We start from the raw sequence: 57,671 nt of genomic DNA on the forward strand, positions 1-57,671 counted from the left end.
CTCCTCGTTCTCGAAGGACTCATGCGCCATGACGTGGCACCAATGACAAGCCGCATAACCCACAGACAAGAACACCGGCTTGTCCTCGCGCAACGCCTGCTCAAACGCAGCATCACCCCACGGCAGCCAATCCACAGGATTGTGCGCGTGTTGCAATAAATACGGACTGGCTTCGTGGATTAAGGCGTTGGAGTGCACGGCGGGCTTGGAACAGGCAGCGAGCAAAATTGCCAGGGCGGTGATAGGTTTCAACAAGATCGGCCGACGATGAAACGTTCATGCCCCTGAATATCGCGGTGAATCGTCAGACTTGTCAGATGTGGCGCAAACAGTGTTCGGATCGGCTCTGCCTGGCCGAGCCCGAATTCCAGGCCGAGAGCGCCGCCACTCGTCAAGAGCTGCGGCAGAAGGTCAGCGATCCTCTGATAGAATTCGAGGCCGCTCGGGCCGCTGATCAGCGCTCGCTTGCTTTCGTAATCGCGCACTTCGGTTTGCAGCGACGCATATTCGTCATCGCGAATATACGGCGGATTGCTGATGACCGCATCGAATGGCGCACGCGCGGTCGCCGGAAACTCCGCATCAAACAAATCGGATCGGACCGTTTCCAATTGAACGCCGTTCGTCCGCGCATTCTCATTTGTCTGTTCAATGGCTGTTGCGTCAACATCCACCGCGACAACATGCGCTCCCGATTTCGCGAGCGCAACGCTGATACATCCCGATCCACATCCGATATCGAGGACCCGCGCACCCGGTGCGAGTAATTTCGCGAACTCGGTGGCCAACTCTTCGGTTTCCGGACGCGGTATGAGCAGGCCTGGCCGCAGGCCAATCGTTGCGCCGCAGAAGTCCACTCGGCCGATGATGTACTGCAGAGGTTCGCGTTTTGCCCGGCGTCGGATCAACTCGCGTATTCCCTCTAATTCGTGCTCTTTGAGCGGCCGGTCATACTGTAGGTAAAGTTCAATACGCGGGATCTCCAGAGCCTTAGCGAACAGCGCTTCAGCATTCCGGCGCGGCGCGTCAATACCACGTGACTTGAAGAACTCATCCGTGGCGGACAACAAGTCAATCAAACGCTTGCCGTCGCTCATGCAAGGTGTTCTGCGGCGCGATTGAGTTTCTCTGCCCGGTCAGCCAGCCGCAGGGCCTCAATCAACTCCCCGATGTCGCCTTCCATGACGCGGTCGAGCTTGTACAGGGTTAGATTGATCCGGTGGTCCGTCACGCGATTTTGCGGGTAATTATAGGTGCGGATTTTCTCGGAGCGATCACCGCTTCCGATCTGGCTCTTTCGTTCCGCCGCCACTTTGCTCGCTTCTTCTTCGCGTCGCATGGCCAACAGGCGCGATGTGAGCACCTTCATCGCCTTCGCGCGATTCTTGATCTGCGAGCGTTCATCCTGAATGGCCACGACCAGGCCGGTCGGGATATGCGTGATGCGTACGGCCGATTCCGTCGTATTGACATGCTGCCCACCCGCGCCGGATGAACGATAGACGTCTATCTTGAGGTCAGTGATCTTCATTTCAACATCTGCCTCCTCCGCCTCCGGCAGCACGGCGACTGAGGCCGCCGATGTGTGAATACGCCCCTGCGATTCGGTCACCGGCACGCGCTGCACTCGATGCACGCCGCTCTCCCACTTGAGCAAACCGTAAGCGTTCGCACCTCTAATCTCCGCCACGACTTCCTTGATTCCGCCCGCTTCCGCTTCGGTCATCGAGGCCACTTCGAGTTTCCATCGCAGGACTTCGCAATAGCGTGAGTACATACGGAACAGATCACCCGCGAAGAGTGCGGCCTCTTCGCCGCCCGTTCCGGCTCGAATTTCCAAAATCGCATTGCGCTCGTCGGCCGGATCGCGCGGCAACAGGAGGCTGCGCAAATCGTCCTCAATCGTCGCGATCTTCTGCTCCAGCTCGCTAACTTCCACAGCTGCCATCTCACGCATCGTCATATCCGCCCCGCGCACCAACTCCCGGGCGCCATCCAGTTCGTTTAGGGCGCGCAGGTATTCCCTGCCCTTCTCGGCCAACGGAGCAAGGTCCTTGGCCTCTTTGAGCAGGGGTGTCGTCTGGCCAACACTGGCCGAAATTTCCGGACTGGCTAACAGTTCGTCAATCTCTGCCACTCGCCGGAGAATTTGTTGAATTTTATCAATCACTTAGATATTGGGTAATCAGAATTGCTCGGAGCGAATCCAGTAATTTACGCAACTTGAGACCAGCAAACAAGTTCGCGTAGTTTCGGGCCTGACCCCGGTCAATAATGTTGTCAAGGGCGAATGACCGTGCCTCTAACTTAGGGCTCTGATATATTGACAAATTGAGTCTACTTATCGCAACACAATGCTTTGTGGTGACATAGCAACTTAAAGCCAAACTACCTGGATTCTGCAATGTCCTTGACACGTTGCAATGACTCTTCGTATATTGACCGGGCGAAATCAGGGGTGGGTGGGGTTTTCATTCTGAGAGGTGGAAAGTTATGAAGAAGTTCGTTGTTGCGATTCTCCTAATTTCAGTATTTGCAGTGGCAAGCTACGCGGCCCTCGTGCCTGTGGTGCCGCCGCAGCCAAAGAAGGGCGTATCCGCTCTCGTTCCGGTCGTGCCGCCGCAGCCGAAGAAGGGCCTCGACGCCCTGGTTCCGGTTGTCCCGCCGCAGCCGAAGAAGGGTATTGACGCTCTCGTCCCGGTGGTCCCGCCGCAGCCGAAGAAGGGCCTCGATGCTCTTGTTCCGGTTGTCCCGCCGCAGCCCAAGAAGGGCTACGACGCTCTGGTGCCGGTCGTTCCGCCCCAGCCGAAGAAGTAGTTCCAGCATAGTTTTCGGGCGTAAGCCCGCGAACGCGATCGTTGGCTCGTGGATTGCATATCCATGACCCAATGGTCGCGTTTTTTGTATATGGCTTGGCGGTCATCGGCCTGGTGGTCGTTGGCATCGCTCACCCCCGGACACCCCAATGGGTCTGGGAATTCTCGTTTATTACAAATATTCTAATACTCAGCATAACATCTCTGCTGAGTTTTCTCGTTTACCGCCGCGAGCAGCACTACCGCGAGGTCTTCTTCGCACTCTGGATCGTCTTTGCCGTTTTTGCCGTCGCCGGGCCACTTCTTGCCCTGACGCAGGCGATCGCCAGCCTCGAAATGAACGTTCATTTCTACGTTTGGTACGCCTCGATCTTAGTACATGTGACCCTCGCCTGGGCTGTGACGACAATTACGGTTGGCTATTTGTCCAGCGTTCGTCGCCGCATCGTGCATTCTGCCCTGGCATCGTTGGCGCTTTTCAGCATCTCAATCTGGTTGTACTCCCCCTACATCTTTGACCCTGGCCTGACCATTGGGCAGAACGACCTCGGCGAGCAAGTTATAAGCTATGCAAAAATAGACAGTTCATCAATTGTGCTGAATATTTTCAGCCTTTTGATGTTGTTGGCATTCTACGTGCATAAGTATCGTACGGACAGACCGATCGGGGCATATGCAGATACCCTGCTGTTCCTGTTCGGCCTGGCCCTCGGGATAGACACAGCCGAGATGACTCTGCGCCAGGTCGAATTCACCCATTTGGTGATATCCCAGTGGGGGATCATGGGTGTGTACGGGGCGATGGCCGTTTGCCTGGTCCTTCGACTTAAGTTCAAATCACAAACGATAGCGGACTACTATGAATCCCAATGCCTATCTGACGACCCTGCTATTGATCGGCGGATTGGCGGGTTTGACCGCCTTATTCTACGGACTTTTTTTGATCCGGAGAAGGTTGGGACGAAAGTATTCCTTGGGACAGGTTCGGCCCGAATGAAAGTACGTCGAACACCGACTCCTGTCGGTCGGCGTGCAGCAAATCACGGATGAATAATCTACCGCTTGATGGATCCCCTTTGGGGAGGAGTATCTTATGCTAAACAAAAACTGGATGGAGAGCCGCTATACACTCGGTTCGCTTGTGGCCCGCAGCGCGGCCATGCAGCGGCTGGTGCGCCAGGCCAGCTTGCAGACGCACAGTGATGCGTCGCTGCTTGTGGTCGGCGACACCGGAACCGGGAAGTCCATGCTCTCTCGCGCCATACACAATTCGTCTTCACGCGGACCTCTCCCATTCGTGGCGGTTGCAGCGGCGCGCTTGACACCGGATGCCTGCGAGAGCATTCTATTTGGCAACGCACAGGGCGAAAGCGGAGCGCTCGCACGCGCTGCAGGAGGAACGCTCTTGCTGCGTGACGTTGAAGAGTTAGGCCCTGTGGCCCAAGAGCGGATCTCGCAGCTTCTGAGTTCAGCGGCCTTCACCACAGCGGCCGGCGAGCGCTGCACGGTCAATTTCCGCCTGATGTGCACCGGACATACCGGTGACCTTGCCGAACGGCTGGCGCGGGGCATGTTCTCGGAAGAGCTATATAGCCAGCTCTCATCGTCTGTCCTGACGATGCCCACACTGACCGAGCGCAACGCGGATATTCCGTACCTCGTGTCAGATATTCTGCGCAACTTCGCTGAACGCGAGCGCGTCAGCCGACCAAGCGTTCCCTATCACTATATGGAACTGCTGACGCGCGTGGAATGGCCGGAGAACGTCCAGCAACTGCGAAACCATGTCGAGAGCGTGATGGCGCTATCAGACGGCCGCTTTGATCCGGCGATCGTATTGGCGCACTTCGAAGAAACGGCGTCGCCGCAGTCGCTGAAGAGCCTCGTGCAAGAGCTGCTGCACAAACTGGTCGTCGCACCCCAAGCCGCCAGCGCGTCCGCGACAAACTGACGCAGAACCCCAACGAAAACAAACCGCCGAAGCTCACGAGTTTCGGCGGTTTTCTTTTTGATCAGGATATGCTGTTGCTACCGCTTTGCCGCGGGCGGATCTTTGCGCGTCGCAAACAAACTGGCTGCGATCGAGATTGCCAGAATCGCGCCGATTATACCCAACGACCAGGTGATCGGGAAGTGGCCATCGAACTTCTCGTTCAGCCATACCATCTTCAGTCCGACAAAGACCAGAATCAGGCCCAAGCCGTATTTCAGCAGGCGGAACCTCGTGACCAGGCCGCCCAGCAAGAAGTACAGCGAACGCAGACCAAGAATCGCGAAGACGTTGGACGTGAAGACGATGAACGGCTCTTTAGTCAAAGCAAAATGGCGGGCACGGAATCAACTGCAAAGATGATATCCGAGATTTCGATGAACACCAGGCACACCAACAGCGGCGTTCCGTAGAGCATCCCGTTCTGGCGAATCAGAAAACGTTGTTCATGGAGCTGAGGGGTGACCGGTAAGAACCGTTTGAGCAGTTTGATCAACGGGTTCTTGTCGGGATCCACGCCCTTCTCCGGCGCAAAGATGATCTTGATACCGGTCCCGATCAGAAACAGCCCGAAGACAAATACGACCGCCTTATACTGCATCAGCACCGAACCCAGCGCGATGAAGATAATTCGGAACAGCAGCGCGCCAATGATCCCGTAGAACAGCACGCGGTGCTGGTACTTCTGCGGAATGGCAAAGAACGAGAACACGACAACGAAGATAAACACGTTGTCCACGGCGAGCGACTTCTCAACCACGAATCCCGTCAGGAACTCAAGCGTGACTTGCCGCGCGGCGACTTGCGGATCAAATCCCGGGATAGCCAGGAGCCGCGCATCCTGCGGGAATTTCCACTGCGCGTACTCATAGAGACCAAAACAGAAGACCAGCGCGAGGGCGATCCAAATGCTGCCCCAGGTCGCAGCCTCCTTGAATGTCACCTCATGTGCTTCGCGATGGAAAACGCCCAAATCAAGCGCCAGCATCCCCAGCACGAACAACGTGAAGCCAGCATAGAATGACCAGTACTCAGCAAATGGAAACAGCAGGACCGATTCCAAACATCCTCCGTTTAAGGACCAGGTAATATATGTTGCAGGACTTGCTCTTGCGAAATCTGGCTCATGCACCACGGTGCATCGCCCGTCCACTTACAGCGCGCCTGACCGTGTCCGGTGCGCGGCAAACAGCACGGTACCCCGGCGGCGATGGCCCGATGCGGCGCTGGAAAACGATAATTCACCTGCGTGCTGCCATAAAGCACGACCACCCGCGGGGCGCCCGCCGCAATCGCGACAAAGGAAACGCCCGTGTCGTTGCCGACGACGGAGTGGCATCTCTGAAGCAACGCCGCGCATTGCCGCAGGCCGGATTCAACGACCTGGATCGGCTGCCCGGACTTTTCAAAGTGTGGGCGCATCGGCGCTTCCGTCGGGCCGAGCACCGCCAGTGTCCGGCCGCCGGTTCGCTTGCACCAGATACGCGCAAGTTCGATAAATTGTTCCACGCCCCATTGTTTCGTTAGTCGGGCCGAACCGGGCACGAGGCCAAGCAGTGGTTGGTCGGTGCCATCGAGTTGCTTGAGATAGTCGTCAGCCCAACTGCGCTCGGTGGCGTTTAGCCCGATTCGTAACGGAGGCGTGATCGTCACCGGAACCAGCGCCCGCAGGAGATTCAGACGGCGCTCAACATGATCCGGCTCAATCGCGAGGCTATTGTGCGCGGTGTGCGTGAACGCCCAGCGCTCGCCAAATCCCGTATAGCCTACCCTCACCGGTGCCGCAAGCCGCGCGCACAGCAAGCGCGAGCGCAGCGAGGGATGGGCGCATAGTACGACATCGAACCTTACTTGATTCAGCTCGTCCGCCAAAGTCAAAACGGCATTCATGGCTCGCTGCGCGCCGTGCTTGTCAAAGACCCATAAGCGATGGATCTGCGGATGCTCGGTCATGATCGCCTGCGCGCGCGGTGCCGTAAGAAAATGAATCTCCGCCTCCGGCCACACCTGCCGCGTCGCCCCGACGAGCGCTGTGGAGAACACGACGTCACCGAGCCAGGCGGTGTCAATTATGAGAACTCGGGCGGGGTGGTTTTCCATCGGCGATGCATCCAAAACCATTGTTCAGGGGCCTGTCGAACCGCCTGCTCAAGGCGGGCAGTCAGGTCCGCCATGATACTCTCCTGTGTCGCATTCTCAGGCACGTTGACGTGTGTCAACCTTCCGCGGTAGAACTCTCCTTCAAGGCGATAAGACTGCATGAAGATTAGCGGGGCGCCGGTTCGCAGATGGAACACAGCAGGGCCTCGCGGAGTGGAACTGAGGCGGCCAAAGAACGGCACGAAGACGCCGTCCTCATGAGCGTCCTGGTCAATCAAAATGGCCACGATCCGGTTTCGCTTCAGAGCGTTCAGCACACCCTTGATTGCCTGCTTGCGTGGGATGATCTCGACACCCGCGTCACGCCGCAGATTGTCCAGCCACGCTTCCACAAGCTTGTTCCGCTGGGTTGTCACAACAAAGGACACCGGATAGCCCAGTCGGGCGCAGGCGGCGCCGATGACTTCCCAATTGCCGAGGTGACCGGAAACAACGATTCCGCCTTGACCACCGCGGACCGCGTTGTCCATGGTTTCAAGGCCCTCAAAGAGCACCCAATCGCGGACCTCGTCCGCCGTCATTCGGAGTGGTGCCTCCAGATTCGTCGCCACGGTGCCAAAATGTTCGAGGCAGCGCCGGGTCATGGTGCGGACGCCTTGAGGTGGCAGGGTGGGGAAGGCCTGCAGCAGATTAGCCGCCATAACCCTTCGCCTAATGCCCAGCAGGAACGCAATTCGGCCCAATCCGACACCAATGGCAGCGCGGCCGCGGCGGGGCAGCCACCGCAAGATAGCAAATACGCCGCGAATTGCGGCATACTGAAGATAATGAGAGGTTCGGTGGGGCATGGAAACTCTATCGGCCAAAGCGGAGTCTAAATAACGTAAATTCCCTTGAGATGTCAATACGTGAGCTTATCACAGTGTTGCGTTTCTGTCACAGATTTGCTTAATTTCACAAGGATTCAGATGCCAATGGGGACAACGGCTTCTTCGGCACGCGTCGTCGCGGCGGACGCGCTAACCGAACTCGAAAAAACGGAGGAGTACGCGGACGAGGTTCTGTCAAAGTACCTGGGAACATCCCAGCTACGGGGCAGTGATCGCGCCTTAGCGGCCGACCTCTATTGGGGGACTATCCGTTGGCGTGGCCGACTGGATAGCATCCTGACGCCTGTTTTTCATGGTGATTACCGCCGGGCCGACCCCGTGACGCGCATATTGCTGCGGATGGGGGCTTACCAGCTCTATGGACAGGATCGGATCCCAGACCATGCGGCGGTCAGTCAGACCGTCGAATTGGCGATTCAGAGGCTGGGGAAGAAGGCGGGCGGGTTGACGAATGCGATTCTCAGGCGTCTGGCGCGGGAACGCGACCGCTGGAATACGCCTCCTGACGGTGCTGATGACCTGGCGAGGCTCTCATTTCTGTACTCGATGCCCCGTTGGATCGTGCGCGAACTGGTCGAACGGTTCGGCGCGGAAGAGGCGGAGCGGGCGCTTGACGTGACCAATCAGCGGCCTCCGATCACGGTCTTTTTGACCGATCCAACCGGCGCCGATGCTTTTGAGGCCGATTTGGATCAACATGCTGTGCAGTGGGAACACTCGCTGTTTCTTGAGGGCTACTACCGGCTTCACGCGCCCTCATTCCCGATTGTTCAGCCGTGGTTGGACGAAGGGCGCATCACCGTACAAGATGAAAGCGCTGGATTGGCAGCGGCGTTGCTCGATCCTGCCCCGGGTGACAGTGTTCTGGATCTTTGCGCGGCTCCCGGCGGCAAAACGTTGGCGATCCTGCGTAAACTAGGCGGGACGGGAATGGTTACGGCGGTGGACGTTGACGGCTTGCGATTGACCAGGCTGCGGGAGAATGTCGCCCGCGTGGCGGCGCAAAACGTTGTGATCATGGAAGCCGACGCGACTCAGTTTAGCGACGGACAATTTGATCGAGTGCTGGCCGATGTGCCGTGCAGTGCGACGGGGCTGCTGCGCAAGCAGCCGGACCTGCGCTGGCGACGCAAGAGCCACCATATCGGATTGCAGCACGCGCTGCAGCACGAGATATTGGATCGAGCGGCGGAATTGGTCAAACCCGGCGGCGTGCTGGTCTATTCGACGTGCAGCATATTGCCCTCCGAGAATGTCGAGATCGTGCAGGCGTTCTTGAAGACACATCCGGATTTTCTGCGCGAAGACGCGCGCGGTTTCCTCCCTGAGACCGTTGTGGGTGAACATGGCGACCTTGAGACTTTTACTCATATTCACGAAACGGACGGCGCGTACGCAACTCGCTTGCGGCGCATGTCACACTGACCATGACTGAACCTCGTGCGGCAGGCGATCGTCTGCGCACGTTCGGCGCGATCGCACTACTCTTCGGTTTGATTTTCCTTTTTGCGGGCATGATGATGGAATGGATCATCATGCCCCTTTATACTCGTCACGGTGCGGAAGTGGCGGTGCCTTCCTTGATCGGGTTGACCGTTGCCGAAGCCAGGACTCTGGCCGAGCACAATGAGTTTCGCATCGTTGAAGAACCGGCCAAATTAGGCGGCAAAATGGCAGCGGGTACGGTTCTGGAACAGCGCCCTTTGCCTGGTGCCATGGCGAAGCCGGGGCGCACGATTCACCTTGTTCCTGCGCGTGAAGGCTCGGCATCAGGCATCCCGGATTTGACCGGTTTGGACCAGCGCACCGCCGAGATTGAGTGCCGGAACATGGGACTGCTCGTCTCGTCATCGGATTACGGCTACGACTTTTCGGCGATAGTGCCTAAGGGCGGAATTGTCAAACAGCGACCCGAGCCTGGTGCCCCGGTCGTGAGCGGCCAGCCGGTGCAGTTGACGATATCGCTGGGACCGCGGCCCAGTTCAATCATCGTTCCGACTCTGGTGGATATTTCGCTTCACGAAGCTCGCCAGGCCATACTCGAATCCGGGTTGAAACTGGGGAACATCTCGCGTCACGAAACGAATCTCTATGTTGCCGGCACGGTGATCGCCCAAAGTTTGTTGTCAGGAACGGAAGTTGAGCAGGACACCGAAGTGGACCTGGTGGTCGCGGTGCCGCAACTGTCCGCTGATTCGACCGCCGCAGAGACTCCTCCACCATCGGAAGCCGATTGATGAAACTTTCCGCACAAACGGCAGTGCATCTCGCGCCGTCCTTGCTATCCGCGGATTTCCTGCATTTGTCAGAAGAGTTACGCCGCTGCGAGCAGGCGGGCGCAGGCGTGCTGCACTGCGATGTGATGGACGGCCACTTTGTGCCGAACCTCACGTTTGGCCCGCCGATCATAGCCCAGCTGCGCAAGGCTACCAAACTCGAGCTCGACGTGCATCTGATGATTGAGGCGCCCGAGCGTTCCATCTCGGATTACGCGCGCGCGGGTGCCGATGCCATCACGGTTCATGCCGAAGTCTGTCCGCATCTGCATCGCACGCTAACGCAGATCAAGGAACACGGTTGTCAGGCGGGCGTCTCGCTCAATCCGTCCACGCCGGTTGCTTTGATCGAGCATGTGCTGCCTCTGTGCGACGTCGTGCTGATCATGAGCGTCAATCCCGGCTTTGGCGGCCAGAAGTTCATCCCATTGGCATTGGAAAAGCTCGCTACGCTGCGGGTGTTGCAGCAATCCGGACACGGCGAGTTCATGCTGTCCGTGGACGGCGGCGTCGATCCGGTCACCGCACCGTCTGTCGTCGAGGCCGGCGCGCAGCGCTTGGTCGCGGGCAGCGCGTTGTTTACGGGTGACTTTCTCGGGAACTTCGCCCGCCTCAGCCAGGCCGCCGGATGCTAAAGATCGAGACGCGCGAAGTCGGTCCCTATGCGATGAACACGATAATCGCGTGGTGCGACGAAACTCGCGAAGCGATCTGGTTTGATCCCGGCGCCGAAACGGAGTATCTTCTGCGGTGGATTACCGCGCGCGATTTGAAGGTCATTCGCATCGTGAACACGCACGGGCATGTGGATCATATCGCGGAGAATGGCCTTGCCAAAGCCGCGTTGAATGTGCCGCTGTGTATCCACCCGTTGGACCGTCCCAAGCTGACGAATCCCATTCTCAATCTCTCGTCGTGGACGGGAACGGAGGTTGTGTCGCCCGACGCCGACGAGACCTTGGTTGAGGGCGACACGTTGCGCTGCGGCAATATCGAATTCGCCCTCTATCACGTGCCGGGTCATTCGCCCGGCTCGCTCGTGTTCTATGCCGAGGGGCAGCTAATCGCGGGCGATACGGTGTTCTACGAATCGGTCGGGCGCTCGGATTTTCCCGACGCCAGCGAACGCCAGCTTTACGACGCGATTCGCGCCAAGATTTACACGCTGCCGGACGCGACGATCATCTATCCCGGTCATGGCGAGCCGACCACTGTTGGACACGAAAAGCTCCACAATCCCTTCGTCCGCGCAAGCTGATCAATCGTCACGCCTGATCGAGGAGTGGCTGCGCGCGCGCAAGTACGAGCGCCAGCTTGCGTCCAATACGGTCGCGGCCTATCGTCGCGACCTGCAGCGTTTCGCCGCGAGCTTGCAGGAACGGCACCGCGATCTGCCATCGGCGACGCCAGCGGACCTCCACGCCGCCTTTGCGTCCGCGTCGGGTGGCATTTCGGCCAGAACGGAAAACCGCAGGCGGGCCGCCGTCCGCAATTTCTATCGTTGGCTGCTGCGCGAACGGCGGATCCCCGCCGATCCCTCCGCGGAATTGCAAGGCGCCGAGATTGGCCGCAGTCTGCCGAAAGTGGTCAAGCTGGACTATATTGAAGCTCTGCTCCGCGCCGCTGTGGGCGACGAACCCGTCAATCTGCGGAATCGCGCGTTGATCGAACTTGCTTACTCTGCCGGCCTTCGTGTATCCGAATTGTGCGGACTGCGATTGCGGCAAACGAATTTCAGCGAGCGCGTGCTGCGTATTCGCGGCAAGGGCAATAAGGAACGCCTGTGTCCGTTTGGTGAGCAAGCGGCCGCCGCGTTGCACGCGTATCTGGAGTCGGGCCGCAGTTTCCTGCGCGGCACAGCCCCGGATTCCTCGCCTGTGCCGCTTCCCGACCGGGCGGAAGATTTTGTATTTTTGACGCGTTCAGGTTTGCCCCTGACACGATTCGGCTGTGCCGCGACCTTGCGCGCGTTATGCAAACAGGCCGGTTTCACTCACCACATCTCTCCTCACACCCTCAGACATAGCTTTGCCACACATCTGCTTGAAGGCGGCGCAGATTTACGCGTCGTTCAGGAACTGCTGGGCCATTCGTCCATTACGACCACGGAAATCTACACTCATCTCGACCGCGACTATCTCACGGAAACGGTGCGCTCGTTTCATCCGCGCGGCTAAGACTGCTCACCTTGCGTTTGCGGCCGTGCTCGTGCTTTGTTCGTCCGTTGCGCGAGCGACCGATCTGCGGGAGCGTCTCGATTCGCTCGTGGCGCTGGACGCCGCTGCGGGCGCCTCGTGGAGCATTCTCTTCACCGATCTATCCAGCGGCGAATCGCTGCTCGAACGCAATGCGGATCTACTGTTAATCCCCGCGTCGGTCACTAAGCTCTGGACAACGGCCGCGGCCTTCAGTCTGCTGGGACCGGACTATCGCATGGTCACCAAGTTCTGCTCCTCCGCGCCGCTGGACGGCGGTGGTACGCTGAACGGTAACTTGCAGGTAGTCGTCGGTGGCGATCCGATGTTTGAGCCGAAGTCGCGCAAGGACCTGGGCCGCCCGGCCTTGGACAAAATTGCCGATGAACTTCACGGCAAAGGGCTGCGCAAAGTCGCGGGCAATTTGGATATCACGGTCAATCGCTTCGACCGCACCTGCGGCAATGGCGTGTGGGAGATGGGAGACTTGCGGGAAGGCTTCGCGCCAGCCGTGGACGGCGCGGGCTACAACAGCAACGTATGCCACATCGAGATCGCTCCGGGGCTGTCGGAGGGCGATCCCGCGATCGTCACGATCAACCCCCCGTTTGCCGGCATCAAAATCTACAATGACGTGTTAACCGCGTCGCCCAGCAACGAAAGCTGGATCGAGTTTCACGTTATGCCCTGTCGAGATGAGCTTGAACTGTCGGGCGTCATGGCGCGCGGTGATGATTCGCAATATATCTGGTTTCCCATTCAGAATCCCGCCCTGTATTTTGGACATGCGCTTAGTGAGGCCCTAAAGCGTAAGGGCATCGAAGTCGCAGGTCAGGTCGTTCAAACTCGCGATGGCGGTCTGTTGGCGAACACGCTGTTGGAGTTTTCGTCGCCCGAATTGTCCGTGATTGCGTCCATTGTCAACAAGGAAAGCGACAACTACTTGGCGGAGTATCTGCTTTCCGCGATCGGGCTGCAGCAGTACGGCGAAGGCAACACTGACGCGGGATTGCGGGGTGTGCAGAAATTCGCACGCGAGCTTGGCATTCGCCGCGATCAATTTTCGCTGCAAGACGGCTGTGGTCTGTCCCGCCAAAACATCGTGTCAGCGCGGGCGATTGTGGACCTGCTCGCCAAAATGGGCAAGGGCAAGAACGCTGATGGATTTGAAGCCTCGCTCTCGCATTCAGGAATGGACGGCACGCTAAGCGGCAGATTGTCTACCGAGGGCATGTTGGGCCGTGTGCGTGCGAAGACCGGCACGATGACTCACGTTTCCGCACTGGCCGGTTACATGGCCCTTGACGACGGCAGGCGCGTCGCTTTTGCGATTCTCGCCAATAATTTCCGCTGCTCGCCGCACTACGTTCGCAATATTCAGGACACAATCGTGCGCGCTGTATACCGCGCGGCAAACTAACATGAACGATCAACAAGCAATCGTCGAATGCGTGCCGAACATTTCGGAGGGCCGCGACCGCGCCAAGATTGACCGGGTGGCGAGCGTCGTGACCACCGTTCCCGGCGTCAAGCTGCTCGACGTGGATCCCAACGGTGACTACAATCGTTGCGTCATTACATACGCAGGCGAGCCGCAGGCCTGCGTTGAAGCGACATTCCGTCTCACAGCAGCCGCCGCGGAGGAGATTGACATGACCGCGCACAGCGGCGAGCACCCGCGCAGCGGCGCGGTGGACGTCGCGCCGTTCGTGCCTGTGCGAAACATCACGATGGCGGAGTGCGCGGATCTCGCGCGGCAGTATGGCGAACGCGTCGGTTCCGAACTGGGCATTCCGGTGTACCTCTACGAAGCGGCCGCGGCGCGTCCTGAGCGTAAGAATCTCGCGTTTGTTCGCAAAGGTGAGTATGAAGCGCTGCCCGAAAAGATGACTCAGGATGAATGGAAACCCGAATACGGACCGCACCGGTTTGTGCCGAAGTTCGGATGCGTGATTACCGGCGCGCGCTTTTTTCTCGTCGCCTACAATGTCAATGTGCGCACGGCGGATGTGGCTGCGGTGCATGACATGGCGCTGCATATTCGCCAAATGGGATGGCCCCTTGCGCATGCCGATGGAACCGACGTGCTGACAGAGACCGGCAAGAAGGTCTTTCATCCCGGCCCGCTGCAGAACTGCAAGGCGATGGGCGTATATCTTGATCAAGAGCGCTTCTGTCAAGTCTCGATCAACCTTACGAACTACCTCGTCTCCTCGCCTCACATTGCCTACGAGCAGACGCTGTTCGAGGCGGAGCGCCGGAATCTCGAAGTTTTTGGCTCCGAGGTTGTGGGGCTGATCCCGCTTGAAGCGCTCCTGCTTGCCGCTGACTACTATGTATGGCGCGACAAACTGCCGCGCCCGCGTTCCGCGCGTGAGGCTATCGAGCTCGCGGAGCAGAAGCTTGGTCTATCTTCATTCAATGCCTTTGATCCGGCGAAGAAGATCATCGAATACGCAATCAACAATTAGGATTCTGATATGTCCGCACTTCCCGATATGCCCGCCAAGCTCGTCTATCAACCTGTCATTGGTTTTGTCGAACAAATCGCCGCGAAGTCACCCGCGCCGGGTGGCGGAAGTGCGGCCGCGTTGTCCGGTGCGATTGGCGCAGCATTGCTCGTGATGGTTTGCGAATTCAGCATTGGTAAGAAGGGGTTTGAATCGGTGGCTGGCCTGCTATCCGACGTAAAAGGCCAGCTTGACGGACTGCGTCACAAATTGACCGTGCAAGTGGACGAGGACACGTGGGCGTTCTCGCGCTTTCGCGTTGCGAATCGCCTGCCCGAGACGACCGACGAAGAACGCGCACACAAGCAGCGTGAAATCTCAGAAGCCAGCGCGCAGACGATTGAGGTACCGCGGCAGACGATGCAGATGTGCTGCGCCGCCTTGGCGCATGCCTTGACCATCGTTGACAAAGGCAATCCGAACACGGTTTCTGATGCGGCGACCGGCGCTGAAATGCTCTTGGCGGGTATGGACGGCGCTGCCAATAATGTGTTAATTAATATCGTGGACCGTGACGACGACGCGGCACGAACGCTACGGTCGGAAGTCGCGGAGGCACGCCAGACCGCCCGCGCGTTGCTTGCTGCTGTTCGCGGCGCTGTGGCCGCCAAACTGCGTGGCTAAAGTTCGCATACTACCGGAGCATCTGGTCAACCAGATTGCCGCAGGAGAAGTCATTGAACGCCCTGCCGCTGTTTTGCGAGAATTGGTGGACAATGCTCTGGACGCCTCGGCAACAAAGATCGCCATTGAGCTCGAAGGATCGGGCCGAGAGCTGATCGCCGTGCGTGATGACGGCGTCGGCATGTCGCGCGACGACCTGCTGCTCTCCCTGGAACGGCACGCGACCTCAAAGCTGACCGAAGGGTCAAACCTGTTTGCCATCGAAACACTGGGTTTTCGCGGCGAAGCGCTGCCCAGTATCGCGTCCGTGAGCGACTTTGAAATCATGTCACGTGATGCCCAGACGGACGCGGCCACGCGCTTGCACGTGGTCGGCGGCGACATCGCCGAACAAGAGCAGGTAGCCGCCCCGGTTGGCACCTTGGTGCGGGTGCGATCGCTGTTCTTTAACACACCGGCGCGTGCAAAATTTCTGAAGGCCGACGCTACCGAGTTATCGCATGCGATACGCACACTGCGTACGTACGCGCTGGCCTTTCCGCAGGTGGCCTGGACCTTTCGTCATGGCGAATCGCTGCAATTTGTCTGGCCGTCCGGGACTTTCGCCGATCGGCTGAGCGACGTATTCGGCGTGGGAATTAACGACAAGTTGCTCGCCCTTGATTTTGAATTGCGCGGAGTTCGTGTTCACGGAGTCTTGGGAAAACGTGAACTGAACCGTCGCGGACGCGGCGATCAGTTTCTCTATGTGAATCAGCGGCCGTTCCAAAGTACAGGTCTTGCCGGCGTAGCTCGCGGAGCTCTGCGTGACTGGCTCGATGAAGGTGAGTGGCCCTTTTACATTCTGTTCATTGATCTGGCCGCGACCGGTGTGGATGTGAATGTGCATCCGGCCAAACGCGAAGTCCGGTTCTCCGACGAGCACCGTGTGCACGCGGCTGTTTTCGAAGCTCTGCGGAGCGCACTGAAAGGGCAACAGGAAGCGCTTGGCGAATTGCGGCGCGCGTGGGAACCGCCGTCCGCTCCAACGGATCCCGCGAGTCTATTTGCGTCGGGTCATTCGCTGCCGTTTCGCGACGACATGCGCCCCGCCGCTCCGGCCTATTCACCCCCTGCGTATCATTCGAGCTCGCCTGAATCACAACCCGCACCTGCGGCCAAACTGCGTGCGCAGATCTATCAGGTACATGCCAAGTACCTGATTGCGCCGATACGCTCAGGGCTGGCCATCATTGATCAACATGCGGCCCATGAACGTGTGCTCTATGAACGGGCGTTGCGCAGCTTTGACCAACGGTCTTTTCCATCACAGCAATTGCTCTTTCCCTTGTTGCTTGAACTGACGCCGGAAGAAGATGCCACCTTCGCGGAAATGCGCCCCGACCTCGCGACGTTTGGATTCGTGCTGCGCGACTTCGGACCTCGCGCTTACAGCATCGAGGCGGTTCCTGCGGGATTGCGTCGCGCATCCGAGGCGTCAATGCTCCGCGAGATGATCACGGAGTACGAAGAGTTTCGACGTACGCGACTTGGTCCGCGCGAATCGCTCGCGGCGGGCTTTGCGTGCAAGGCTGCAATTCGCACGGGTGATGAACTTTCATTGGACGAGATGACGGCTTTGGTGGACGAACTCTTTGCGACGAACCAGCCCGGTTCATGCCCGCACGGACGTCCCACTTTCATCGAGATTAAACTAAGCGAGTTAGACCATCGTTTCGGTCGCATTGGATAGCGCGCCGCGCGTTCTCGTTCTGACCGGAACGACGGCGTCCGGGAAGACGGAAGTCTCGATCCCGCTCGCGCAGTGCCTGAACGCTGAAATTATCAACGCCGATTCACGGCAGGTCTTCCGCGAACTGTATATCGGAACCGCACCGCCAACAGAGGCGCAGCTTGCCGCCGTTCCGCATCATTTCGTGCGTTCAATGTCACTGAAAGAGCGGTGGAGTGCCGGTGACTTCGCGCGCGCGGCCCGCAAACGCATAGAGTCGTTGATTGATCGTGGACGGCGGGCCGTCGTTGTCGGCGGTTCGATGCTGTACCTAAAGGCGTTGCTGGACGGACTCTACGATAGCGACGCTGAACCTGAATTGAACTATGCCGCGTTGAAGGCGGAGTGGGATCGCCGCGGCGGTGACGAGATGATGCGCGAGCTGCGCGAAGTGGATCCCTCCATGGCCGATCGCACACTCAGCGGCGACCATCATCGTGCACTGCGCGCGATCGGTTTTTTTCGGGCAACAGGTGAACGGCTTTCCGATCGCATGCGCAGTACCACCGTGCCGCTGCAGCACCGGTTCAAACTGTATTTCCTCTACGGTGATCGCGCGGAGACCTATGAGCGCGTCAATGCCCGTGCCGATGAGATGATCGCGAACGGTTTGGTGGACGAAGTGCGGGCGTTAGCTGCCGCGGGTTTTACAGAGCGCAACTGCAACGCGTTGCGGACGCACGGTTATCAGGAAGTGTTCCCCTATTTGCGCGGCGAGTGCGATCACGCGGCCATGCGGGCGGCCATTCAACAAGCGGTTCGCCACTACGTCAAACGGCAGCTAACCTGGTATCGCCGTGATCCGCGCGCGATTTGGACTGAACGGTCGTTCACGGAGCCCGCCGACGCAGTTGCCCGCCGCATTGCGAATGATTTCGTCGAAAGCACATGAAACAAAAGGCCCGCTGAAATTCAGCGGGCCTTTGATATTGTCGCGGATAACGGTCAGTAATTCGCTTCTTCAAGCTCCTCGTCACGCGGCTGGTTCTGTGCCACAGGAATGGCCAGCGTGAAGCGCGTACCAGCGCCGGGTTCGCTCTGAATATCAAACTGACAGCCGTAAGGAGTGAGCAGCTTTTTGACCGTGGACAATCCCAAACCTGTACCGGTCGGCGTGCCATTTTCGGTGTTTCCGACGGCGGGCTTGGTCGTGAAAAATGGGTCAAAGACCTTTTCCAAATGATCGGCCGCGATGCCAATGCCGGAGTCTTGCACGGAAATGTGAATACAATCATCCGCGTAAGTTGTCGTCACCACGAGCTGCTTCAGTTCTCGGTCATGCATTGCATCAAGCGCGTTTCGGAACAAGTTCGTCAAGGACTGCGAAAAGTCGCTGTATCGTCCAAAGATCGGCGGCAGGTCGTGCGCGAATTCAAAGCGCTTCTCGACATTGTGCTTGAATTCCATGTCGGCTTCCAGGAATCGCAGCTCCTCTTGCAGCAGGGTGTTTATGTCAATCAACTGCCGCGCCATTTCCTGCTCCTGGCGACTTTTCCACATCAAATTGCGGATGATGGCGTTGATTCGTTCAACTTGTGCAATCACGCCGTCAATTCCGTCAATGTCCGGATGCTGCATTTTGATGACCTGCGCCAGACCGTAGATCCCCATGAGTGGCGTATTGATATTATGCGCCACACCGCTGGCGAGCAGGCCAATCGTTGCCAGCCGCTGTTCGCTCATCAATTCAAGTTCCAGCAATTCAGCGCGCTGTTCAAGCTCGTCATGAGCGGCGGTTTCACGCGCGACGACCTGCAATACGACGTCGTTTTCGAGGCGAATTCGATTGAGCGTCATGTTGACCCGGTGCGAGTCGCGTTCACTGTCGTTTATCATGACGCCCGGGAGATGCCAGACGCGATAGTCGTCGCCGGGTTCCAACAGACAGAAGTCAAGCTGCGCACCGGCGAAGGCGCGGAACGGTTTGCCGCTGGCATCCGCAGCTTTTAGCCCGAGCAGGCGGCCGGCCGCGCCGTTGAGTTCGAGAATCGTGCCGTCCTGCGGGCGAAGCAGAAAAATCGCATCGGCGGCATGATCAAAGAGCGTGCGATAGCGCAGCTCGCTGTCCCGCAATTGCTCCGTGCGCCGCATGACAACGCCTTCAAGCTGTTCACGGTAGCGCGCATTGTCAAGCTCGAGCGCATCCCGCTGCGTGATCAGCTCGTTTCGGTCAAAGGCCATTTCTGCGGAGCGTAGCAGCTCTTCACGTCGCAGGGGTTTGAGCAGATAGTCATACGCTCCGGCGCGAATAGCCTGGCGCATGCTGAGCACAGTGGGATCGCCGGTAATCATAACGATTTGAGTGCGCGGAAAGTCGAGCCGCAATGCAGCCAGCAGCTCGCCGGAATCACCGGGCAAGTGTACGTCACAGAACACGACCGGCCAATCTTCGGCCGCCATACTCTGCAGCGCGTCGGCAGGCGAATAGGCGTGGGCGACTTCCCAGCCGGATTCACTCAAGAAGCTCTCGGCGATCTCGCATATGATCGCATCATCATCAATGATCAGTACCCGACGTCCGTGCTTGTTCATGCTGCTCGAGATAGTGCTTGCCTTTCAAAACTCATGATTCGACTACGCCGCGGCGTTATTGGTGGGCAGTGCACGTTCTATGATCTGCCGCAGTTCTTCAATGCGAAACGGCTTGCCGAGAAAACCGTCCGCGTGGTATTCGCCGGCGGTCTTGCGGGCCTCTTCAACGCCGTATCCCGTGACCAAGATCACTGGAAACTCGGGGTGGCGGGACTTGATGGACGACATGAGTTCGATGCCGTTCATGTCGGGCATGTGCACGTCGCTCACCACCAAATCAACCTTTTCCGAGGCAAATTTGTCAAATGCTTCGCGGCCTCCGAACGCCGAGACGACGTCGTAACCCAGGACTTCCAAAATGCGCGACAACGTATGTACCATGAACTGCTCGTCATCCACTACGAGTATCTTCTGGCGCCGCGAGGGATCGCTCGAAATTGGGATCGCCCGCGCCCGCGGTACGTCAAGATCAATCATACGATGCTGGCCGACGGAATACTCGCGTGTGCGCGACGGATTGGCAACCGTTGCGAGCTTCTGGATGACCGACTTGATCTTGGCGACCTCTTGCACGATGAAGTCAAGCGACTGGCGAACTTCCGGCGCGTCGGGCAGTTTGGTCAAACGAATATACTCGGCGCTGTTCAGAATAACATTGAGCGGAGTGTTAATTTGATCATTGACCGTGACCGCAGTCTGGGCAATCGCCTTCATCTTCTCGCTGTCAAGCTCTTTGGCGCGCAGTTCGGCTCGCATCTCGGCACGTTCCAGCCCCAGACGGATGCGGTGCAGCAATTCGGCGTCGTCACAAGGTTTAATGACGTAATCGGCGGCGCCCCGGCGCAACGCATCCACGGCTCCGCGCACTGAGGCGAAGCCGGTGACGACGATAACCACGCAGTCGGGATCGGCCGTCAGTGCAGCGTTCAGAACATCCATGCCAGTGACGCGCGGCATGAACAGGTCGGTCAAGACAACGTTAAAAGTCCTTTGAGACAACAGCTCGACGGCGGCTTGCCCCGAGCTTGCGGCGACGACGGCAAAACCTGCGCGTCCGAGGACTTCGCGAAATCCGGCCAACACCTGCGCATCATCGTCCACCACCAAAATTTGTGTCAAGTCTGTCATAAATTCAGCTTTCTCTCACCGTACCCGTTCTTGTCGTAACCATGTTGAAACGTGCAGCACAAGTTCAAAAGCACCATCATCATCTTCCCCAATATAAGCCAGTCCATCGGCAGCGCGCATGAACTCGCCTATGGCCGCGGCGAATCCCGCCGCGGACGTTGCAGTCAATTCGAAGCGCACCGCGTTCGCCGCGCCGATTCGCGTATTCACCAACATCAGCCAATCGTTATCAAGCTGTTCGAATCTTCACTTTCGCCATAGCCGGCGCTGTGCTGACCGACCTCGCCCAAGCAGCAATCAGGATCGCCACCGTGCCGCCGTGCAGGCGCAGAAGTTCTCTCGGCAGCTCGCTCACGAGCGCAAGTTCCACACCTGCAGCGCGGCACTCGCCAGCCAAGTCATTCAGCAGCTTGTCCGCCGCAACAGGTACGGGCGCGCGCAGGGCGGCATCCTTGACCGTTTGGACGATGCGGAGGACCTGAGCCACTCGATCAAACGACGATTCCAGTCGTTCCAGCCGTTCCTGATGCACAGGCGTCAGGGCAGTGTCGCCATGCCACAGGCGCAGCGTACTTTGCGCCGCTTGCAGTGGATTTGCGATCTCATGCAGCAAGACCTCAACTAAGGCTTGCGACGGGCCGGACGGGCTGACCGGCGGAGAGATGGGTGGGGCGGATTGTATCACAGGCTTTTGTCGAAGTTACCCAAGGTAACCTCTGGAACCTGAAACTGCAATCTTCTAACTGGGCCAAGAGGATTATAATATGGTTGCGCTATAGTTACTACACTCGCGATCTCGCTGCTATGCTTACTATATTGAGTCGTCTTGTGGAAAACAAAAAAGGCGCACAACGCGCCTTTAGAGATTCTTGATGAAAAAGTGCAGCTACGAAGGGCCGCGGGCGGCCAAGCGCAGCTCACCCGCAATCTGGGTCATCTGCGACCGCAGCGACGGAACGAGTTCAAGCAATGTCCGGAGCTCTTGCACTTGCGGATGCGAAAACTGCGCTGCCCCGGAGTTCTTCTGCTGCCGCAGCCAGCGCAACAAGTGAATTTGGACGGTGTCGGGGGTCACTTGCTGAAGAATTTCAGGTCCAAAAATCTCGTAGAGCTGCGTAATCTGCCGCCTCAGGGTCGCTAAAGCGTCTTCACCGGCCGCCCGTTGTTCGGCCAGGAACTTCTCACGGTTGAAATGTACAACGTCGTTGGAGGCGGTCGGGGAGGCAAACGCCTCGGCAGTTCCTCCCTCAAGATGATCGGCCAGAATCTCCCGTGCGAATATCTCGGATTCGCGGGCGACGCCAATAATCTGGACGACCAGACCGACCTCGCAGAGTGTGTCCTTCAAGTCGCCGTGAACACAGAGATGTCCACCGGTCGTGACGGCGGCTTCACCGATACTACCATATACCCGTAAACTGCCGGCCACGGTGACTTGGCAACCGTCGGGAACATCCCCGTCAATCACGCAGTCGCCGTTCACGTGAAGTCGCGCACCGGCGTTCAAGTCACCACTGATCCACACAGTTTCTTCCCAGCGCTGCACGTCGGCGGCATCACCGTCCACGCCGCGAATACGCATGACCTCCGCCTCAAGGAGCATGGGCATCTCGCGCGGGGAATCCTTGGTGCGCCGATCAGAATAGATGCGCCGGAAGACCAGGAGTCCGCGCTCGCGGGCCTGCATCCTGCGCTCGCCTGCCGCGACAACAACGCCGTGACTTCCCTGCAAGCGAGTCACGATTCCCCGGCGCGGCGACAATTCACGACCAAATACATTACGCCCCGCGCGCATTCCCGACACCGGTACGCTGACCTCCACTAACTCCTCTCCGGCATCCACGGCGCGCAATCCCATCCAGGCGGTAACAGCTGCCTCATCGGACTGGGGAAACCACGGATAGCTGATGCGTGACGGAATACCGATATCAGGCAGCACACCTTCAGCGACGACATGATCAAAAATGGGTGCCTGCCGGTCTACGCAACTGTCCACCAAATCGCGTATAATCGGCCACTTCACGAGCACCAGTTCCAGACCTTCGGCTTTCAATTTCTGCTCTACAGCGGCGAAGGTCAATGTCTGTTCAAACTCATCGAGCGGGAACAGATCAATGATGGCCTTCATATCGGAAAACTCAGTACCGTCCGGGGCCTGCGCGGGTTCGAACCGCAGGCGCACTGCACCCGACGGTGCATCCTGCCTGCGGATCTGCATCTCCACCAAGACGCCGGCGTGTGTGCGTTTCTTGGAGATCAGCCCGACGTATTCGAGGCGGTGATTTGCGACTCCGAAGTTATGCGCAAGCTCGTCTTTGATCTGGCGCAGCTGCTCGGGAATTTCCGTGGCTCGTTTGTTCGGAAAGAGCATGCGGACGCGCCAGAGATTGCGTCCCTGGGCGACCAGCCTGACCTTAGTATCCGGGTCACTTAATTGAAGATGTTGAACATGGCCACGATCCATGCGGCCCGGAAGCGCAAAATCCGCTCCTATCAGGAAGATTCGCCTACAAGACGGACCCGGTGATAGCGGAGATCATCGGCCAAGATGCGCAGCTTCTCAAGCCGGTCCGAGGCGTTGACCGCCAAATCGGAGGCCGCATGTTCGGCGCAAGCCTGTAAAATAAGCTCTTCGAACCGAATCGCCCGTTCAAACACCTCGGCCATGGAAATCGCCGTCCGGCCCCATCTGGCGCCGAGCTGGGGTTTCTTCCACGGGTCTTCAAGCTCGAGCGCGGCCCTCACGTGCGGCCACTCCTCTGGGTCAGAAGGCGCGCAGTGCTCCGCAATCGCTTGCAATCGTGCCGCCAGCGCCTGGTCTGGCAATCGGGGGAGGAGTTCCCGGTAGAAGTCGCGGCGGTTCTGCAACAAAATCAGCACTGAATAACTCCAGTTAAATAGACCGACCCAGTATAGCGATTTGAAGCTGTGACCGCAACCCCATTTGTGGGAACATTTGCTCATTCTGTTCGTGAAACATGGGTCGTGCCCGCGAGTTGAACGAGGAGCAAGGAGTAAGGTTATGTCTATCAGAAGTTTAAGTCTGCTAACGCTGGCGCTTGCCGTGGCCGTTTCGACGGCCTTTGCGGGAGCCAGTGTCCAGGTGGTGGCTGGTGACCAAACGGTCGTCCTCGCCAAAGCCAATAAATCCGAAGGTGCCTTCCTCGGAATCGTCCCGGCGGAAGTGACCTCCGACATCTCAGGAGATTATGGGGTCGAAGCTGGTCAGGGCGTCGTAGTTGAAGAGACCGTTTCTGGTTCGCCCGCCGATGAAGCTGGGTTGCGGACCAATGACGTTCTTGTCATGCTGAACGGCGTCCGTTTGACCGGTCCGGCTGAGCTACGCGTGCAGCTAAACAAGTTTAAGGCGGGCGACGAGGTCAATCTGGCCTATGTGCGCGGCGGCAAAGAGCGCACGGCAACGGTGAAGCTTGAGGGCCGCGACAGTGACGAATTCAGTTGGTCCTGGAGTGGGAACGATGAAGAGCTGGATCGCAAACTTGAGGCGATCGTGCCTCCTAACGCTCCGTTCCCGATGGGCAAGAATTGGGTCGAGAAGCACGGCGCGCAGATGGCGTTTGCCGGGGTGGTGACTCAAGAACTTTCCGACGGCCTGCGGAGCTATTTCAAGGTTGAGGGCGGCGCGCTGATATCCGAGGTCGTCAAGGACTCGCCCGCTGAAAAGGCCGGGTTAAAGGCCGGCGATATTATCACCAAAATTGGCGCGGAGTCGGTCGCGGATCAAGGCGACGTGACGGCGGCGATTCGCGATATTGATCCCGACGAGACCGTGGATTTTCACATCATGCGCGACGGCAAGTCCATGGTGATTCCGGTCACCCTGACCAATCGCAAGGATTTTTACGGTGACGCAGGCGATGGCGAGTGGTATTTTGGATTTGGTGAAGCCGAAGCCGAGCAGTTGGCCGTCGAAATGGAGAAGTTGCAAGAGGAAATGCACCGCGTCGGCGTTGAGTTGGACAACGTGCCCAACGGCGACTTTCGTCTGCAAATTGATTCGGACGCTCCCCGCGTCTCGATCAGCTCGGGTGAAGCTCGCGCAATCAATGGCAACAGTGGCTGGTGGAATATGAGCTTCGCCGAACTACGCGAAGGGCTGCGGACCGGCATGCAGCAGCTCAAGAAGGACCTTGAAGTCTTGAAACAGGAATTGAAGCAGTTGCAGCAGGAAGTCAAGCAGCGCATGTCCTCATTCTGGGGCGTGCAAGTGGACATCACGCCGCAAGCGTAGTAAACAAAAATTGACTGAACGAGCCCGACGATTGCGCCGGGCTCTTCTATTTTCTCACATGGAATACACAACAAACTGCCCGGCCTGCAACGCACCGGTCATTGGTTACAAGAATCCGTTTCCGGCCGCCGACATTGCAGCCATCCGCGACGGCTGTGTGTTGTTGATTTTGCGCCGCAACCCGCCTGAAGGTTGGGCGCTGCCGGGAGGATTCATTGACTACGGCGAGTCCGCGGAGGATGCGGCTGTCCGCGAGTTACGTGAAGAAACCGGGCTGATCGCAGCAAATCTCCGACTGGTAGGCGTATACTCCGCGCCGGGTCGGGATTTCCGTTTCCACACTCTGTCGGTCGTGTACCGGGCCGATGTTACGGGTGAGCTCGTCGCCGGAGACGATGCCCGGGAAGCGCGATGGTTTCCACTGGGAGGCCTGCCCGACCGGATCGCATTTGATCACCGTCAAGTGATCGCCGACGCCCTGCGAGCAGAATAGGCCGAAATCCCGCCAATAGCGGGCATGTCCTGATGAGACGGACGGTTGCCGAGACCGTCCGTTTTCGTTATATTGATGGACTGACAATCACTTCGGCTGAGACTTATGGCTGTATCTCCCATCAAGACGGTATTCTACAAAGAACTGCGCGACCTCTTCCGCGACAAGCGGACGCTGATGGTCACGGTGATCCTGCCGCTGTTGCTCTATCCGCTGATCTTCATCGGGTTCACGCAGCTATCCTTGCTGCAAGCAGGTAAGCTCAAAGAGCAGGTGGGACGCGTGGCCCTGTTGACTCCGGCAGCCAAACCGGGTGATCTTCTGGCCGCCGATTCCTCTAAACTGCTGGAGTTCACGGATTCGACGGGTTGGGAAGAGAAGCTGCGAGCGGGCGAGCTGGACGCGGCTCTGGCCTTAGATTCGACCTTCAGCGCTGACGTCGCCGCTGGCCGCCGCGCCAACATGAAAGTCTACTATCTCAGCAGCCGGGATTTCTCCGAACAGGTGCGCGGCCGAATTGAGCGCGGCGTTGACGAGTTCGAAAGCCGCATTGTCGCCCAGCGCATTGCCCAACTTGGCGTGGACACGTCTTACATTCGACCCGTCGCCATTGAAGCGCTCGATACCGCAACAGAGACGGAACAAACCGGTTCCGTTCTTGGCCGCTTTCTGGGTTACTTCCTGATTTTGATGACACTCACGGGAGCGTTCTATGCGGCCATTGATCTGACCGCCGGGGAGAAGGAGCGCGGAACGTTGGAGACGCTGCTGGTGAGTCCGGCGTCACGCCGCGAGTTGGTCTACGGCAAGTTTCTGGCTGTCGTGGTGGCCGCGCTCATTTCAGCGCTCTTGAATCTGCTCAGTTTAGGCCTGACCATGGTCTATGCTGTGCAGATGTTTGACAAGGGCGGCGAGATCAGCAGCTTCGCCGTGGCGCCGTCTTCGCTCGTTCTGGTTCTCTTCATCATGCTCCCGCTGGCCGTGCTGTTTGCGGGCGTAACGATGGCTGTAGCGGTGACCGCGCGAAGCTACAAGGAAGGGCAGGGCCTGCTCACCCCGTTAATGGTGGTCAGCATATTGCCGTCCATGGTTTCGATGATCCCCGGGATTGAGCTCACTCCGTTTCTGGCGGTCATCCCTATTGCAAACGTGTCGTTGTTGACACGCACGCTTATGTCGGGGCACACACCGTGGCTGGAGTTTGCGATTACGTTGCTGAGTACGGCGGGACTGGCCGCGCTGTCGCTGCATTGGGTCATTGTGCAGTTCAACCGCGAAAGCGTCCTGTTCCGGCATGCCGAGGAGATGAAGTGGACGCCCTTCGCCAAGCGGAAGCTCGAACCGGGCTCGGTACCCAATTCTGGTTCGGCCGCACTGCTTGGCGCGGTCTCCTTGATTCTCGTTGCGGCTGTGGGCACCTTGGCGTCGTCACAAGGGATGTTTCGCGGGCTGTTTATGATTCAGGGTGCCATTGCTGCGCTGGCGGTGCTCTGGGTCAAACAGGGCGGCTATGATCCAATCCCGACTTTCGGCTGGCGTCTCCCGCGACCGCGCATGTGGATAGGCGCGGCGCTGGCGATTCTGGGCGGCTGGGTTCTCACGGTCGAACTGGCGACTCTGCAGCACGCCTATTTCCCGTTCCCCGAAGAGATGCTTGAGGACTTTTCCGATCTTTTTGCGGGCCTGACCGATTTGCCGATGTGGCAAGCCATTTTCATCATCGCAGTCCTGCCTGCGATTGTCGAGGAACATCTCTGCCGCGGCGTAATGCTGCGCGGTATGTTACAGGGGATGGGCCGTTGGCCCGCGATTCTGATAGTCGCGGGCATCTTCGCGCTTCTGCACATGAATCCCTATCGCCTGCTGCCGACGTTTGTGCTGGGTGTGTTGTTGGGCTATTTGGCTGTGAGCTCCGGTTCAATATTTCCGGCCATGCTTGGGCATTTTGTGAACAACGCGCTTAGCTACCTGGTGTTCCGGTTTGGAGACGCGATTGAAGCACTCGGCTGGGCGGCCAGCGAAGATTCGGCTTGGGTCCCGTGGCCGTGGATGGCTGTGGGAATCACATTGCTGGCTATTGGAATAAGATTGGTGGCCCGAGCAGAGCCTCCAACGTTGCCCGCGCACTCGGGTTAGAAATCGTCCGGGAAGTCTCGGTATTCGGCCAGTTCAATTCCGTGATGCTTGATCTTCATTTGGACGTTGCGGCGGGCCATGTCAATGGCGCGCGATACGCGGCTGACGTTGCCGTGATAGCGCCGCAGGACCTTTCTTAGGAACTGCGCCTCAAACTGTTCACGCGCATCGCGAAACAGAATCGGATACTCCGTTTGGCTGATCCAAATCGTGGGAAGTCCGCCGCGTTGTGCCGGACGAGGTGCGGAAACCGCATCTTCATGGGGTGCGGCCAGCGTTGCGACGGGCGCAGTTTGCGCATCCGCCGGTGCAACTGCGAGACTGGATTCGGCGCCCGGCGTTTGCGCGGCCTCAAGCGTGGGCGGTGTGGCGAAGTAGACTGGTACGCTATGGAAATGCTGATTGCGGATGCGCAGCAGTTCGCGGCCGGCAGCTTGATTCGCGCTGGCGAGCACAACGATGGACGTGATCTGCCGGTTTTGGAGGAGGTAGTGTGCGTCATCGCTTTCCTCTGCGACTTCAATGTGCAGTCCGTTGCCGCTTAAGACATTCGCGTACGCGTCGCGTTCGAGACTATTCTGACCGAAGAGCAGGACGCGGGAGTTGGGGGAATGTGACATCATCATTACTTCGTTGTGAAAAGGATGATGACCCTATTACAATTCCGGTACCCGGACCAAACTGCCGACAACAGGCATCCAATCTCCTGCAATAACTGGGCTTGCGGAGACCAGCATTTGCGCACTGCGCTGTAAACAGCGCGATTCTATCGATAATGTTGAATAAGTATTGATATTGAATTGGCGTAACCGGACTGTCGCGATCCCACGTTAACGCTTGCACGGACTAAGTGATACGGGCGCAAACGTGCGCAGAATTTCCGCGAACTTGGCGCGTCGCCGTCTTCCAACCGATTTTTGTTCGTCTGGCCATTGTGCTCGGCGTCCACCATTCATCCTGCCTTGCATCCGCAATCGGCGAAAGCCAGTGATGCAGATATCCACACCACGCCGGCCTTATGGCCGCAATTGTCCTGCGAACAGGACCGCATATGATCCACCTCAAAATAGTCTCGTTTGCCTCACAAAATCCGGCCCGTCAGACGGAGTTGGCGAGTGCTGTTCATACTCTGAGTGACGGCCACGCCACGATCGTCTTTGCGGAATCCGCGGAGCGGGCCGTGCAAGAGCTTGCCGATGCCGACGTGCTTCTGGCGCATCGTTTCACACCCGAGCTGCTGTCAGCCGGACGAAACCTCCGCTGGGTACACTTGACCATCGCCGGAGTTGAAAAAAGCCTGTTCCCAGAGTTCGTGGACAGCGAGGTTACATTGACCAACAGTCGTGGTTTGCATGCCCGGCCCATGGCCGAATGGGTCATGGCGGCGCTGTACTATTGGTCACAGGACTTGGCGACGGCGGATCGCTGGCGGCGCGAGCGCGAGTGGAAAGAGCCCAAGAAACGCATGACCGAGCGCCGCCGTAACTTGCAGGGTTTGAAAGCGCTGGTCGTGGGGTATGGGGAGGTAGGGCGGGGGATTGCGGCCTTGCTGCATGATAACGGGATCACGGTCGAGGCCGTCGCCACCAAACCTCGTCACGATCTCTGCGAAGTCTACCCGATGGAGCTTCTCGAGGAACGTCTTGAGGAGGCCGACATCGTCGTCCTCGCCCTGCCGGCCACGCGTGCTACGGTGGGACTCTTCAATCGCCGGTTGTTTCCCCTTTTTAAGGACGGCTCGGTACTTGTGAATGTCGCGCGCGGTTCCCTGCTGGATGAGCAGGACCTGCTTACGGCGCTGGACAACGGCAAACCTGCCTATGCACTGCTCGATGTTTTTGCCGACGAGCCGTTGCCCGCGGACTCACCATTGTTCGCGCGGGACAATGTCTTCATGACACCACACGTGTCGGGAAACTTCCCTGAATATACTCGGCAAGTGCATGACATTTTTGCGGCGAATCTTGAACGCTACCTAAACGGCGAACCACTGCAAAGCACCGTAAACAAGAAGCGCGGCTACTAAGCCGCGCTTCTTGTGTCATGCCTTGCGATCCAGTTCAACATCTTCCCATGAGGCCGGATCGTCGAGAGATTCCAGATGAGTGAACAAGGTCACGTCCGGTATCTGTTCGCGGATCTCTGATTCGATGCGTTCCAGAAGCGCGTGGCCGTGGTGTACGGTCCATTCGCCGGGCACCAGAATATGGACGGAAACGAACCGGCGATGCCCGGCCCGGCGCGTGCGCAAGGCGTGGTAGCTAATATTATCCGAGGCAAATTCGTTGAGCGTAGCTTCAATGCGCGCCACCTCATCCGGTTCCAAGGCCGTATCCATGAGTCCCAGAATCGAGCCTTTGACGATACGAATGCCTTCCATCAAGATATGACCGGCGACGGCCACGGCAATCAGCGGATCGAGGATCTGAATCTTGCTCACCGCCACAATTGCCACCGCCACGACTACGCCCACGGAAGTCCACACGTCGGCCAGCAGGTGCCGAGAATTTGCATCGAGAGTGACTGAATTGTGCACACGCGCCGCTCGGCGAATCACCAAGGCGGCGAACAGGTTGATACCCGTCGCCAGGAGATTCACTAGCAGACCGCTGCCGACACCGGTGAGCGCTTGCGGGTTTACAAAACGCTCAAATGCAGCGATAGCAATGCTGGCTGCGGCAAAGATGATTAAGGTGCCCTCAGCGCCGCTGGCAAAGTACTCCGCCTTTCCATGGCCGAAAGCGTGTTCATCATCGGGCGGCCGGGCGGCGACCGCCAGCAGCACAAGTGCGATGACGGCACCGGCAAGATTAACAAGCGACTCCAGCGCATCCGACAGCAGGCCGACAGAACCCGTGAGCTGGTAGGCCCAGGTCTTGAGGGCGATCGTTGCCACAGCGGCTCCGATTGAAAGCCACGCGTAGCGTGTCAGCGACATGCGCCGCTTTTCAGGTGCGTTTGTCATTCCTTCCACGTGATTACTTGAGGACAACCACCGGCACGCTGGCCGAATTGCTGGTGCCGACAAACGTGATGAAGTACTTGCCGCTCGATAAACTCGTCACGTCGAGTGAAATCTGTTGATGGCCCGTAGAAATGTGTCGTTCGGCCGATCGGAACACCTCCCGGCCAAGCAGATCGTAGAGCATGAAGCGGCCGGACTGACTGTTGGCCGATTCCAACGACAGCGTGACCCGGCCATTCACAGGATTCGGATACGCTGACAACAGCATGTCTATTGGCATCGTTGAACGCGGCGAGGCATGGTCAAACGTAAAATCCGCGGCGGCAACGGCGTCCACGATGCCGTGGCCGAGGTCGTTATCGGGTGCACTGGCCTGTGAAGCCGTTGCGAGGATCGCGGCTCGCACCTGCTGCGCGGTCCACTCGGGATTTGCTTCCATGACAAGGGCCGCGATTCCGGCGGCGATCGGCGTCGCCAGCGACGTTCCGGAGGCGCGAAAATAGCCGTCCAATTCCGTCGCGTTTGCACAGAACACATCCGAGCCCATCGTTGCGCAGTCGGGTTTGACGCGGCCATCCGCGGTCGGTCCGGGCGATGAGAATCCAGAGAGAAGGCCAAGCGAGTCCACCGCGCCAATCGCCAATATTGAATCGGCATCGGCCGGCGCGATGACGCTGTTCCACAGTGAACCGCGCTCGTTGCCCTGCGCTGTCACGACGAGAATGCCGCGCCGCTGCGCTTCCGTGACCGCCTGTGTGACGACGGTCGTCTGGCCGTCCATGTCACTTTGATCATACCAGTCAATGTAGCCGAGACTTGACGACGTGATGTCTGCGCCGGCGCTATCTGCCCACTCCATGCCCGCGACATAGTAGTCTTCTTCAACTTCGGTTTCCGTCGGGACGTATTCTGTTTTCGCGAGCATCCACTGCGCGCCATAAGCGGGACCGATGATATTACCGCTGTCCAGTCCGGCCGCCGCACTCAGGCACAGTGTCCCGTGCATGAATTGTCCGGCGGAATCTTCACCCGCCTCATTTGTCACGATAGAATCGTTGTTAATGAAGTCGCGCATGGCGAGGTAGTCGAGCCCGTCCAAACTGGAGTGCAGGGTTTCGAACCCGGTGTCAAGCATACATAACAGGACACCTGCGCCGCTCAAGCCCCGCGCGTGAAGCTCCGGAATGCGGCACAGCTCGTCTTGCCTGTAGCTTGCGCCGTACTCCAAGCTATCGAGCGCATCGCTTGCCCCGCGCGGTGGATCCATACTCACCCGCTGGGAGAATCTGCGAACGGCGCGCACGCAGCTTAGTTCTTCTATTTGAGTCAACTGGGCCGGAGTGGCCGCGACGCTTACGGCATTGAGCCATTTGCTCGCGACGCGAATGTCCGCGCCGGTGGCCCGCACGTGATCAACGTATTGCTGCGCGACGGGCAGGTCGCTGATCATCGTGAGTGGCGCTCCGTTCTTCAAACGGCGCGCGAGCGACCGTTGTGAAACCAGCGCCCGCGCCTCATCCAACGCCCGCAATTCTTGACCCGGGGCAACGGCCTTGTCCGCAAAGAATACCCAATAGCGGGATGACTCGGCGAATGCGGACAAAACGGTGAACAGGATGAGCAGTGCAGTGATGCGAATCATGAAATTACCTCTCTACATGCGATACGAATAGCCCACGCTCCATTCGGTGGGGGCTTTGCCTTCAGTGGGAAGTGACCAGCCAATTTGGATAAGCGAACCGCCTTCAATCTGGCCGAACGCTCCGCCAAACGTGATGCGATGAATGTCCGACCAGATGTACCCGCCGCTTACGGAAATAAGTTTGCCTGCGGCGTATTGCGCGCCAAAGCGCGAGGCCTCATAGCGGTAAGCGACATCCTTGAGCAATGCGCCGTCCCATTGATACGAAAGCGTCATGCGGCGATTGTCTGACCGTGCTGCGATGCCCCATTGAAAAGTCTGCGGGACGACCGACGCTCCGCCGAACGCTCTTTCGATGCGCGCGCCAAAATTCAAGTTTTTGCCCGGCGTCAGCATACCGATGTCAATCGCGTTGCTCCACTTTCCATCGAGCGAGTCGGCGCGCGGATACGAGCGGATCATCCGCACGGTCGCACCGACGGCCAAACGCGACATCGGCTGGTACATGATGGCAACGTAGGGTACGACGTACTTTGTGGCTCCCGGGCGGGTCTGTCCGTCCACGTAAACTCCGGTGCCCATTCGGGAGCCCTCTTCAGACGACGAATTCGCAAAGGCGGCCAGGAGTCGGTCAGTACCGTCACCAGTTGTGTTGCCGAGGCTCATATCGGAGCCCATTCCTTCGAGGGAGGCCAGTCCGGCCGGATTGAAGAGCAGGCTGGAGGGATCACCGGGGGCCGCGACTAGCGCCCCAGCCATAGCTTGGCCGCGCGGGGCGATAACTGGTGCCAGGGGTTGAGCGATGGCGGTCAAAGCGGCGAGCAGCAAGGCAAGAAGAAATATCATAAGCATGAATTTACGACACTTTGAGCGGAGTGGCAACCAGAAAATGGCGGGTCTTTGGAGGTAGGAGTCAGCAATTACTCCTCTCGGGTCACGTACGTAACGCCTCTCTAACAAACGTTAATAAATTTAAAATTAAAGATTTAGAAAAAAATGGGATAAAGAAAGTGGTAAAAAATCGTCTTGACAGGGAAGGTCGAGCTGCTTATATTAGGGCCTGCTTCAAATTATGGTAGGCACAAACGCCGGGTACTGCCCGGCGTTGTTCACCGTAATGGGCAACTGAAGCTCCAAATGATCTTTGACAATGGGAAATGTGCGATTCTGACAGGTTCCGCCCGAACTTAGTCAGAAGGCCCTGAACAATTCAATTTTCGGACAAATTCAGTTGTAGATAATACAACGGAGAGTTTGATCCTGGCTCAGGACGAACGCTGGCGGCGTGCTTAACACATGCAAGTCGAACGAAGTAGCAATACTTAGTGGCGGACGGGTGCGTAACACGTGACTAACTTGCCCTACACTGTGGAATAACGGAGGGAAACTTCCGCTAATACCGCATGTTGAGCGAAGGTGGCATCACCTTTTCTTGAAAGATTTATCGGTGTAGGATAGGGTCGCGGCCTATTAGCTTGTTGGTGGGGTAATGGCCTACCAAGGCGACGATGGGTAGCTGGTCTGAGAGGATGATCAGCCACACTGGGACTGAGATACGGCCCAGACTCCTACGGGAGGCAGCAGTGAGGAATATTGCGCAATGGACGAAAGTCTGACGCAGCAACGCCGCGTGAAGGATGAAGGTGCTCTGCATTGTAAACTTCTGTAGGGAGGGAAGAACCCCCCGTTATTGACGGGGCTGACGGTACCTCCAAAGTAAGCACCGGCTAATTCCGTGCCAGCAGCCGCGGTAATACGGAAGGTGCAAGCGTTGTCCGGATTGACTGGGTGTAAAGGGCGCGTAGGCGGAGAGGTGTGTCGGGAGTGAAATCGTGCGGCTTAACCGTATCAATTGCTTTCGAAACTACCTCCCTTGAGTACAGAAGGGGCAGATGGAATACCTGGTGTAGCGGTGGAATGCGTAGATATCAGGTAGAACACCGGAGGCGAAGGCGGTCTGCTGGTCTGTAACTGACGCTGAGGCGCGAAAGTGTGGGGAGCAAACAGGATTAGATACCCTGGTAGTCCACACCGTAAACGATGATCACTAGTCGTCGGAGGATTCGACCCCTTCGGTGACGGCGCTAACGCATTAAGTGATCCACCTGGGGAGTACGCTCGCAAGGGTGAAACTCAAAGGAATTGACGGGAGCCCGCACAAGCGGTGGAGCATGTGGTTTAATTCGATGCAACGCGAAGAACCTTACCTGGGCTCGAAGTGTAGTGTAAACTCATGAAAGTGAGGTATCCCTTCGGGGAGCGCTACATAGGTGCTGCATGGCTGTCGTCAGCTCGTGTCGTGAGATGTTGGGTTAAGTCCCGCAACGAGCGCAACCCTTGTCCTTAGTTGCCATCAGGTAAAGCTGGGAACTCTAAGGAGACTGCCGGCGTTAAGTCGGAGGAAGGTGGGGATGACGTCAAGTCCTCATGGCCCTTACGTCCAGGGCTACACACGTGCTACAATGGCTGGTACAATACGTCGCAAGACCGCGAGGTGGAGCTAATCGTAAAAAACCAGTCTCAGTTCGGATTGCTCTCTGCAACTCGAGAGCATGAAGTCGGAATCGCTAGTAAACGCGAATCAGCAGGTCGCGTTGAATACGTTCCCGGGCTTTGTACACACCGCCCGTCACACCATGGGAGCCGGTAGGACCCGACGATCCCTCGCCAACCGCAAGGAGGTAAGGATCTAAGGTAAGCCCGGTGACTGGGGTGAAGTCGTAACAAGGTAGCCGTATCGGAAGGTGCGGCTGGATCACCTCCTTTCTAAGGAGAATCCTAAGTGCGAATTCAGTTTTGCACGGGATATGGTCGAAGGCCTTTATGACGTTTTGGCGGAACCTATCAGATCGCACATTTCCCATTGTAATTGAAGACGGAAACAAGGCTGCATGGCAGTCTGCCTTGACCGGCGAGTAAGTCGGTCAAGGTTACGTTCCCGTCGTTTTTTTATTTGTCCGGGCCTGTAGCTCAGTTGGTTAGAGCGCACGGCTGATAACCGTGAGGTCACAAGTTCAACTCTTGTCAGGCCCACTATGGCATTGGGCTTGCGGGTTGGATTGGGGCGTTAGCTCAGCTGGGAGAGCGCCGGCTTTGCAAGCCGGAGGTCATCGGTTCGATCCCGATACGCTCCACATGAGTGTGAGCGTTTGGTTCTATCACAAGATTTTGTAGTTAAGTCTCCGTCGTGGCCAACACTCCTGCCGAGTAGATTAGCCAACAGAACGGGGAGCCGGAAGCGATTCCGGTCCACATTCCGCCGGTGGATGATGAAGCCGGTGAGTTCTACCCTGCGCAAGGGTAGTGTCTTGATCTTTGACAATTGGAAGGTAAAATGCAACTTCGTTTGAAGTTCATTTTTTCTCGAGCATAATAAGATACCGAGGATAGCGATTCAAGGTCTGAGAAGTTTTGGTTTGCGGTTGGCATTCAACGGCAATTCAATAGCTTCGCAAAAGATTTTTGATCAAGCTACTAAGGGCGTTAGGTGGATGCCTTGGCACAAGAAGGCGATGAAGGACGTGGTAAGCTGCGATAAGCGTCGGAGAGGAGCAAACATCCGTAGACCCGGCGATGTCCGAATTGGGAAACCAGATCAGGGTCATGCCTGATCGCAAATGCGACAACCCAGGGAACTGAAACATCTAAGTACCTGGTGGAAAATAAATCAACCGAGATTTCCAGAGTAGCGGCGAGCGAAATGGAAAGAGCCTAAACCCGCGTTGTGTGAAAGCGTTGCAGCGTTGCAGCGTGGGGGTCATGGGGCTAGACAGGGTCGTGCAACCGATCCGAAAGAGTTACAAAACTTATACATAGTCGAACCGTCTGGGAAGTCGGAGCGCAGAGGGTGAAACTCCCGTAGGCGAAATGTATAAGTCTCTTGTCATAGTTCCCGAGTAGGGCGGGGCACGTGAAACCCTGCTTGAAGTTGGGTGGACCATCATCCAAGGCTAAATACTCTCTTGTGACCGATAGTGAACCAGTACCGTGAGGGAAAGGTGAAAAGCACCCCGGGAGGGGAGTGAAATAGTACCTGAAACCTAACGCTTACAAGCTGTAGGAGCTCCGCAAGGAGTGACTGCGTACCTTTTGCATAATGGTCTGGCGAGTTACTCGTCACTGGCAAGGTTAAGTGTCTAAGACACGGAGCCGCAGCGAAAGCGAGTCTGAATAGGGCGAATAGTCAGTGGCGGTAGACGCGAAGCCGGGTGAGCTACGCATGGCCAGGATGAAGTCAGGGTAACACCTGATGGAGGTCCGAACTAATTGGGGTTGAAAACCCACTGGATGAGCTGTGCGTAGGGGTGAAAGGCCAAACAAACTCGGAGATAGCTCGTACTCCCCGAAATATATTGAGGTATAGCCTCAGGGCGTGAGTGCTGGAGGTAGAGCACTGGAAAGGTTAGGGCCGTCACCACGGTACCGTCCCTTACCAAACTCCGAATGCCAGCCACTTGGACCCTGGGAGTCAGCCTACGTGGGATAAGCTGTGTGGACGAGAGGGGAAGAACCCAGACCGCCATTTAAGGCCCCAAAGTGATACCTAAGTGATTAAAGAGGTGGGTCCGCAAAAACAACCAGGATGTTGGCTTAGAGGCAGCCACCATTTAAAGAGTGCGTAATAGCTCACTGGTCGAGTAGATCTGCGCTGAAAATCCACGGGACTCAAGGTATCCGCCGAAAGTGCGGGAAACAATTTATTGTTTCGGTAGGGGAGCATTCCAGTTGCCAACGAAGCGGTAGCGTGAGCAGCCGTGGAGGTCCTGGAAGAGATTATGCCAGAATGAGTAGTGAGAAAACAGGTGAGAAACCTGTTCACCGTAAGCCCAAGGGTTCCTGGGTAAAGTTAATCTTCCCAGGGTTAGTCGGTCCCTAAGTCGCCGCCGAATGGCATAGACGATGGGAACCATGTTAATATTCATGGACCGCCGAAAGTTCGTTTGTACGATGGGGTGACGCAGAAGTGAAAGGACAGCCGGGTGCTGGAAATCCCGGTTCAAGGTCGTAGGCTGGTCAGTAGGCAAATCCGCTGACTAAGGCCGAAAGCCGAATACGAGAGCTTAGCTCATAAAGTGTCCCTAATCATGCTGCCTGGAAAAACCTCTAAGGAGAGCTAAGGCGACCGTACCCGAAACCGACTCAGGTGGGCGAGGAGAGTATCCTAAGGTGCTCGAGAGAACCAAGGTAAAGGAACTCGGCCAACTAACTCCGTAACTTCGGAAGAAGGAGTGCCCGCGCAAGCGGGTCGCAGTGAAGAGGCCCAGGCGACTGTTTACCAAAAACACAGGGCTCTGCGAAGTCGTAAGACGACGTATAGGGCCTGACACCTGCCCGGTGCTGGAAGGTTAAGGGGATCTGTCATGACGCAAGTCGGCAGCAGTGAACCGAAGCCCCAGTAAACGGCGGCCGTAACTATAACGGTCCTAAGGTAGCGAAATTCCTTGTCGGGTAAGTTCCGACCTGCACGAATGGTGTAACGATCTGGGCGCTGTCTCTACCTTGGACTCGACGAAATTGCAATCTCAGTGAAGATACTGGGTTCCCGCGGCAGGACGGAAAGACCCCGTGGACCTTTACTATACCCTGACACTGACATTTAGCTTTTGATGTGTAGGATAGGTGGGAGGCTTTGAAGCTGGCGCGCTAGCGTCGGTGGAGCCAACGTTGAAATACCACCCTTTAACTGTTGAATGTCTAACCTAGGCAACGCCAGAGACACTGTCAGGCGGGTAGTTTGACTGGGGCGGTCGCCTCCCAAAATGTAACGGAGGCGCCCAAAGGTTCCCTCAGCACGGTCGGCAATCGTGCATAGAGTGCAAAGGCATAAGGGAGCTTGACTGCAAGACAAACAAGTCAAGCAGGTAGGAAACTAGGGCTTAGTGATCCGGCGGTAGTGAATGGAAATGCCGTCGCTCATCGGACAAAAGGTACCCCGGGGATAACAGGCTTATCGCCGCCAAGAGTTCACATCGACGCGGCGGTTTGGCACCTCGATGTCGGCCCGTCACATCCTGGGGCTGGAGAAGGTCCCAAGGGTTTGGCTGTTCGCCAATTAAAGTGGCACGCGAGCTGGGTTCAGAACGTCGTGAGACAGTTCGGTCCCTATCCGCCGTGGGCGTAGGAATCTTGAGGAGTGCTGTGCTTAGTACGAGAGGACCGGCATGGACGAACCTCTGGTGTACCAGTTGTGGCGCCAGCTGCAGCGCTGGGTAGCTAGGTTCGGATCGGATAAACGCTGAAAGCATCTAAGTGTGAAACCGACTCCAAGATTAGGATTCCCTGAAGACCCCTTGAAGATGACAAGGTTGATAGGCTACAGGTGTAAGTGTGGTAACACATTCAGCCGAGTAGTACTAATAGGTCGTTCGGCTTGATCAATATAAATTGTCTTCGCAAGCCAACCGCAACCCAAAACTTCGACTGAGAATTGCTACCCTCGGGGCTCGAGAAATTATCGAGTTTCGACGGAGTTGCGCATAAAGCGCGGAGCAGGTGTAACAGCCTGCCCCGCCCCTTCCAATTGTTATTGTTTTTTTCCGCTGGTCATAGAGAAAGGGCCACACCTCTTCCCATTCCGAACAGAGTCGTTAAGCCTTTCTTCGCCGATGGTACTTGCTGGGCAACTGGCTGGGAGAGTAGGGCGTCAGCGGGAATATATTTAGAAAAGCCCTTGACTTTCAGAGTCAAGGGCTTTTTCTTTGGTTGTCATCATCCAGAACTAAATCTTTCATGAAGTTTCTCCTAATCGCTATTTCCTTCGCCATGCTGGCTGTTTCGTGCTCGCATTCCCGGCCTTATGTGTATCATCGGCAAACACACGAGCTGCTGCATAGTGTTTTGTGGATGCAGCGATCGGCTGAGTATCGCGCCGCCTGTGAGACGGTCTACCTGGGCGCATTTGCCGAGCTCGAACGTGCTTTGAGCGACACGACCTGGAGTGCGGCGACCGAGCAGCAGCCGCCGTTCGGCAGGAAGCCGCCCGCGATTATTGTGGACGTTGACGAGACCGTGCTCGATAATTCTCCCTATGAAGCGCGGCTGGTGCTGGACGGATCCAGCTACCCAATGCGTTGGGACGAGTGGTGCTGTGAAGAAAAAGCACCAGCGTTGCCCGGCGCGGTGGAATTCCTGCGCGAGGCGGATCGGCGCGGCGTTGCGATCTTCTACGTGACGAACCGCGACGTGAAGCTCGATGAGTGCACATGGCGCAATTTGCGGGCGCAGGGTTTTCCGCAGACGGCGACGGCCGAACAGGTCATGACCAAAGACGAGCGTGAGGGCTGGGGCTCCGACAAGAGCACCCGACGCGAGTACATTTCCCGCTCGCACCGAGTTATTCAAATCGCCGGAGACAATCTGGATGACTTCGTAGGCTACAAGAAATCCACGGACGAACGGGACGGGCTGGCGAACCAGTACTCAGCTTGGTGGGGAACACGCTGGCTGATGCTGCCGAATCCGGCTTATGGATCATGGGAACGGGCTCTGTTGAATTATGATAACACGATAAGCGACAGTGTCGCCCTGCGCAAGAAATACGACGCACTCCGGCCCGAGCGTTAGGCAGCGTGATCGCCGGAAGTCAGACCAAGCCGCTCCCCGAGCGGCTTGTTTGTGAAGAATAGCAAAATCACTCAGGAATCTCATGTCCGGTGACACGTTACACGTGAAGAACAGTGAATCGTCCACGGTTTAGTGTGCAGGTGTTTTGGCTGTCCGCAGCGCTCTATTGCTTGCAATGCAGCAAGGCACTTAGAATCGCGCCGCTTTACGACGATTGGCCGCTGATAGTCGGCGCCGAGCGCTGCCTGTCCGGCGACGGCGTCGTTCGCGGGCTTCTGAATTTTTTTGAATCGCCCCTCTTCATCATGTGGCGGCCGCTGCACGTCATGCACTTCGCGCTGGCCGACGGCGAGTCACTGTTCTGGGTTCAGTTGGTGAAGCTGGCCGCCATCCTAATCTGTGGCTTGAGTCTTGTTTGGTCGGCCCGTGCGATCGGACTTTCCAGGCCCGCAAGTTACATCGCTGGTGCGGTTCTTTTCCTGCACCAATGTCAAGTGCTTGGTGGCGAGCCGGACTTGATGGGCGACGTTATTGTCACGTTATCGGCGATCCTTGTCGTCGGATTGGTTGGGCAATATGCGTACGGGAAGCGACCGGCTCGCGATTACGCTGCGCTGACCGGTTTGCTCACGGCATTTGCCTGTATGGGCAAAGAGGCGGGAGTTATGATCCCGGTGATTCCGCTTGTCGCCTGGGCCATACGGGATCGGCGTGCGTTGTCGGCGAGGAACGGCCACATGTACGCAATTGCCGTTAGTGCGGCCGTTGTCGCCGCCTATCTTACGATTCGGACGCTCGTGCTCGGACTCCCGCTCAGTGATAGCGGCTCCGATTGGAGTTTTCATTACGGCGGCAATATTCTATACAATATCGCGCTGATTAGCGGCGCGCTCATCTGTCCGGTTTCCACTATCCAGATCTTTCTTCGCAATACTCCGCTGACGATTCTCGCGGTTGTCTGCTCGGCTGTTGTCGCAGGATTGCTCATTTACGGAGTGCTGCGGCTGCGCAAGGATGAAAACCTCAAGCGGGTGATGTGGCTGGTGATACTCTTTGTCCTGATGCAGGGGCCAGCGCTGCTGTTCGAGCATACCAACGAAAGAAACTTCTCGCGATCCCTGCCGTTGGGAATCCTCGCCTGTTCGTTCGCGGTAAGCGCCATCTGGAAACGATCCCGCGCCGGTGTAAAGTTGATGCTTGTGTCTTTGCTGGGAGTTTGGATCGTATTGTCCCAGGCCGCGACGTACGACAAAATAGATGCCATCATGCGTATGCACGCGCGGGGAACGGACTTCCTCGACCAGGTCCAGCATCTGATGCCGACTCCGCCGGATCGTCCTATTCTGTTCGCCTGTGAATCGGCGCCGCAAGGTTACTCGGAGTACGATCAGCCGTTTTGGGTCTTCATGCCCGGCACGTCCGATCTGGGGCTGCAGCATCGCTACCACGCTCCCGGTTTTCGGAGTGACTTTGTCGTGGTTGACTCTCTGGCGGCTTCCCCGGACGCCGATTTCTGGGTTTCAAAGGACGGCAAAGTAGCGCGCTCCCGATGAGATATGCGGTTACGGCCCGGGTCGTGTTTCAATTTGCGGGGTCCAGATCAGCCGATGTTTGTTAATTTGACGCCCGCTATGCTCTCCGGGCCGCGTTGAGAGTTGGTGTGGTCATTTCCGGTACAGCGGCGAATTCCGTTTCAGCCCCGCGATCTCAGCAGATTTATTTGTCAGGCCGCTCGACGAGCGGCTTGTTTTTTGTGGATTTAGTCGCTATATTCCGTATTGGAGAAAAGCCGCAAATGCGGCCATGCTATAACTATAAGCATAACTTTTTCATATGTTTGAAATACCCAAGACGCCGACGGGGACGGCCTTGACCTGCAAGGGCTGGCTACAGGAAGCAGCCTACCGTATGCTTTTGAACAACCTCGATGCTCAGGTCGCCGAGGATCGTGAACAGTTGATCGTCTATGGTGGAACTGGAAAAGCCGCTCGCAACCGGGAAGCATTGCGCCTCATTCTCGATGCATTGCGGAATCTTGAGGCGGACGAAACGCTGCTTGTGCAGTCGGGCAAGCCAGTGGGTGTCGTGAAGACGCACGCCGATGCGCCGCGCGTGCTGATCGCGAATTCGAACCTTGTGCCGCAGTGGGCCACGTGGGAGTATTTTCACGAGCTTGAAGCCAAAGGGCTGATCATGTATGGCCAGATGACAGCGGGCTCGTGGATTTACATCGGAACGCAAGGTATCCTGCAAGGGACTTTCGAGACGTTTGCCGCAGCCGGTCGAAAGCACTTTGGCGGGAGTTTGCGCGGCACTTGGACGCTGACTGGCGGTTTAGGGGGCATGGGCGGCGCGCAGCCACTTGCAGTGACCTTAAATGGCGGCGCCGTGTTGTGTGTCGAAGTGGACCGCGCGCGCCTGCAGCGGCGTGTGGATATCGGCTATTGTGATCGCGCGTGCGAGTCGCTGGACGAAGCGCTCGAGTTGGTCACCGTCGCGGCGCAAAATGAAGAACCGCTGTCGGTCGGCCTATTAGGGAATTGCGCCGACGTGTTTCCGGAGCTTCTGAAGCGCGACAATTTGCCGCACATCGTCACGGATCAGACCTCGGCGCACGATGAGCTGCACGGCTACATTCCGCACGGCATGTCTTACACAGACGCGTTGAAATTGCGCAAGGACGATCCGAAAGAGTATATCAACCGTTCGATGCACTCGATGGCTGTGCACTGCCGCGCGATGAAAGAGATGCAGGACTGCGGCGTGATCGCCTTTGACTATGGCAACAACTTACGCGGCCAAGCGTTGAAAGCGGGCTATGCCGAGGCTTTCGCCTATCCAGGCTTCGTTCCCGCATACGTTCGACCGCTATTCTGTGAGGGCAAGGGCCCGTTCCGCTGGGCGGCTCTGTCCGGGGACCCACAGGATATTTACACCATTGACAAACAGGCGCTCGAGCTTTTCCCCGACGATGAAGGGCTTCAGCGCTGGATTCGCTTCGCCACGCCGAAAATACCATTTCAAGGGCTGCCTGCGCGCATCTGCTGGTTAGGTCAGGGAGACCGCGCGAAGTTAGGGCTCGCGATCAACGATCTGGTGGCGAGCGGCGCGGTTTCGGCGCCGATTGTGATTGGCCGCGATCATCTCGATTGCGGCTCTGTCGCGTCGCCGAATCGTGAAACAGAGGCGATGCTCGACGGATCCGATGCGATTTCCGATTGGCCTTTGCTCAATGCGCTGGTGAATACCGCCAGCGGCGCGACGTGGGTGAGCTTTCATCATGGCGGCGGCGTCGGCATCGGTGCATCGCAGCACGCCGGACAGGTGATTGTCGCCGACGGCACCGCCGAAGCGGCACGGCGCATCGCGCGCGTACTCACCAACGACCCTGCGATGGGCGTTTTTCGACATCACGATGCCGGTTACGAACTCGCTACACAGACTGCACAAACCAAGAACGTCCGGATTCCCGGCCTAAACTACTGACATGAGCTATCAGAACATACTTTGGGAGACTGCCGGACAGGTCGGCATTCTCACTATCAATCGTCCGGCGGCGCTGAACTCTCTGAATGGCGTAACGCTTGACGAGATTGAAACGTGCGTGAACAACGAACTCAACGATGACGTGCGCGCGCTGGTGATCACCGGCGCGGGCGAAAAGAGCTTCGTTGCGGGAGCGGACATCACCGAAATTCACGAACTGACGGCGGCCTCCGGTTGGACGTTCACGGAGCGCGGCAACGGCCTGTTCTCGCGCATCGAGGCCCTGCAAATTCCGGTGATCGCTGCTGTGAACGGCTTCGCACTTGGTGGGGGCTGCGAACTTGCGATGGCCTGTCACCTGCGCATCGCGTCGGAGAAAGCGAAGTTCGGTCAGCCGGAAATCAAATTGGGCATCATACCCGGATACGGCGGTACGCAGCGCCTGGCGCGTTTGGTCGGCACGGGGCGCGCGCTTGACCTGTTGCTCTCAGGTCGCATGGTTGATGCGGCCACGGCGCTGGCCTGGGGGCTGGTCAATGAAGTTGTCGCGCCCGATCAAACGCGAACCCGCGCCGTAGAGCTTGCCACGCAGTTTGCGCAGGCCGCGCCGATTGCCCGCAAGGCGATTCTCGAAGCGGTTTACGCGGGAGCGGGACGTCCGTTGGCCGAGGGATTGAAGGCCGAAGAACGACTCTTCGCGCACTGCTGCAATACGAGCGACAAGAACGAAGGCACGGCGGCTTTCCTCGAGAAACGCGAAGCGCGCTTCACGGGCGAGTAACGGTGGACGCCGTGCTGATACACAACATCGGCCGCTTGGTGACGCCGCACGTGGATGCCGCGGACGATTTGACGCGGCCGGTATTTGCGCTTGAGAATGCGGCCGTTTGGATCGAAGACGGCAGGTTCAAGGACATTGGTTTGAGCTTTGATTTGCTGAAGCGTGTGCCTGCAAGCGTACCGCGGCACGACGCGAATGCACGGCTGATGCTGCCGGGGTTTGTGGATTGTCATAGTCACCCTGCGTTCGTCGGCAATCGCGCGCACGAGTTTTTCTTGCGAAACCGCGGCGCGGATTATCAGGAAATACTCGCGGCGGGCGGCGGCATTCATGCGACGGCCGCGCGCGTAGCGGCGGCGTCTGTCAGTCAAATTGTCACGGAATCTCTGCCGCGGCTCGAATCGTCTCTCGCCGGTGGAGTGACGACTATTGAGTGCAAGAGCGGTTACGGCCTGAATTGGGCGGGCGAGGAAAAGCTGCTCGTTGCTCTGCGCGAACTTTCCAAAATCTGCCCGCAGCACATAGTACGGACTCTGTTGATCCACGCCGTGCCGCAAGAGTGGCGCGAGCGCCGCGCCGAATTCTTGGAGACTGTCATCGATGAGATGATTCCAGAGACGCGCGAGCGTGCCTTGGCCGAACGCGTGGACGTGTTTTGTGAAGAAGGCGCATTCACTGTAGACGAAGCGCGCTCCATTCTCGCGGCCGGCCGTGCGTGTGGACTCGACATGACGATTCACGCTAATCAATTCGGGCATTCCGGCGGCGCGCTGTTAGCCGCGGAGCTGGGGACGCGGAGCGCCGATCATCTCGAATATCTGAATGAATCTGAAATGCGCTCTTTGGCCGCCGCGAATGTGGTTGCCGTCGCCCTTCCCGCGTGTGTCTATTTCATGAACACGATTCCCTATCCGCCGCTGCGGCAGATGATAGCCGCCGGCTTGCGCGTGGCCATTGCGACTGACATGAACCCCGGCACGGCGATGACCGAGTCCATACCGTTCTGCATGACGACCGCCGCTATCTATGGCAAGCTATCCGCGGCTGAACTACTGTGGGCCGTGACGTATGACGCCGCTCGCGCGTTAGGCCGGGAAGGCGTAGCCGGAGTGATTGAGAGCGGCCGTCCCGCGGATTTTGCTCTGTGGGGCGTGCCCGATCTCGAATCGTTGGTTTACTACATGGGGCAATGCACCGCCGACGAAGTTTGGATTGGCGGCGAGTTAGTCTTCGAACACGCCAGCCTGCTGCGGCGATACTAAACACATCGGATGATGCGTTCCCTGATTGTTGATCTCAATCAATTGCGCGACGGTTTAACCGACTGGCGCCTGCTCCGTGTCTCGGGCAGCGAGTTTCTATCGGCGGAACTTCTGGCGGCCGAACCAGGGCGCTGTCAAGAGCTATCACTGGATGGCTTCGCCAGCACGAGAATAATTCATTCACTCGCCGAAGACGTCGTGGTGATCGTCGAACCTGAGCCGCTGGCTCCGGCGCTGTGCGCGGTTCACGGCGAGCGTTTTACGGTCGGGTATACGACATATAAAGGGGCGGCTCGCGTCCTGCCGCAGCTCGCAGAGCTGCGCGACCCTGTGGGCCCTCGGTCAGCCGGTCCGCTGAGCGCTGCGCTCGATAACTTGGCGTTGCTCTGGGACCGCCGATGTCACGCGCGGGCGCTCGAATGCGTGCAAAGCGAGCCACGGCTTGATCGCGAAGGCCCGGATTATTTTGATGCGATCGAGACGCGCCTGCGCAATTTCTTCTCGCCGGACCACATTGAGATCGCTCCTCTCACGGCATCAATCTACTGGCCTGATCGTCCTGACGGCTGGTCGTGGATCTACGCGTCACGCCCCGAGTATCAATGGCCCGTGCCGCTGGCTCCCGACTACGAGAGCACTCTGTTGGGCCGGGGTACCGCGGAACACGTGACTCGTTTGGACGAGCAGGTTCTGTCGTTGCCACCGTTCGACGCCAGCGGTGGATTGCGCAGCGGAATTTTCATTCCGTTGTCGTTTCGCGGTCAGCGCTATGGCGTAGTCAAGTTGATTCTCGCGCGTCCCGCAGTGGCGTCGGTCTCGGAACTGGCGGTGCTGCCGACGCTGCAATACGGCCTATCGCTCATATTCGATCGCACCGCGCAGCATTTGCGTACGCAGCGGATGGCCATGGTGGATGGGCTGACGAATCTGTTCAACCATCGCTTTTTCCTGACGCAGCTGCGCACTGAATTCCAGCGGTCGCTGCGATATGGCGGCGTGATGACCCTGCTGATGATTGACGTGGACGGTTTCAAGAATTACAACGACACCTATGGACACCAGTCCGGAAACCGCGTGCTCGCTTGGGTCGCGGCACAGATTCGTCGGACGGTCCGCGACATTGACGTTGTGGCGCGTTATGGCGGTGAGGAATTCGCGTTGATATTGCCGGAAGTGAAAGCGGAACAGGGACTGATTGTCGCCGAGAAGATTCGAAAAGTCGTTTCATCCACGGACATTATGTCGGACGCGGGCGAACGGCTTGCGCCGATCACGATTTCAGTAGGCGTGACCGACAGCACGGGCTGCAAGAGTCCGGAGGACATGATTGACCGCGCCGACAGGGCGCTGTACTGGGTCAAACGCAACGGCCGCAATTTGGTCAGACTGGCGACGCTCGACTAATGAACGGTCCCGCCCTGCGCATATTACATGTCGCGTCGGAGGTTGCGCCGTTCTCGAAGTCGGGAGGTCTGGCGGATGTGTGCGCATCGCTACCCGAGGCTTTGGCGCTGCACGGCCATGAGAACGTCGTAATCTCGCCGCATTACGGATCGCTGCGCGGCCTGGCGCCGCATCCAACCACACTGCGCGCAACGCTGGTGCTGAATCATCGCGCGTTTGAAATTGAATACGTTGAACAGCGCGACACGGTCCGGAATCTGCGGCTCGTCTTCGTGCGCTGCGATGAGATCTATTCGCGCAGCGGCTACTATTATGACCCGCTGACGAATCGGGACTACGATGACAACGATGTTCGATTCGCCGTGTTGGCCTGTGCTGCGCTGCATTGGTGCCGCCTGACCGATTGGCAGCCCCACATCGTCCATGGTCATGATTGGCAGACCGGGACCTTACCGCTCTTCATGCGGTCGCCACGCTTCGAGTCATATTTTGACAGCTCGCGTTTCGTGCTGACAATCCATAACATGGCCTTCCAAGGGCGCTTTCATCCGGGCTCGCGTGTCTGGGTGGATCACGCGGAGGATCGTGCCGGCCCCGGCGGCGCGGCTGAGTTTCTCGGCACGTTCTCATACCTGAAGCTCGCCATTGACCTAGCCGATGCAATTAACACCGTCAGTCCCACCTACGCGCATGAATTGCGGACGGTGGAGCATATGGGATTTGGCTTGGGCGCGCTCCTTCACAGTCGCCATATGCACTTCTCCGGCATTCTCAACGGAATTGACACTCATGTTTGGAATCCCGAGACGGATGAACTTCTGGCGGCGCGTTACACGAGCACAACACTGGCCCAGCGCAACCGAAATAAACGGGCGCTCTGTGAACGGTTCAGCCTTCCGTACGAGCAAACGATGCCGTTGGTAGGAATGGTCTCCCGCATATCCGATCAGAAAGGATTCGGTATCGTGCTTCCGGTGATCGGCGAGCTGATCAGCGGTCCGGCGCAGATCGTCATATTGGGCAACGGTGATCCGGAATTTGAACGTCAACTCCGTGCCGCGGAGTACGCCTATCCGCATCGCGTGAAATTGATCACGAGTTACGACGAGCCTTTGGCGCACTTAATTTACGGTGGCTGCGACATCTTCCTGATGCCGTCACTATTCGAACCGTGCGGTCTCAGCCAAATGATGGCGCTGCGCTATGGCGCTCCCGTCGTCGCCCGCGAAACGGGCGGACTGGCCGATACGATATCGGATGTGGCGCGCGATCCCGTGCAGGGTACCGGATTTCTCTTTCACGAATTTGAACCGCGGGCCCTTGCCTACGCATTGAAGCGGTCGTTCCAGACGTTCCGTAATTTGGACAAGTGGCGCGGACTGCAGCGGCACGGCATGAAGCAGGATTTCAGTTGGCGTCGCTCAGCCCGGGTGTACGAAGAGATGTACCGCCGCGCACTGCACAACCCGCGCTTCGCCGGATGAAGATTTCTCTGCTCTTGGTGCTCTATTGCACCGCGGCAATCGCGCAAACGACCGTACGTGTGGACACAATCGTGTCTGCGGCCAGTACTTTCTTGCGAAAGCCCGCCGCAATAGCCGTCGGCGTAGATGGCATTCTCTATATTGCGGATACCGGCAATCATCGCCTGGTAGCGCTCGACAGCATTGGCACGATTCTGTTTGAGAGTTCGTCCGGTGGCTCGGGCGGTGACTTGCGTTGGCCTGGTGACGTCACCGTCGGAGCGGCGGGTAAAGTGTTGGTTTCGGATGCCGGCAATCGCCGCATCGTGGAATTTTCGCGGCTGTTGGAGTGGCGCGGCGAACTGACGCTTAATAGCGCAGAGGGTGACGCGCTCGAACCGCGGGCGATTGCCGCGACTCCATCGGGTGGGCTTTATGCGTTCGAGTCTGACGAAGGCGAATTGCGACGTTACGACAGCTTCAACACGCTCATCGCGAAGATTGGCGGTCGTTCAGGCCGGTCGCTGGCGGGAATCCTGGACCTATCCGCATCCGATGCGGGAGGCGTATTCTGGATTGACGCTCGTGATCATGCAATCTACACAACGGACGCATTGCTCAGCGCGCCGCATCGGCTGACCAGCACACAATTTCCCTTAGTACATCGGATTGTTGCGGTGGATTCCAGTTGGATCGCCGTCACGGACAGCGGTCTCGCCCGCGGCGATTTGCGAGACGCCGCGCCTGCATGGCTATCCGGACTTGACCTTGGCACGTCGGCGCTGGCGGACTGTGATATCGCCGCCCGGTCGGCCCAGCAACTATTCCTATTGGACTCTCGCCGCGGAGCACTGTTCCGCCTTTGGTGGCCATAAGCAAACTGCACCGGCCGCTCTTTGTCGGCGCACCATGGATCCTGCTAAGCCTGGTGTTGAAGTTATGTGCCTGCGATGTTGCTGTTACGACCGCGCAGAGCATTCTGCCGGTCCGCTTCACGACACTTGAGTTTACCTCTTCTCAAGGCGATACTCTCTTTGAATTGCCCGCGCTCTGGCTGTTGACGGATTCGTTGCGCGCCGAACGCCGCGGGCAAGTTCTCGAACCGTTGCGCGATTACCGGATTGTCACGCCAGGCAGCAAGTTGGGGCTCTGCGCACCGTTGGCGCCCGGCGATACGCTTCGTGTTTATGCCGCCTACCTGCCTGTCCCGTTGCTCAGGTCTTATGCGCGCCGCTCACTGCGCGATCTTGAGCGCTTTGTTCCGGTGCGCGACACGACGGTCGCGAGCAGCGCATTTGGTGCGGCAGGTGAAGAGTCATCGTGGTCCGCACTTCGGCGCAGCGGTTCGCTGATTCGCAGCGTTCAGATTGGCACGAATCAGGATCTTGCATTTGAATCGGCGCTATCACTGCAAGTGGAAGGCCGGGTCGGTTCGAACGTGGATGTTGTCGCGGCTCTGAGTGATCAGGACTTGCCGATTCAACCTGAAGGAACCACGGAGTCCATCCGCGAATTGGACAAGGTTTATGTCACGGCGCGCTCGCCAAACCTCGAAGCGACGATCGGTGACTACGAACTAAGTTGGCCTGGCCGTCGTTATGACAGCTATTTTCGCAAATTATCGGGGCTGCAAGCCGGCGCGAGAACGCATGGAGTGGCCGCAGTAGTCTCCGCCGCGGTAAGTCGGGGCGAATTCCACACGAACCGGTTCGCAGGCGAAGAGAGCGTTCAGGGTCCGTACCAGCTTTCCGGCAAGAATGGCGAGACCGGCATCGTCGTGCTCGCGGGCACTGAGCGCGTGTGGCTCGATGGTCTGGAATTGCGGCGCGGCATTGAGAATGACTACACGGCGGACTACGCGGCCGGACAGCTTACTTTCACGTCACGGCGGCTGATTACCTCGGACTCGCGCATCGTCGTCGAGTTTGAGTATGCCAACGAGGATTTTGAGCGGCAATATCTGGGAGCACGGACAAGCCTCACAGCGCCGCGCATGCCGGTCAGCGCGTATGTCACTTACATATCAGAGAGCGACGACCGCACGCGGCCGTTGGGACTTTCGTTTGACGACGCCGAGCGGGCGCAGCTCATCGCGGCTGGTGACAGCAGCATCGGCGCATTCGGCAACAGTGCGGATTCGCTCGGGGCAAACAGGGGCGACTACGTTCGTCGGGACACGCTCTACGCGGGAACGGTCTATTCCATTTTTGTATACGTCGCGCCGGATACTACGGGCATCCCGCAAGGCGAGTGGCAGGTGTTCTTTGATGACTTCGGTGCAGGGCAGGGTGACTACGAGGCAACGGCGGACGCCCTTGGGCGAACATCCTTCACGTGGATTGCGCCGAACGGCGGACGCTATCGCCCGGCGCGGCGCCTGCCGCAGCCGACTCGTGCCGATTTGTTCGCGGTCCGTATTGAACGCGACACCGCGATCGGCTTTCGTGCTCTTGCTGAAGCGTCTCTGACCAATTCAGATTTGAATACGTATTCCGCACGCGACGACGCCGACAACGACGGCGGCGCGGCAAGCGTTGAATTGGGTTACAACCGTCCTGAGTTGGGAATTGGCGGCTATCGTTTGCGGCAAATCAGCGCGAGTGTCGCGGCGCGCACGCGCGGTCGGACCTATCGCGATGTTTCGCGCAGCGATGAAATCGAGTTCGATCGCGATTGGGCGGCTTCCGTCATTCGGCAAGCGACCGAACGCGTCGGCGAGGCGAATCTGGCGCTTGCCCCGATCCGTAACTGGACATTACGCGGCGGTGCCGGTCTGCTCAATCGTGAGGAGATTCTGGACAGTCGGCGTTTCAATCTCGGCAGCTCGTTTGCACCGGGAAAGCTCTTTGCAATAAAGGTCGAGCATACGGCCATCGTCACCGATGACAGCACCGCTGATTTACACACGGATTGGATTCGACAACACGCGGACGGCAGCGCCCGGTGGCGCATGCTGTCGCCGCGTCTGAATGTGAATCGTGAGCGGCGGCTGACCGATTCACGCTATGCGCTGACCGGCTTCCGCTTCGTCGAGTGGAACGCGGGAAACTTATGGCAGTTGACGAACCAGCTTAGCCTTGACGGTGAGTATGGCGCGCGCCAAGACGATGCCCGGACCGCTGGCGCCAGTTTTCGCAAGGCGTCCGCCGCAAAGACGTACGCGGGCGAATTGCGTTGGCAGCCTCTCGATATCGGGCGCGGTTCGCTGCGCTGGACACATCGTGAAAAGTCCTTTGAGTCGTCGGATTCTGTGGCCGCGTCGTCGGATGCGGGCCGCTTGGAGCTTCTGTTGGCTCCACGCAGCCGGCTGTATGAAGTCAATCTGCTCTATGACGCTCTGAAATCGCGCACCGAGCAGCAGTTGCAGGTCTTCGTGCCGGTGTCTCCGGGTACGGGCGACTACCGGTTGGAAAACGGCGTCTACCTGCCGGATGACCAGGGCGATTTCATCCTCGTGTCGCGCAACACCGGCGGTTTTGAGCCCTCGTCCGAACTGCGAGCGAATGCCGTGCTGTGGTTTCGCCCCGACGAAACGCGGCGCGCGGGAGACGAGCTTTGGCGCAAGTTCGCGTTCGAAACGGAAGCATCGGTGGAAGAACGGACGCGTTCCGCGTTATCTCTGTCGCTTTTGCTGCTGGATCGCGCAAAGCTGCGCACCCCCGAGACAATTGACGGCCGCTTCTCGGTGCGGCAGGATGTGCATTTCAACCGGCTGTCGCGACAATTCTCGGTGCGGCTTCGCGGAGTGAACTCGGCGGCGCAAGTGTCGCGGTTCACGAATGGTTCGCAGCAATCCGTGCGGCACGAAGGCGCGCTGCGCGTGCGCTATCGCTATGTTGAGCCGCTGCGCGCCGAGGTCGAGCTGTCGAGCGAGTTGGATCGCACGCTCTTCGAAGGAGTGTCCATTGCCAGCACGGACGTTCGTCGCGATCATATCAGCCACGATCTGCTCTGGACGATCACGGAGCGCTGGGAGACCGGGCTGGCTCTGTCCGGCGTCGAATCACGCGATGAACGAAGCCGCACGCAAGCCTCTGTGCGTGAAGCGGCGCCGCGAATTGGTTATACACGTTTTCGGCAGGGCAGGGTGGACGCGGAATTTCGTTGGCTGCGGGTGTCGTCGAATCGCGCACGTCTGCCGCAAGAGCTGGCGTCCGGCGGGAATCGCGGCGACAACTTCCGCTGGTCAATGCGAGCGACGCTGGCATTCTCAGCAAACTTCTCGGGATCTGTTAATTACACGGGCCGTTTGGATTCCGGGGAAGCAACGCAGCATATTGGCCGCGTGGAAGTGCGGGCGACCTTTTGATGCGTGCGCTGTGCATCCTGCTTCTACTGAGCTCGCTTGTTGTACCAAGTGCGGCCACGGACATTCCCAATTTGCGAGTGTCCGGTCGCGCAACGCGAGCAGAAGTGCAAGGTTGGATCAAGGCCGTGCCGCCCGCCGATTCTGCACGCGTTGCTGAACGGATCGTGGATTCACTGTTTGCCCGCGGCTGCTTTGGGGCAGCCGTCCATCGCGCCGAAGATACGCTCGTCGTGGCGGCCGGAAATCAATATCGCATCTCCGGTCTGCGCGTGCTTGGAGATTCACTGCTCCTGTCGGCCGTGGACTATGCGCGGTTCGAACTGCGCCCCGGCGTTCCTGCGGAAGCCTGGCGAGTCGAGTCCGCCGTGGAGGCGATGCTGACCCTTTGCGAGAATCGTGCACATCCGTTTGCACAGGTAGACGTGGACTCCCTGCAAATTGACGAAACCGCGGAAAGCGTCGTTTTGCATCTCAAGCTGCTCGGCGGTCCGCGCATCGCTCTCGATTTCATCGAGTTTGAAGGCAACGCGATTTCGCAGTCGCGCCTGCTGCGACGCGAGTCCGGTCTGCGGCCGGGTGAACCATACGACGCACGGCGCGTCAAACTGGCGCAGCGCAAGCTGGCGCAATTGGAATATCTGCGCCGGGTGAGTGCGCCGCGGTTGGTCATCAACGACGCCGGACAAAGCGGCCTGCTGTTCGCCGTCCAAGAAAGCCGGCTGTCGCGTCTGGATGTTGTAGCGGGACTCTCCCCTGAAGCAGAAGGCGAAGCCCAGACGGTTACCGGGCTCGCGGACTTGCAATTTCTCAATTTGTTTGGTACAGGCCGCCGGGGTAAGATCTACTGGCAGCGGCCTGCGAGCGGAGTGCAGGAACTCTCCCTGGCATGGCGGGAAGTGTGGTTGGCTGGTACACCGTTGCGCGCCGACGCGTCATTTGCGCAGCGGGTGGAAGACACACTCTACGTGACTCGCCGCTACGGTGCGCGACTCGCCTATCCACTCGGCGCGGGCGCGGAGATCTTCACAGGCATTGCCCGCGAGGAGTTGCTGGCCGATTCCGGCGCGGAGATTCAGTTGGACTTAGTGGCCAATCATACGGTGTTGCTGGAGGGCGGTTTAAGCGTGGACACGCGCGACCACCTCAGTAATCCGCGGAGCGGCCTGCGGTTCGAGACATCTGCAGCTCGCGGTCAGCGCATGACGGATCATCCACCGGCGGGCAGTACGAAAACGGAGTTTGAGCAGCGGCGCGCAGCTCTTGATTTTGAGGTCAATCACGAGCCGTGGCTCTATTGGATTCTGCATGGTTCCGTCCACGCGCGGCTATTGCTTTCAGATGAACCCGAGATTCCCGTGTCCGACTTGCACCGCATCGGCGGCGCGCGCACGTTGCGCGGCTATCGGGAAGAGCAGTTTCTGGGATCTGAGGTCAGTTGGGCCACGATAGAAGCTCGTTATTGGTTAGGACCGGCTTCCCGTCTCGCGCTGTTCACGGACGGCGGCGTGATTTCACGCGAATACCGCGCAGGGACAAGCGGAGATCGCCGGCCGACGCTCTACCGGACGGCCTATGGAGTAGGATTGCGTTTGGAGACGGGAGTGGGAGTATGGGGTGTTGATTACGGCATTGCGTCTGGCGATTCGCCGTTGAATGGCCAGTTGCACGTGTCGCTTTTGAGTCTATTTTAGTCCCGGGCAGTTGTCCGGGTTCACACAAAGAAGTTTCCGGGGCGCGCAGTAAAAGTTGCGCGCGAGATGTTGAAGAAAGAACTTATCATCAATTCGACGACCGCGGAGACGCGCATAGCGTTGGTCGAAGATGGATCGTTGGTCAATCTGTTTGTGGAATTCCCCGACGCTGAGCGCAACGTCGGTGACATCTACAAAGGGGTGGTACGCAAGGTGCTGCCCGGTATGCAGGCATCATTCGTGCATATCGGTTGGCCAATTGACGGTTTCATCCATTTTTCCGATTTGTTTCAGAGCGCGGTGGACATGGCCGAAGGCGCGGACATGGAAGAGGTCACTCAGCCGGAAAAGCGCGAAGGCCGCAAGCGTGCATGGAAGCCGCGTGCCGAGCTCAAGGCCGGTCAAGAGATTTTGGTGCAGGTGATCAAGGAACCGCTGGGCACCAAGGGGCCGCGCCTCACCTCGCAGATTTCCTTGCCGGGCCGTTTCCTCGTGCTTGTGCCCGGTGACAATCTGGTCGGCGTGTCCAAACGCATTCCCGATTTCAAAGAGCGCAAGCGCTTGAAGAGCATTCTCAAGCAGATTCGCCCCGAAGGATTTGGCCTGATCTGTCGCACGATTGGCGAAGGCAAGACCGACGCCGAAGTGCGGCATGATTTGAATACGCTTGTGCGTCTGTGGCGAATGATCGAAAGCCGGATTGAGACGGCGCCGGCTCCCAGCCGTGTCCACAAGGAAGCGCCGCTCACGTCGAGCATCATCCGTGATCTATTCGGTCCGGACGTGGATCGCGTCGTCATTGACGACAAGCGGCTCTATCGCGAAATCCGCGCTTACGTGCGTGCCGTTGCCCGGCCCCTGCTGGATCGTATTCAGTATCATGAGGGCCCGGGCCCCGTTTTCGACTTGTTCAATATCGAGCAGGAGATCGAGAAGGGATTGTCGCGGCGCGTGTGGTTTGGCGGCGGCAGCTATCTAATCATCGAGCAGACTGAGGCCGTCGTCACGATTGACGTCAATTCAGGACGCTTCGTTGGCAAGGAGGAGCAGGAAGAGAACAATCTGCGGGTGAATCTCAAGGCCTGCCGGGAAATTGCCCGACAGATTCGGCTCCGCGACCTCGGCGGCATCATCATCATTGACTTCATTGATATGTATGGCGAGTCGAATCGTAAAAAGGTGTTTGACGCGATGCATCAAGCCTTGTCGTCCGATCGCGCCAAGTGGGACATTGCCCCGATCAGCCAGTTCGGAATCTTGGAGATGACCCGCCAGCGGACCAAGTCATCCCTGGTTCACGCGTTCAATGAACCCTGCCCGACCTGTAACGGCTCGGGGCTGATTGAGTCGAAGGAGACGGTCGTCACGCGGTTGCAGTCGTGGGTTCGGCGCTTCCGGGCTCAGACCGGAGAGATGGGTCTCACTATCAAAGCCCATCCGGTCATTGTCGAATATATCACACAGGGCATGCGTTCACACCTCCGCCGAATTATGTGGGACTCACTGCTGTACATCAAGCTGGAACCGGACACGACTCTAAAGATAGATGAATTCAAGGGTTACAGTTGGAAGCAAAAGCGCGATGTCACAGATCAGTTTGAGGCCCGATTTGTTGAGAAAACTGGGACTTGACTCTAAAGTCCAGGATTCCTATATTCACAGTCTGACAATTTTACGGGTCAAGATGTACGCAATTTGTAACCTCAAAGGTCACCAGGTCAAGGTCCGCCCGGACGAGACCGTCAAGGTGCAGTACCGCGCAGATGTGCAGCCGGGGGACATGATTGTCCTCGACGACATTCTGTTGCTGCATGATGGCAAGCAGCTCAAGGTGGGCAAACCGAACGTGGCGGCCAAAGTGCACGCCAAGGTCGTTGAGCACGGCCGCGATCCGAAAGTGATCGTGTTCCGCAAGAAGAAGCGCACCGAATATCGCAAGCATAAGGGCCACAAGCAGTGGTTCACGATGCTGCATATCGAGAAGATCGAAGCGAACTAACCTCCGGAACTCTCCTCATGGCTCATAAAAAAGGACAAGGTTCAACCCGCAATGGTCGCGACAGCCAGCCCAAGATGTTGGGTGTGAAGCGCTTCGCGGGCCAGTTTGTGCGCGCCGGCGAGATTATCGTGCGTCAGCGCGGCACCCGCATTCATCCCGGTGAACACGTCGGCATGGGCCGCGATCACACGTTGTTCGCGAAGGCGGACGGCACGGTGCAATTCGCGGACGGCGGTCGTTCGAACCGCAAGTTTGTGCGCATCGTACTCGAGTCCGCGTAAGAGCCTGCCGCACGGCGCGCCCGCATCACTCGTCGCTGATTTTTTTTTCAAGTGCGGCTTTCCTCGGGAAGCCGCACTCTGTATTTATCCTACTCCTCTTTCCAAACCCCCTTTAGTCCATGAAAGTAACCGTTATCGGCGGTGGCAACGTCGGCGCCACCTGTGCCTACATTCTGTCCGACAAGAATATTTGCCGCGAAGTCGTTCTGCTGGACATCGTTGACGGTATCCCGCAGGGCAAGGCGCTCGACATGTTCGAGGCCGCGCCGGTCGGGGGAACGAGCACGCGCGTGACTGGCACGAATAATTATGCGGATACGGCCAACTCGGACATCATCGTGATGACCGCCGGTAAGCCGCGTACGCCGGGCATGTCCCGCGACGATCTGCTGGCGGCTAATGTCGAGATCATGCGCTCGGCGATCGGCGACGCGGCCAAGGCTTCGCCGAATGCGATTATCATCATCGTGTCGAACCCGCTGGATGCGATGTGCTACACGGCGCTGAAGCTCACGGGATTTCCGCACCACCGCGTATTCGGTATGGCGGGTATTCTGGACACGGCTCGCTACCGCGCGTTTATCGCGATGGAACTGGGTGTGTCCGTGAAGGATGTCGCGGCTTGCGTGATGGGCGGACACGGCGACACGATGGTGCCGCTGCCACGCTTGACGACGGTCGGCGGCGTGCCGTTCACCGAACTTGTGTCGAAGGAGCGCGTGGACTCAATTGTTCAGCGTACGCGCGACGGCGGCGCCGAAATCGTTAAGTATCTGAAGACCGGTTCGGCCTACTACGCTCCAGCGGCTGCCGCGGCGGAGATGGTGGAGTCCATCATCATAGATCAGAAGCGCGTTCTGCCGTGCGCCGTGTGGCTGCAAGGCGAATACGGATGCAAGGATATCTACATGGGCGTGCCCGTGGTCGTTGGCCGGAAGGGCGTCGAGCGCATTCTTGAAATGAAACTGACGGCCGAAGAGCGCGCGATGTTCGATCATTCCGCCGAAGCAGTGCGTTCGCTGCTGGCGGCAATTAAGCTGTAATCTGAAATCTCAAAGGAGACGACGATGCCTACTATTGGTGTGGTACTCTCCGGCTGCGGCTACTTAGAT

Annotated in this window: 47 protein-coding genes, 2 tRNA genes, 3 rRNA genes and 1 pseudogene (2 of these 53 only partly in view); 37 read left to right on the plus strand and 16 right to left on the minus strand. The window is 58.1% G+C overall.

Features of this window, described 5'->3' with window-relative positions; genetic code table 11:
• The 3 genes in view from IPH10_07440 to prfA are tightly spaced (at most 23 nt apart) and all read right to left on the minus strand, a layout consistent with a single transcriptional unit that may run on beyond the window.
• Window positions 1-225 carry the beginning of a thioredoxin domain-containing protein gene (locus tag IPH10_07440; protein ID MBK6910754.1) on the minus strand. 1,800 nt of this gene lie to the left of the window's left edge, so only the first 225 of its 2,025 coding nucleotides appear in the window; it begins with the start codon at window positions 223-225; the stop codon falls past the left edge of the window.
• A 23-nt stretch (window positions 226-248) separates the two neighbouring features.
• Complete coding sequence (prmC, locus tag IPH10_07445; GenBank protein MBK6910755.1) at window positions 249-1,097, minus strand: peptide chain release factor N(5)-glutamine methyltransferase; 849 nt, start codon at window positions 1,095-1,097, stop codon at window positions 249-251.
• On the minus strand, window positions 1,094-2,170 hold the full coding sequence (prfA, locus tag IPH10_07450; protein ID MBK6910756.1) for a peptide chain release factor 1: 1,077 nt from the start codon (window positions 2,168-2,170) through the stop codon (window positions 1,094-1,096). The genes prmC and prfA overlap by 4 nt, the downstream gene beginning before the upstream one ends.
• Window positions 2,171-2,493: 323 nt before the next feature.
• On the opposite strand from prfA, the gene IPH10_07455 reads away from it, so the two are divergent.
• From IPH10_07455 to IPH10_07465, 3 genes are read left to right on the plus strand one after another with little or no spacing between them, the layout of a single operon-like run.
• The gene (locus IPH10_07455) at window positions 2,494-2,817 is read left to right on the plus strand and encodes a hypothetical protein (protein MBK6910757.1); all 324 of its coding nucleotides are present in this window, start codon (window positions 2,494-2,496) and stop codon (window positions 2,815-2,817) included.
• 41 nt (window positions 2,818-2,858) lie between these two features.
• Window positions 2,859-3,866, plus strand: coding sequence for a hypothetical protein (locus tag IPH10_07460; GenBank protein MBK6910758.1), 1,008 nt, complete (start codon window positions 2,859-2,861; stop codon window positions 3,864-3,866).
• Between the two features lie 43 nt (window positions 3,867-3,909).
• Window positions 3,910-4,767 (plus strand): sigma-54-dependent Fis family transcriptional regulator, encoded by an 858-nt coding sequence (locus IPH10_07465; GenBank protein MBK6910759.1) that lies wholly within the window; start codon window positions 3,910-3,912, stop codon window positions 4,765-4,767.
• Window positions 4,768-4,844: 77 nt separating this feature from the next.
• Here IPH10_07465 and IPH10_07470 read toward each other — a convergent pair.
• From IPH10_07470 to IPH10_07480, 3 genes and pseudogenes are all read right to left on the minus strand, one after another.
• A pseudogene (locus IPH10_07470) lies at window positions 4,845-5,794 on the minus strand (TerC/Alx family metal homeostasis membrane protein).
• An 86-nt stretch (window positions 5,795-5,880) separates the two neighbouring features.
• Window positions 5,881-6,906, minus strand: coding sequence for a glycosyltransferase family 9 protein (locus tag IPH10_07475; protein MBK6910760.1), 1,026 nt, complete (start codon window positions 6,904-6,906; stop codon window positions 5,881-5,883).
• A complete protein-coding gene (locus IPH10_07480; GenBank protein ID MBK6910761.1) occupies window positions 6,876-7,772 on the minus strand; it encodes a lysophospholipid acyltransferase family protein in 897 nt (298 codons plus the stop codon). The genes IPH10_07475 and IPH10_07480 overlap by 31 nt, the downstream gene beginning before the upstream one ends.
• A gap of 102 nt (window positions 7,773-7,874) precedes the next feature.
• On the opposite strand from IPH10_07480, the gene rsmB reads away from it, so the two are divergent.
• The 10 genes from rsmB to miaA are packed head-to-tail and all read left to right on the plus strand — an operon-like array spanning window position 7,875 to window position 18,064.
• On the plus strand, window positions 7,875-9,221 hold the full coding sequence (rsmB, locus tag IPH10_07485) for a 16S rRNA (cytosine(967)-C(5))-methyltransferase RsmB (GenBank protein ID MBK6910762.1): 1,347 nt from the start codon (window positions 7,875-7,877) through the stop codon (window positions 9,219-9,221).
• A gap of 2 nt (window positions 9,222-9,223) precedes the next feature.
• Entirely contained in the window at window positions 9,224-10,033 is an 810-nt protein-coding gene (locus tag IPH10_07490) for a PASTA domain-containing protein (protein MBK6910763.1), read from the plus strand.
• A complete protein-coding gene (locus IPH10_07495; protein ID MBK6910764.1) occupies window positions 10,033-10,707 on the plus strand; it encodes a ribulose-phosphate 3-epimerase in 675 nt (224 codons plus the stop codon). The genes IPH10_07490 and IPH10_07495 overlap by 1 nt, the downstream gene beginning before the upstream one ends.
• Window positions 10,701-11,330 carry an MBL fold metallo-hydrolase gene (locus IPH10_07500; GenBank protein ID MBK6910765.1) on the plus strand — a complete coding sequence of 210 codons (630 nt, stop codon included), beginning with the start codon at window positions 10,701-10,703 and terminating at the stop codon, window positions 11,328-11,330. The genes IPH10_07495 and IPH10_07500 overlap by 7 nt, the downstream gene beginning before the upstream one ends.
• Entirely contained in the window at window positions 11,269-12,249 is a 981-nt protein-coding gene (locus tag IPH10_07505) for a tyrosine recombinase (protein MBK6910766.1), read from the plus strand. Before IPH10_07500 ends, IPH10_07505 begins: the two co-directional genes overlap by 62 nt.
• Before the next feature lie 31 nt (window positions 12,250-12,280).
• Complete coding sequence (gene dacB / locus IPH10_07510) at window positions 12,281-13,687, plus strand: D-alanyl-D-alanine carboxypeptidase/D-alanyl-D-alanine-endopeptidase (protein ID MBK6910767.1); 1,407 nt, start codon at window positions 12,281-12,283, stop codon at window positions 13,685-13,687.
• Between the two features lies 1 nt (window position 13,688).
• The gene (gene ftcD / locus IPH10_07515) at window positions 13,689-14,738 is read left to right on the plus strand and encodes a glutamate formimidoyltransferase (protein ID MBK6910768.1); all 1,050 of its coding nucleotides are present in this window, start codon (window positions 13,689-13,691) and stop codon (window positions 14,736-14,738) included.
• Window positions 14,739-14,747: 9 nt separating this feature from the next.
• Entirely contained in the window at window positions 14,748-15,401 is a 654-nt protein-coding gene (locus IPH10_07520; GenBank protein ID MBK6910769.1) for a cyclodeaminase/cyclohydrolase family protein, read from the plus strand.
• On the plus strand, window positions 15,394-17,133 hold the full coding sequence (mutL, locus tag IPH10_07525; GenBank protein MBK6910770.1) for a DNA mismatch repair endonuclease MutL: 1,740 nt from the start codon (window positions 15,394-15,396) through the stop codon (window positions 17,131-17,133). The genes IPH10_07520 and mutL overlap by 8 nt, the downstream gene beginning before the upstream one ends.
• The gene (miaA, locus tag IPH10_07530; GenBank protein MBK6910771.1) at window positions 17,126-18,064 is read left to right on the plus strand and encodes a tRNA (adenosine(37)-N6)-dimethylallyltransferase MiaA; all 939 of its coding nucleotides are present in this window, start codon (window positions 17,126-17,128) and stop codon (window positions 18,062-18,064) included. Before mutL ends, miaA begins: the two co-directional genes overlap by 8 nt.
• 53 nt (window positions 18,065-18,117) lie before the next feature.
• Here the strand turns inward: miaA and IPH10_07535 are convergent, their stop codons facing one another.
• The 6 genes from IPH10_07535 to IPH10_07560 form a co-directional block, all read right to left on the minus strand.
• A complete protein-coding gene (locus IPH10_07535; protein MBK6910772.1) occupies window positions 18,118-19,704 on the minus strand; it encodes a response regulator in 1,587 nt (528 codons plus the stop codon).
• Between the two features lie 42 nt (window positions 19,705-19,746).
• Complete coding sequence (locus IPH10_07540) at window positions 19,747-20,823, minus strand: response regulator (protein ID MBK6910773.1); 1,077 nt, start codon at window positions 20,821-20,823, stop codon at window positions 19,747-19,749.
• Between the two features lie 24 nt (window positions 20,824-20,847).
• Window positions 20,848-21,048 (minus strand): hypothetical protein, encoded by a 201-nt coding sequence (locus IPH10_07545; GenBank protein ID MBK6910774.1) that lies wholly within the window; start codon window positions 21,046-21,048, stop codon window positions 20,848-20,850.
• A gap of 13 nt (window positions 21,049-21,061) precedes the next feature.
• Window positions 21,062-21,445, minus strand: coding sequence for a hypothetical protein (locus IPH10_07550; GenBank protein MBK6910775.1), 384 nt, complete (start codon window positions 21,443-21,445; stop codon window positions 21,062-21,064).
• Window positions 21,446-21,718: 273 nt separating this feature from the next.
• Window positions 21,719-23,203: a DUF342 domain-containing protein gene (locus IPH10_07555; GenBank protein MBK6910776.1), complete on the minus strand. Its 1,485-nt coding sequence runs from the start codon at window positions 23,201-23,203 to the stop codon at window positions 21,719-21,721.
• Between the two features lie 122 nt (window positions 23,204-23,325).
• Window positions 23,326-23,712, minus strand: a complete 387-nt coding sequence (locus tag IPH10_07560) for a hypothetical protein (protein ID MBK6910777.1) — start codon at window positions 23,710-23,712, stop codon at window positions 23,326-23,328.
• A 142-nt stretch (window positions 23,713-23,854) separates the two neighbouring features.
• Between IPH10_07560 and IPH10_07565 the strand changes: the two genes are divergently transcribed.
• The 3 genes from IPH10_07565 to IPH10_07575 all read left to right on the plus strand — a co-directional run bounded on the left by IPH10_07565 (window position 23,855) and on the right by IPH10_07575 (window position 27,713).
• A complete protein-coding gene (locus IPH10_07565) occupies window positions 23,855-25,084 on the plus strand; it encodes a PDZ domain-containing protein (GenBank protein MBK6910778.1) in 1,230 nt (409 codons plus the stop codon).
• Window positions 25,085-25,142: 58 nt separating this feature from the next.
• Complete coding sequence (locus IPH10_07570; GenBank protein ID MBK6910779.1) at window positions 25,143-25,577, plus strand: NUDIX hydrolase; 435 nt, start codon at window positions 25,143-25,145, stop codon at window positions 25,575-25,577.
• 105 nt (window positions 25,578-25,682) lie between these two features.
• A complete protein-coding gene (locus tag IPH10_07575) occupies window positions 25,683-27,713 on the plus strand; it encodes a CPBP family intramembrane metalloprotease (GenBank protein MBK6910780.1) in 2,031 nt (676 codons plus the stop codon).
• Here IPH10_07575 and IPH10_07580 read toward each other — a convergent pair.
• On the minus strand, window positions 27,710-28,333 hold the full coding sequence (locus IPH10_07580) for a hypothetical protein (protein ID MBK6910781.1): 624 nt from the start codon (window positions 28,331-28,333) through the stop codon (window positions 27,710-27,712). The genes IPH10_07575 and IPH10_07580 overlap by 4 nt on opposite strands.
• Window positions 28,334-28,764: 431 nt before the next feature.
• On the opposite strand from IPH10_07580, the gene IPH10_07585 reads away from it, so the two are divergent.
• Entirely contained in the window at window positions 28,765-29,739 is a 975-nt protein-coding gene (locus IPH10_07585) for a D-2-hydroxyacid dehydrogenase (protein MBK6910782.1), read from the plus strand.
• Between the two features lie 15 nt (window positions 29,740-29,754).
• On the opposite strand, the gene IPH10_07590 is transcribed toward IPH10_07585, so the two are convergent.
• The 3 genes from IPH10_07590 to IPH10_07600 are packed head-to-tail and all read right to left on the minus strand — an operon-like array spanning window position 29,755 to window position 33,166.
• Window positions 29,755-30,678: a cation transporter gene (locus tag IPH10_07590; protein ID MBK6910783.1), complete on the minus strand. Its 924-nt coding sequence runs from the start codon at window positions 30,676-30,678 to the stop codon at window positions 29,755-29,757.
• A 13-nt stretch (window positions 30,679-30,691) separates the two neighbouring features.
• A complete protein-coding gene (locus IPH10_07595; protein ID MBK6910784.1) occupies window positions 30,692-32,320 on the minus strand; it encodes a S8 family peptidase in 1,629 nt (542 codons plus the stop codon).
• Window positions 32,321-32,332: 12 nt separating this feature from the next.
• Window positions 32,333-33,166: a hypothetical protein gene (locus IPH10_07600; protein MBK6910785.1), complete on the minus strand. Its 834-nt coding sequence runs from the start codon at window positions 33,164-33,166 to the stop codon at window positions 32,333-32,335.
• Window positions 33,167-33,562: 396 nt separating this feature from the next.
• On the opposite strand from IPH10_07600, the gene IPH10_07605 reads away from it, so the two are divergent.
• From IPH10_07605 to elbB, 20 genes are all read left to right on the plus strand, one after another.
• Window positions 33,563-35,086: ribosomal RNA gene (locus IPH10_07605) — 16S ribosomal RNA — on the plus strand.
• Window positions 35,087-35,279: 193 nt separating this feature from the next.
• A tRNA-Ile gene (locus IPH10_07610) sits at window positions 35,280-35,353 on the plus strand.
• Window positions 35,354-35,381: 28 nt separating this feature from the next.
• Window positions 35,382-35,454 (plus strand) — tRNA-Ala (locus IPH10_07615).
• Window positions 35,455-35,784: 330 nt separating this feature from the next.
• A 23S ribosomal RNA gene (locus tag IPH10_07620) occupies window positions 35,785-38,698 on the plus strand.
• Between the two features lie 157 nt (window positions 38,699-38,855).
• Window positions 38,856-38,972, plus strand: a 5S ribosomal RNA gene (gene rrf, locus IPH10_07625).
• The 16S, 23S and 5S rRNA genes sit together here with 2 tRNA genes alongside, the layout of an rRNA operon.
• Before the next feature lie 77 nt (window positions 38,973-39,049).
• Window positions 39,050-39,883 carry a 5'-nucleotidase, lipoprotein e(P4) family gene (locus tag IPH10_07630; protein MBK6910786.1) on the plus strand — a complete coding sequence of 278 codons (834 nt, stop codon included), beginning with the start codon at window positions 39,050-39,052 and terminating at the stop codon, window positions 39,881-39,883.
• Window positions 39,884-39,996: 113 nt separating this feature from the next.
• Window positions 39,997-41,436, plus strand: coding sequence for a hypothetical protein (locus IPH10_07635; protein MBK6910787.1), 1,440 nt, complete (start codon window positions 39,997-39,999; stop codon window positions 41,434-41,436).
• A 280-nt stretch (window positions 41,437-41,716) separates the two neighbouring features.
• Entirely contained in the window at window positions 41,717-43,369 is a 1,653-nt protein-coding gene (gene hutU, locus IPH10_07640) for a urocanate hydratase (GenBank protein ID MBK6910788.1), read from the plus strand.
• Between the two features lies 1 nt (window position 43,370).
• Window positions 43,371-44,150, plus strand: coding sequence for an enoyl-CoA hydratase/isomerase family protein (locus IPH10_07645; GenBank protein ID MBK6910789.1), 780 nt, complete (start codon window positions 43,371-43,373; stop codon window positions 44,148-44,150).
• Between the two features lie 11 nt (window positions 44,151-44,161).
• Entirely contained in the window at window positions 44,162-45,412 is a 1,251-nt protein-coding gene (locus IPH10_07650) for an imidazolonepropionase (GenBank protein MBK6910790.1), read from the plus strand.
• Window positions 45,413-45,421: 9 nt separating this feature from the next.
• Window positions 45,422-46,816 (plus strand): GGDEF domain-containing protein, encoded by a 1,395-nt coding sequence (locus IPH10_07655; protein ID MBK6910791.1) that lies wholly within the window; start codon window positions 45,422-45,424, stop codon window positions 46,814-46,816.
• Window positions 46,816-48,300, plus strand: coding sequence for a glycogen synthase (locus IPH10_07660; GenBank protein MBK6910792.1), 1,485 nt, complete (start codon window positions 46,816-46,818; stop codon window positions 48,298-48,300). The genes IPH10_07655 and IPH10_07660 overlap by 1 nt, the downstream gene beginning before the upstream one ends.
• Window positions 48,297-49,154, plus strand: coding sequence for a hypothetical protein (locus tag IPH10_07665; protein ID MBK6910793.1), 858 nt, complete (start codon window positions 48,297-48,299; stop codon window positions 49,152-49,154). The genes IPH10_07660 and IPH10_07665 overlap by 4 nt, the downstream gene beginning before the upstream one ends.
• Window positions 49,145-52,588, plus strand: a complete 3,444-nt coding sequence (locus IPH10_07670) for a hypothetical protein (protein ID MBK6910794.1) — start codon at window positions 49,145-49,147, stop codon at window positions 52,586-52,588. Before IPH10_07665 ends, IPH10_07670 begins: the two co-directional genes overlap by 10 nt.
• The gene (locus tag IPH10_07675) at window positions 52,588-54,279 is read left to right on the plus strand and encodes a BamA/TamA family outer membrane protein (protein MBK6910795.1); all 1,692 of its coding nucleotides are present in this window, start codon (window positions 52,588-52,590) and stop codon (window positions 54,277-54,279) included. Before IPH10_07670 ends, IPH10_07675 begins: the two co-directional genes overlap by 1 nt.
• A gap of 66 nt (window positions 54,280-54,345) precedes the next feature.
• A complete protein-coding gene (locus IPH10_07680; GenBank protein MBK6910796.1) occupies window positions 54,346-55,911 on the plus strand; it encodes an Rne/Rng family ribonuclease in 1,566 nt (521 codons plus the stop codon).
• A 52-nt stretch (window positions 55,912-55,963) separates the two neighbouring features.
• Window positions 55,964-56,278: a 50S ribosomal protein L21 gene (gene rplU, locus IPH10_07685; protein ID MBK6910797.1), complete on the plus strand. Its 315-nt coding sequence runs from the start codon at window positions 55,964-55,966 to the stop codon at window positions 56,276-56,278.
• A gap of 17 nt (window positions 56,279-56,295) precedes the next feature.
• The gene (rpmA, locus tag IPH10_07690; protein MBK6910798.1) at window positions 56,296-56,559 is read left to right on the plus strand and encodes a 50S ribosomal protein L27; all 264 of its coding nucleotides are present in this window, start codon (window positions 56,296-56,298) and stop codon (window positions 56,557-56,559) included.
• A 119-nt stretch (window positions 56,560-56,678) separates the two neighbouring features.
• Window positions 56,679-57,602: a malate dehydrogenase gene (gene mdh / locus IPH10_07695; GenBank protein ID MBK6910799.1), complete on the plus strand. Its 924-nt coding sequence runs from the start codon at window positions 56,679-56,681 to the stop codon at window positions 57,600-57,602.
• 24 nt (window positions 57,603-57,626) lie between these two features.
• A protein-coding gene (gene elbB, locus IPH10_07700; GenBank protein ID MBK6910800.1) for an isoprenoid biosynthesis glyoxalase ElbB crosses the window boundary here: on the plus strand, window positions 57,627-57,671 show its start. The gene runs 642 nt beyond the window's last position; 45 of the gene's 687 nt are visible here — the first part of the coding sequence; its start codon is at window positions 57,627-57,629; its stop codon lies beyond the right edge, outside the window.

It is taken from the genome of bacterium, from assembly GCA_016702305.1.
Taxonomy (GTDB): domain Bacteria; phylum Electryoneota; class RPQS01; order RPQS01; family RPQS01; genus JABWCQ01.

What these genes read in the sequence shown, in the direction of transcription:
- prmC (MBK6910755.1), bottom strand. Translation starts at nt 1,097, where the DNA reads ATGAGCGACGGCAAGCGTTTGATTGACTTGTTGTCCGCCACGGATGAG.
- IPH10_07455 (MBK6910757.1), top strand. Translation starts at nt 2,494, where the DNA reads ATGAAGAAGTTCGTTGTTGCGATTCTCCTAATTTCAGTATTTGCAGTG.
- IPH10_07465 (MBK6910759.1), top strand. Translation starts at nt 3,910, where the DNA reads ATGCTAAACAAAAACTGGATGGAGAGCCGCTATACACTCGGTTCGCTT.
- IPH10_07475 (MBK6910760.1), bottom strand. Translation starts at nt 6,906, where the DNA reads ATGGAAAACCACCCCGCCCGAGTTCTCATAATTGACACCGCCTGGCTC.
- rsmB (MBK6910762.1), top strand. Translation starts at nt 7,875, where the DNA reads ATGCCAATGGGGACAACGGCTTCTTCGGCACGCGTCGTCGCGGCGGAC.
- IPH10_07490 (MBK6910763.1), top strand. Translation starts at nt 9,224, where the DNA reads ATGACTGAACCTCGTGCGGCAGGCGATCGTCTGCGCACGTTCGGCGCG.
- IPH10_07495 (MBK6910764.1), top strand. Translation starts at nt 10,033, where the DNA reads ATGAAACTTTCCGCACAAACGGCAGTGCATCTCGCGCCGTCCTTGCTA.
- IPH10_07500 (MBK6910765.1), top strand. Translation starts at nt 10,701, where the DNA reads ATGCTAAAGATCGAGACGCGCGAAGTCGGTCCCTATGCGATGAACACG.
- IPH10_07505 (MBK6910766.1), top strand. Translation starts at nt 11,269, where the DNA reads ATGGCGAGCCGACCACTGTTGGACACGAAAAGCTCCACAATCCCTTCG.
- ftcD (MBK6910768.1), top strand. Translation starts at nt 13,689, where the DNA reads ATGAACGATCAACAAGCAATCGTCGAATGCGTGCCGAACATTTCGGAG.
- IPH10_07520 (MBK6910769.1), top strand. Translation starts at nt 14,748, where the DNA reads ATGTCCGCACTTCCCGATATGCCCGCCAAGCTCGTCTATCAACCTGTC.
- IPH10_07535 (MBK6910772.1), bottom strand. Translation starts at nt 19,704, where the DNA reads ATGAACAAGCACGGACGTCGGGTACTGATCATTGATGATGATGCGATC.
- IPH10_07545 (MBK6910774.1), bottom strand. Translation starts at nt 21,048, where the DNA reads ATGTTGGTGAATACGCGAATCGGCGCGGCGAACGCGGTGCGCTTCGAA.
- IPH10_07555 (MBK6910776.1), bottom strand. Translation starts at nt 23,203, where the DNA reads ATGCTCTTTCCGAACAAACGAGCCACGGAAATTCCCGAGCAGCTGCGC.
- IPH10_07565 (MBK6910778.1), top strand. Translation starts at nt 23,855, where the DNA reads ATGTCTATCAGAAGTTTAAGTCTGCTAACGCTGGCGCTTGCCGTGGCC.
- IPH10_07570 (MBK6910779.1), top strand. Translation starts at nt 25,143, where the DNA reads ATGGAATACACAACAAACTGCCCGGCCTGCAACGCACCGGTCATTGGT.
- IPH10_07575 (MBK6910780.1), top strand. Translation starts at nt 25,683, where the DNA reads ATGGCTGTATCTCCCATCAAGACGGTATTCTACAAAGAACTGCGCGAC.
- IPH10_07580 (MBK6910781.1), bottom strand. Translation starts at nt 28,333, where the DNA reads ATGTCACATTCCCCCAACTCCCGCGTCCTGCTCTTCGGTCAGAATAGT.
- IPH10_07585 (MBK6910782.1), top strand. Translation starts at nt 28,765, where the DNA reads ATGATCCACCTCAAAATAGTCTCGTTTGCCTCACAAAATCCGGCCCGT.
- IPH10_07590 (MBK6910783.1), bottom strand. Translation starts at nt 30,678, where the DNA reads ATGACAAACGCACCTGAAAAGCGGCGCATGTCGCTGACACGCTACGCG.
- IPH10_07595 (MBK6910784.1), bottom strand. Translation starts at nt 32,320, where the DNA reads ATGATTCGCATCACTGCACTGCTCATCCTGTTCACCGTTTTGTCCGCA.
- IPH10_07600 (MBK6910785.1), bottom strand. Translation starts at nt 33,166, where the DNA reads ATGATATTTCTTCTTGCCTTGCTGCTCGCCGCTTTGACCGCCATCGCT.
- IPH10_07630 (MBK6910786.1), top strand. Translation starts at nt 39,050, where the DNA reads ATGAAGTTTCTCCTAATCGCTATTTCCTTCGCCATGCTGGCTGTTTCG.
- hutU (MBK6910788.1), top strand. Translation starts at nt 41,717, where the DNA reads ATGTTTGAAATACCCAAGACGCCGACGGGGACGGCCTTGACCTGCAAG.
- IPH10_07645 (MBK6910789.1), top strand. Translation starts at nt 43,371, where the DNA reads ATGAGCTATCAGAACATACTTTGGGAGACTGCCGGACAGGTCGGCATT.
- IPH10_07655 (MBK6910791.1), top strand. Translation starts at nt 45,422, where the DNA reads ATGATGCGTTCCCTGATTGTTGATCTCAATCAATTGCGCGACGGTTTA.
- IPH10_07660 (MBK6910792.1), top strand. Translation starts at nt 46,816, where the DNA reads ATGAACGGTCCCGCCCTGCGCATATTACATGTCGCGTCGGAGGTTGCG.
- IPH10_07665 (MBK6910793.1), top strand. Translation starts at nt 48,297, where the DNA reads ATGAAGATTTCTCTGCTCTTGGTGCTCTATTGCACCGCGGCAATCGCG.
- IPH10_07675 (MBK6910795.1), top strand. Translation starts at nt 52,588, where the DNA reads ATGCGTGCGCTGTGCATCCTGCTTCTACTGAGCTCGCTTGTTGTACCA.
- IPH10_07680 (MBK6910796.1), top strand. Translation starts at nt 54,346, where the DNA reads ATGTTGAAGAAAGAACTTATCATCAATTCGACGACCGCGGAGACGCGC.
- rplU (MBK6910797.1), top strand. Translation starts at nt 55,964, where the DNA reads ATGTACGCAATTTGTAACCTCAAAGGTCACCAGGTCAAGGTCCGCCCG.
- rpmA (MBK6910798.1), top strand. Translation starts at nt 56,296, where the DNA reads ATGGCTCATAAAAAAGGACAAGGTTCAACCCGCAATGGTCGCGACAGC.
- mdh (MBK6910799.1), top strand. Translation starts at nt 56,679, where the DNA reads ATGAAAGTAACCGTTATCGGCGGTGGCAACGTCGGCGCCACCTGTGCC.